The sequence below is a fragment of the Bradyrhizobium sp. MI1.7 genome (assembly GCF_055811795.1).
In genome coordinates this window covers 56346-110423 of record NZ_JBVVPO010000003.1, presented here as the reverse complement: position 1 = coordinate 110423, position 54078 = coordinate 56346, and the positions used below count along the sequence as shown (strand labels likewise).

The following is a 54078-nucleotide window of genomic DNA, read 5'->3' as shown; positions in this document are numbered from 1 at the left end:
ATCGGCCGCGTGCCGGTCGGGATGCGTCCCTACGCCGTGGCGCTGACGCAAGGGCGCGGCTTCGTCACCGACCAGTATGGCGGCACCGTCAGCGTGTTCGACCTGGCGACGCTGAAGCCGGTCAAGCGGATCAATGTCGGCGACTATCCCGAAGGCATCAATGCGACCGCCGACGGCAAGCGCGTCATCGTCGCCTGCTGGGAGAGCAACACATTGAGCATCATCGATGCCACCGAGCTGAAGGTGATCGGCGAGGTCAAGACCGGCGACGGCCCGCGCGCGTTCGGGGCGTTTCTCAGGCGGACGGAGTAGGGGGCGTAGGGTGGGCGTAACCCACCACTTTAGTCGCTGCGGAAAAAGAAGCGGTGGGTTACGCTACGCTAACCCACCCTACGATCTCGATCCGGCAAACGCCTTCAACTTCAGGAAAAAGTCCTTCAGGATCGGGTTGCGATCCACATAGGTCACGTAGCGGATCGGATGCCGCCGGCGGTCGACGCTCCACGTGATCTGATCCGTGAGGACCGGGGCCGGGATGATCACGCTCGGCGCCCAATCGGGATTGAGAAGCCAGCCGACCGGCGCCATGTCCCAGATCTCCTTGGCCCAGCCCAGATGGTCGGACGAATAGTCCTTGAAGCGCATGGCGAGGAACGCGCCGATGCTGCCATGCGGTTCGATGTAGCGCTCGATCTCCGGCACCGTGCTGTGAAGGTGCGAGGTGACGCCCTTGCATGGCACGAGCACGAGCGGCACGCCGCTGTCGAACAGCACCTGCGCGCCGCCGACGTCCTGCTTGAGATTGAACTCGATCGTGTGCGGCCATTCCAGCGCGTGACCGCCAAGCCAGACCACCACCACGCGGTCGATGATGTCGGGGGCCTTGAGCAGCGCCGAGGCGATATTGCTGATGGCGCCGATGGCAATGATGTAGAGCGGATTGTCAGGGGAGCCTGCGCGCGCCCGGGCCACGAGGTCGTTGACGGCGGGGGCCGCCTGCGCCGTCTTGCCGGGGCCGACATAGTCGGTGACGCCGCGATGGACGAGGCCGTCCGGCGCGACGTCGAGGCGCTCCAGCAGGCGAAGGATTTCCTGGTAGCTCAGCTCCATGCCGTGGCCGGGATTGTCGGCGCGTGTGTTGAAGAACGGCGCGGCGTAGATCGCCTCGACGTCGAACCGGTCCTTCGACAGCAGCATCTGCACCAGCGCGAACTGATCGTCGATCTCGTTGTAGGTGTCGGTGTCGAGCACCACGCGCACCTTGCCGACCGGCGGCTCCAGGAGTTTGAGGCGGGCTGCGTCCGAGAGTGTCATCACCGTCTCCTTGGGCCGGGCGTGCCGATTGCGGATCAGGCCTTGAGCGAAATCCGGCAGACTACGTCTGCGATCTCATCCATCTGCGCGAACATGTGATCGGGCGCAAGCGCCCGCAGCGCCGCCGGCGCGGCGTAGCCCCAACTCACCGCGCCGCAGGCAATCCCCACCGCGCGCGCCGCCTCGATATCACGGACCTCGTCGCCGATCGCGATCACGCGGCCTGGCTCCACGCCTGCGCGCCGGATCACGCGGCGGAATTTCGCGGGCTTGCCGAACAGCGATGCCGCGCAGTCGAAATGCGCGAACAGGGCGGCGGACTCGCCAAGCTTCTCGCGTGCATTGGCTTCGCTATCCGACGTCACCAGCGCGAGTTGCACGCCGTTATTGGCCAGCGTCTGCAGCATCGTCTCGACGCCCGCAAACAGCGGAATCTCCGCCGCCGCCTCCGCCTTCAGCCGCCGCGCATGCCGCGCGATCGCCGGCAGCTTCCACAGCGGTACCTCGAGCCGGGTGAGGATCTCGCGCGACGATGCATGCCGCAGCGCTTCGATTTCGTCATCCGCGACGCGACGAAAATCGAAGCGATCGGCGACATCGTTGATGGTACGCAGGAACCAGGGAAAGCTGTCGGCCAGCGTGCCGTCGAGATCAAAGATGGCGAGGGAGTAGGGCATGGAGGAGGGTTTCGAGTTCGCTGACAAACGAGACGTGGCGGCTATTATTTAGAAGAATTCGAGGACACCCATGCGACACGAGCGCATTGAAATCAACCCTGCGATCATGGCCGGCAAGCCCGTCAGCCGTGGGACGCATGTGCGTCACCGCAACCTGCGCACGTGAACATTGATGTCGAGATCGATGTTGCTGACGCAGGTCTGAGTAGTCCGGTGAGAGCCGCCCTCGTGCCAGGGGCCATCGCGCGTGCGGGCGTTGGTGATATTGGCGAGCTTCAGGCATCGCCATTGCGGCAGCGGTCCGCTGCTCTCGCCGCCAAATTGCCAGGCGAGGACGGCTTCCTCACCCATCTTGTTGGTGCCGATGATGTGGGGGCAGAGCTCGCGATAACGCCCCTCGTAGATGCAGGTTGCCTGCTGCTCGGCGAGGATTGCCTTGCGGAAGAGCATGTAGGTGCGGCTGGGCATCGCGGACACTTGCAGCCTTTCCCCGATGATCCCGCGGACGAGGCGGAATGAACTCTACTCCGCCGCCTCGCTCGTGCTCCTCCGCTTCGGCTTCCGCGCCTTCTTCAACACCGGCTCCAAGAACTTGCCCGTGTAGCTCCGCGGCGCTTTCGCGATATCCTCCGGCGGGCCCCAGGCGACGATTTCGCCGCCGCCGTCGCCGCCTTCGGGGCCGAGGTCGATGACCCAGTCGGCGGTCTTGATGACTTCGAGATTGTGCTCGATGACGACGACCGTGTTGCCCTGCGCGACCAGCTCGTGCAGCACCTCCAGCAGCTTCTTGACGTCGTGGAAGTGCAGGCCGGTGGTCGGCTCGTCCAGGATGTAGAGCGTGCGCCCGGTGGCGCGCTTGGACAGCTCCTTCGCCAGCTTGACGCGCTGGGCTTCGCCGCCCGACAGGGTTGTGGCCTGCTGACCGACATGGATGTAGTCGAGGCCGACGCGGTGCAGGGTCTGGAACGTCTCGCGCACGCGCGGGACCGCCTTGAAGAAGTCGGCCGCTTCCTCGACGGTCATGTCGAGCACGTCGGCGATGCTCTTGCCCTTGAACAGGACCTCCAGCGTCTCGCGGTTGTAGCGCTTGCCCTTGCAGACGTCGCAGGTGACGTAGACGTCGGGCAGGAAGTGCATCTCGATCTTGATGACGCCGTCGCCCTGGCAGGCCTCGCAGCGGCCGCCCTTGACGTTGAAGGAGAAGCGGCCGGGCTCATAGCCGCGCGCCTTCGCTTCGGGCAGGCCGGCGAACCATTCGCGGATCGGCGTGAAGGCGCCGGTATAGGTCGCGGGATTCGAGCGCGGGGTGCGGCCGATCGGCGACTGGTCGATGTCGATGATCTTGTCGATGTGCTCGAGACCCTCGATGCGATCGTGGGGGGCGGCGCCTTCGCTGGCGTTGTTCAGCTTGCGGGCGATGGCCTTGTAGAGCGTGTCGATCAGCAGCGTCGACTTGCCGCCGCCGGAGACGCCGGTGACGGCCGTGAACAGGCCGAGCGGAATCTCGGCCGTGACGTTCTTGAGGTTGTTGCCGCGCGCGTTGACCACCTTGATGGTGCGGCGATGGTTCGGCGGGCGCCGCTCCGGCACCTCGACCTCGAGCTCGCCGGTGAGATATTTGCCGGTCAGCGATTTCGGGTTGCGCATGATCTCGGCGGGCGTGCCTTCGGCGACGATGTTGCCGCCATGCATGCCGGCGCCGGGCCCGATGTCGAGGACGTAATCGGCGAGCAGGATCGCGTCCTCGTCATGCTCGACGACGATCACGGTGTTGCCGAGGTCGCGCAGGCGCTTCAGCGTGTCGAGCAGGCGGGCGTTGTCGCGCTGGTGCAGGCCGATCGAGGGCTCGTCCAGCACGTAGAGCACGCCCGTCAGTCCCGAGCCGATCTGCGAGGCGAGGCGGATGCGCTGGCTCTCGCCGCCGGACAGCGTGCCGGAGGAGCGGGACAGAGTGAGGTAGTTGAGGCCGACGTCGAGCAGGAAGGTGAGGCGCTCGCGAATCTCCTTGAGGATGCGGCCGGCGATCTCGTTCTGCTGCGTGTTCAGCGCCTCGGGCACGGTCTCGAACCATTCGCCGGCCTTCCTGACCGACAGTTCCGAGATCTCGCCGATATGCTTGCCGCCGATCTTGACGCAGAGCGCCTCGGGCTTCAGCCGGAAACCCTTGCAGCCCTCGCAGGGGACGTCGTGGAAATACTTTGCGAGCTCCTCGCGCGCCCACTCGCTCTCGGTCTCGCGATAGCGGCGGTTGATGTTGGTGATGACGCCCTCGAACGGCTTCTTGGTGTCGTAGGAGCGGACGCCGTCCTCGTAGGAGAACTTGATCTCGTCCTCGCCCGAGCCAAGGAGGATCGCGTTCTGCGTCTTCTTCGGCAGATCCTTCCATTTGGTGGTCAGCGTGAACTTGTAGTGCTTGCCGAGCGCGGTCAGCGTCTGAATATAGTAAGGCGACGACGACTTGGCCCAGGGCGCGATCGCGCCCTTGCCGATGGCGAGCTCCTTGTCGGGGATGACGAGGTCTTCGTCGACATGCTGCTCGACGCCGAGGCCGCCGCAGGCCGGGCAGGCGCCGTAGGGATTGTTGAACGAGAACAGGCGCGGCTCGATCTCCGGAATCGTGAAGCCGGAGACGGGGCAAGCGAATTTTTCCGAGAACAGGATGCGCTCGGGCCCGCTCTTGTCGTGAATTTTGGCGGTCTTCTTCTTCTCCTCGGCGGGAGCAGCCGCTGCAGCCGCATCGGCGAACTCGACGACGGCGAGGCCCTCCGCGAGCTTCAGCGCGGTCTCAAAGCTTTCGGCGAGGCGCTGGCCGATGTCGGCGCGCACCACGATGCGGTCGACCACGACGTCGATGTCGTGCGGAAATTTCTTGTCGAGCGTGGGCGCTTCCGCCAGCTCATGGAAGGTGCCGTCGATCTTGACGCGCTGAAAGCCCTTCTTGAGCCATTCGGCGAGCTCCTTCCGGTACTCGCCCTTGCGGCCGCGTACGACGGGGGCGAGCAGATAGAGGCGGGTGCCCTCGGGCAGCGCCAGCACGCGGTCGACCATCTGCGAGACGGTCTGGCTCTCGATCGGCAGACCCGTGGCGGGCGAATAGGGCACGCCGACGCGCGCCCAGAGCAGGCGCATGTAGTCGTAGATCTCGGTGACGGTGCCGACGGTCGAGCGCGGGTTCTTCGACGTGGTCTTCTGCTCGATCGAGATCGCCGGCGACAGGCCGTCGATCTGGTCGACGTCAGGCTTCTGCATCATCTCCAGGAACTGGCGCGCATAGGCCGACAGCGATTCGACGTAGCGGCGCTGGCCCTCGGCGTAGATGGTGTCGAAGGCGAGCGAGGATTTGCCGGAGCCTGACAGCCCGGTGAACACCACCAGCTTGTCGCGGGGGATCTCGACGTCGACATTCTTGAGGTTGTGCTCGCGCGCGCCACGGATCGTAATTGCGCGCAGGCTGGATCCCGCGTTCTGCTGTTGGCGCTTCGCCTTGATCACTTCATCCATCCGAGTTGCCCTCAAGGAATCCCAAAGGTGCGCGATCGCGCCAACAAAAAAGGCGCGCGTCGCCCGGAACCGGGATCGGCGCCGATGGGTATGGCAGCGAACGTAGGAAGAACGGGAGCGGATTTCCAGTGGCGTGTGCGAATCGTCAACGGATTGTTGGCGCGCTGGCGGCATCTGGCAGGAGCAGGGCCCCCAGAACATGCGAAGGGCCGGCGCGAGGCCAGCCCTTCGTTCGCGTTTGAATGCGGATTTGGGGCAATCCGCACATGATCAGGACTTGGAGGTTCCTGTGGGAAGCTTTGTCTCAGTATTTGGCGACGACCGGGCCGCCCCAGCGGTAATTGATGCGGATCAGGCCCATGTCGATATCCTGGCCGATCCGGTCGGTGCGCGGGGCGAAGCCGCCAACGAGCGTTGCGAAGTCGGCGCTGTGATGGCCGAGGAAGACATGGTTGTACTCGCCGCCGACCGACCAGTTCTCGGCAAAGCCCCATTCCACGCCGATGCCGATGGTGTAGCCCCAGCGGGTCTGGTTGACGCTGTTGAACACCGCGGCCGGGACGCCGGGGACGAAGGTGTCGTACTTGTCGTGCGCCACCGCGGCGCCGGCCTTGCCATAGAGGAGCAGGTTGTTGACGGCGTAGCCCATCTGGCCAGTGAACAGGCCGAAGCTGTCGATCTTGGTCTGGTTGGTGAACAGCGGCAGCGCCACGCTGACATTGCTGCCCTTGAAGTCGGCCCAGTTGCCCTGGCCCTCGATGCCGAACACCCAACGCGACTTCTGCCAGCGATAACCGAGCTGTCCGCCGACCGTGCCACCGCCCGCATTGTGACAGCCTTCGCCAACGGCCGGATCGACAGCGATGCCGAGCGCGCGGGTCACGCCCCAGCAGGCATGGGCCAAGCCGCCGCCGCCGTTGATGCCGGCATAGATGCCGCTCCAGTCATAGACGGGAACGGCGGCCGCCTGCGCCTTGTAGATCGGGAGATCGGCGGCGGTAGCCGGCGCGACCGCACCGAGTGCGAACAGGCTGACCGCAGCCAGCATCCACGTCTTCATGTCACGTCCCCAACTCGCCAAAGCCATTAGCGGACGCCTTGCGCGCGCCTCACGACTCCAAGACGGTTGGGTGCACCCTCGCGCGAAAACAAAAAGGCCGGCGCAAGGCCGGCCTTTCGTAACGCGATGGCGTCGGAGGCGAAGATCAGTATTTGGCGATGAGGGGGCCGCCGAACCTGTAACTGACGCGGGCCGTTGCAATGTCAACGTCCTGGCGGATCCGATCGGCGCGCGAGAACGTGCCGTTGTTGAACGTAAAGCGGTTGTCGCGCGATCCCATGAAGCCGTGCACATAATCGACGCCGACCACGATGTTGGGCGTTACGCCGAAATCGAGGCCAGCACCAACCGCTCCGCCCCAGCGCGTTTCATTCGCCCTGTCGAACACGAAGCCGGTGGCCGTGGTGAAGCCCTCGTATTTGTCGCTCACAACCATCGCACCACTCTTCGCGTAGAACAGCACATTGCTCCAGGCGTAGCCGACCTGGCCGGTCACGAGACCGAAGGCGTTGATCTTCGAGCGGTCCGAGCCGACGCCGCCCGCGGCCAGGCTCGGTCCATTGGAGCCGCTAAGGTGAGCCCAGTCGCCCTGGCCTTCCACGCCGAACACCCATGACGCGCTTTGCCAGCGAAAGCCGGCCTGGCCGCCAGCCACGCCGCCGGTCGCGGTGTGGCAGCCCTCCGATGCGGGGGGAGTGACCGGCGCACCGAGGATGTTGGCGACGATGTCCCAGCACTTATGGCTCCAGCCGCCACCACCGTTGGCGCCGATGTAGTAGCCGCTCCAATCGTAGACCGCGCCGATCATCGGGGCAGGAGCTTTGGTGTAGGGGCTCGCCGCCAGATCGGCCGCCGAAACGGACGTGGTCATCGCGACTATGCCGGCGGCGGCAAGCATAAACTTGTTCAAGACGGACCCCCCAAGGGCAAAGTTGTTGCGATCTTCGATACAACCTTCGAGGTGCGACAGTCTGTCACCGGAGGGTCACAGCGCGCCGAAAAATGGAACTTGTCCGCAAGCGCTCGCGCCGTGCGCGCGAAAACAAAAAGGCCGGCGCAAGGCCGGCCTTTCGTAACGCGATGACGTCGGAGGCGACGCTTAGTACTTCGCCACGACCGGGCCGCCGAACGTATAGTTCACGCGAACAGTGCCCATATCGACGTCCTGCTTGATACGGTCGATGCGGTCGTTGATGCCGAGAATCGTGAACGAGTTGTTGCGCTTGCCCATGAAAAGATGGTCGTATTCGACCGCAACGGACCAGTTCGGCGCGAAGCCGAATTCGAGGCCGGTGCCGACCGCGCCGCCCCAGCGCGTCTCGCTTGCGCTGTCGAGGACCACGCCGAACGCCGAGCCGTTGTACTTGGCATGCGTGACCGCCGCGCCACCCTTCACGTACCAGAGCACGTTGTTCCAGGCATAGCCGACTTGGCCGGTGAACAGGCCAATCGCGTCGATCTTGGTCTCGTTGACCAGCGGAGCAAGCGCCACGCTCGTATTCGAGCCCTTCAGATTGGCCCAGTCGCCCTGGGCTTCAAGGCCGAACACCCAGTTGGCCGACTGCCAGCGATAACCGACCTGGCCACCGACGACGCCGCCTGTCGCATTGTGACAGCCTTCAGCCGTGTCCGGACCCGCAATGCCGAAGATGTTGTTGACATCCCAGCAGTTGCGGCTCGAGGCGCCGCCGCCGTTGATGCCGAGATAGAAGCCGGACCAGTTGTAGATCGAGGCCACAGCAATGGGCGCCTTGGTGTAGGGGCGGGCCGCCAAATCGGCCGCCGAGGCGGGAGCCAACGCGCTGAGTGCGAACAGACTGGCCGAGGCCAGCAAAACCTTCTTCATTTCAATTCCCCAGTTTCGTTTCTCTTTGTCGGCGAAAAACGGCCGACCCAATGACCCAATCGATGTCATTGCTCTACACCATTGAAGCCGAAGGTTGTGTCACCGGGATGCCACAGCTCTCCCCGAAAAACGTTGGGAATCGGTTGGCCTGGATCTGGACGCGCGAAAACAAAAAGGCCGGCGCAAGGCCGGCCTTTCGTAACGCGGTGCGTTGGAAGCGAAGCTCAGTACTTCGCGACCACCGGGCCCCCGAAGTGATAGTTCACGCCGACCTGCACGGTGTGGAAGTTGAGCGTGCCGGTGGGCAGGGCGCCCGAGAAGTAGGTCTCGCCGCCGAGGCTGCGATAGAGGTACTCGCCCTTGACCGACCACTGCGGAGCGAAGAACGCCTCGACGCCCGCACCGACGGTCCAGCCGGAGTGCCACTTGCTGTCCGACGCGGTCAGGCCGAGAGCGGAGAGGGTGATCTTGTTGTCGATCCAGGCGTAGCCGCCGGTGCCGTAGAACAGGACCTGATTGACGGCGTAGCCGATACGGCCGCGCACGGTGCCCATGGCATCGGTCTTCGAGCTCGCCGTTGCGGTCACAACGCCGAATCCGGGAACAACAGTGGCGCCGGTCACCGAAGCGCTGACGTCAGCCCAGGAACCATCAGCCTCGACGCCGAACACGACGTTGCCGGTCTGCCAGTTGTAGCCGGCGGTGCCGCCGACGAAGCCACCCTTCATCTTCGGGTCGCCGGAACCGTTTTCCCAGGCGCCGCCGCCGACGATACCGAGGTAGAAGCCGGTCCAGTTGTAGACCGAGGCCACCGCCACCGGAGCCTTGGTGTAGGGGCGCGCCGCGAGATCAGCGGCCGAAGCCGGAGCAGCGAGAGCGAACAAACAGGCCGAAGCCAACAAAACCTTCTTCATTTTCAAACTAATCCCAGTCCCGGTTTCTGTTTTTGCCTTCCGTGCGTTCGGAAGGACATCGGACGCCGTGGTCCAACTGATGTCGTGCTTACATCAGCAAAGCCGCAAGTTGTGTCTCCCAAAAGCCACAATAATCGCAAAACGTAACGGTGACTGACCTATAATTCCCGTTGCCCACGCAAAAAGGCCGGCGCGAGGCCGGCCTTTGATCTCCAAGCGATCTCAGAGGGATATCAGTATCTTGCGATCATGGGGCCGCCCCAGCGGTAGTTCACGCGGACGAGGCCGATATCGACATCCTGGCTGATGCGATCGGAGCGTGTGGCGACGCCGAGCGGGGCGAAATTGCCGGATCCGGTGAAGCCGATGGTGCGGTTGCCGAGGAAGATGTGGTCGTACTCGAAGCCCACGGTCCAGTTCGGGGCGAATCCGAACTCGACGCCCGCACCCACGGTGCCGCCCCAACGGGTCTCGTTGGCCCGGTCGAACTCGAGGCCGCTGGCGACGTCGAAGCTGCGGTAGCGATCGCCGACGACGGCGCCGCCGCCCTTCACGTAGACCAGGACGTTGTTCCAGGCGTAACCGACCTGACCGGTAATCAGGCCGAAGGCGTTGATCTTCGAACGATCGCGCAGGCCGCTGATCGCACTGATGTTGTCACCCGAGAAATCGGCCCAGTTGCCCTGGCCTTCGAAGCCGAACACCCAGTTGGCTGACTGCCAGCGGTAGCCGACCTGGCCGCCGACCGTGCCGCCGGTCGCGTTGTGGCAGCCTTCGCCTACGAGAACGCCACCGCCGATATCGACGTCCCAGCACTTGTGGCTGGTGCCGCCGCCGCCGTTGATACCGATGTAGAAGCCGCTCCAGTCGTAGATGGTCGCGATCATCGGTGCCGGAGCCTTGGTGTAGGGACGCGCAGCGAGATCTGCCGCGCTTGCGGGAGCCGACAGCCCCAACGCGATTGCACCAATAGTACCAATCAAAATCTTATTCATTGCAGTCCCCCCTGTTTCTGACCGCTTTTCGAAGTCCCCGAAGCGGCTGATCAGGCGCGACGCCTATAAGAATCTAATTCCGCGGCAAGCGTAGCTTAGGCGGGAGGCGGAGTCCGTCTCCGGAATGCAACAGTCGGGCGGCATCTGAACTGCTTCTAACTTGATGAATGTTAAGCTGTTTCGCCGTCCTCAGGAATTCGGGGAAATTCCATTTGGCGCAGGCCGTCTTTGTGCCGCGCGGTGTCGTCTTGCCAACGCAACAAGGTGAGGGGTGTCATAAGAACAAATCTGGAACGAACCCGCCAGGGGTGCTATATATGGGGATAAGTGGAGGGGTGACGGGCCGATCCGTCCGCGCAAGCGTATAGGGTCGCGTCAACAGGTTGCAGAGGACGCGGGCGCGTCCCGGGCCTTCTAAAATTCAGTGGCATTCGGAGTGGAGAGCGGCGATGGCGGGAAGCGTCAACAAGGTCATTCTGGTTGGAAATCTCGGCAAGGATCCCGAAATCCGCCGCACCCAGGACGGGCGGCCGATCGCGAATTTGAGCATCGCCACCTCGGAGACCTGGCGCGACAAGAATAGCGGCGAGCGCAAGGAAAAGACCGAGTGGCATCGCGTCGTGATCTTCAATGAAGGGCTCTGCAAGGTCGCCGAGCAGTACCTGAAGAAGGGCGCGAAGGTTTACATCGAGGGCGCGCTCCAGACCCGCAAATGGACCGACCAGAGCGGCGCCGAGAAGTACTCCACCGAGGTCGTGCTCCAGGGCTTCAACTCGACCCTGACGATGCTCGACGGCCGCGGCGGCGGCGGTGGAGGCGGCAGCTTCGGCGACGAGCCGGGCGGCGATTTCGGCTCCTCCGGTCCCGTCAGCAGCGCGCCGCGCCGCGCTGTGGCCGCCGGCGGCGGCGGTGGCCGCAACAGCGACATGGACGACGACATCCCGTTCTGAGACGAGCGGGGGCGCTTCGCCCCTGATGTCACCTTGCTCGCGTAGAGCGACAGGTTTCCTTACGAATTGACGGGCAAGGCTCGGTTTTTCCGGGCTTGCCTCATGTGCTGCCTCAAGCCTTTGACGAGGCGTGATGTGAATGGTATTAACTTGATGTTAATCCTGTTCACATGGGTTGGCCGTCGATCGGAGAGACCCCTGCATGAGCGTTGCGCCGCTGCTTGAGGCCGCTCCAGCGATCCCGCTGCACGCCTTTGCCGCCATGGCCGCCTTCGTGCTCGGCCTTGTCCAGTTTGCTGCCCCCAAGGGAACGCTGCCGCACCGGACGATCGGCTGGATCTGGGTGGCGCTGATGGCGGTGGTGGCGGCCTCGTCGTTCTGGATCCACCAGATCCGTCGGGCCGTTCAGCCCGATCCATCTCCTGTCGATCTTCACGCTGGTGATGCTACCGCTCGCGGTGTGGCGGGCGCATACCCATCGGGTCGCCGATCACCGGCGTATCATGATCATGACGTTCGTCGGCGCGCTCGTCATTGCCGGGCTGTTCACGCTCGTGCCTGGACGGATCATGCACCGGGTGATTTTCGGAGCCTAGGACGTGGTTCCCGGCGGCTCATTCCGGCTTCGCTCGAGGCAGTGGTGCTGAGCTCGTAAGTCTCTGGAAAAACAGTCGGAAAAACCGCTTCCCCAGACCTCGCAAGGGTGGTTATCAGGGGGGCGATGCGCTATATGATTCCCAGATAAAATCTCACCGGATTTCCCCTTGGCTGACGACGACAACAAGCCCGGCGACCAGCCGGCGCAACCCTCGGACATTCGTCCCGTTTCCATCTACGAGGAGATGAAGAAGTCCTACCTCGATTACGCGATGAGCGTGATCGTGGCGCGTGCGCTGCCTGATGCGCGCGACGGGTTGAAGCCGGTTCATCGCCGCATCCTCTACTCGATGAACGAGCAGGGGCACACGCCCGACAAGAAGTACGTCAAGTCGGCGCGCGTGGTCGGTGACGTCATCGGTAAATATCATCCGCATGGCGACCAGTCGATCTACGACGCCATGGTCCGGATGGCGCAGGACTTCTCGATGCGCGTGCCGCTCATCGACGGCCAGGGCAATTTCGGCTCGGTCGACGGCGATCCCCCGGCCGCCTATCGGTACACCGAAGCGCGACTGACGAAGGTGGCGTTGGCTCTGCTGGCCGACATCGACAAGGACACCGTCGACTTCCAGCCGAACTACGACAACAACGAAACCGAGCCGTCGGTCCTGCCGGCCAAGTTCCCGAACCTCCTGGTCAACGGGGCGGGCGGCATCGCGGTCGGCATGGCCACCAACATCCCGCCGCACAATCTCGGCGAGGTCATCGACGCCTGCGTCGCGTTGATCGACAATCCTGCGCTCACCATCGAGGAACTCATCAACATCGTTCCGGGACCGGATTTCCCGACCGGCGGCGTCATTCTCGGACGCGCGGGCATCCGCGCCGCCTACCACCTCGGCCGCGGCTCCATCGTCATGCGCGGCAAGGTCGCGATCGAGACCATCCGCAAGGAGCGCGAGGCGATCATCATCACCGAGATTCCCTACCAGGTGAACAAGGCGACGATGGTGGAGCGCATCGCCGAGCTGGTCAAGGAAAAGAAGATCGAGGGCATCGGCGACCTGCGCGATGAATCCGACCGCGACGGCTACCGCGTCGTCGTCGAATTGAAGCGCGACGCCGTGCCGGATGTGGTGCTGAATCAGCTGTACCGATTCACGCCGCTGCAGACGAGCTTCGGCGTCAACATGGTGGCGCTCGACAGCGGCCGTCCGCGGATCATGCATCTGAAGGACCTGCTGGCGATCTTCGTCGACTTCCGCGAGCGGGTCGTCACGCGTCGCACCAAGTTCCTGCTCGCCAAGGCGCGCGATCGCGCCCACATCCTGGTTGGTCTGGCGATCGCGGTCGCCAATATCGACGAGATGATCCGCGTCATCCGGACCTCGCCCGACCCGACCACTGCCCGCGACACCCTGATGTCGCGCGACTGGCCGGCACGGGACGTCGAGGACATGCTGACGCTGATCGACGATCCGCGCCACCGCATCAGCGAGGACGGCACGATCCGGCTGTCGATGGAACAGGCGAGGGCCATTCTCGACCTGCGCCTTCAGCGCCTCACCGCACTCGGCCGCGACGAAATCCGCGACGAGCTCGACAAGCTCGCCGGCGAGATCGCCGACTATCTCGACATCCTGCGCTCGCGCGCCCGCGTGCTGGGCATCATCAAGACCGAGCTCGCCGAGGTGAAGGCCGAGTTCGCGACCCCGCGCCGCACCGTGATCATCGAGCAGGAGGGCGAGGTCGAGGACGAGGACCTGATCCAGCGCGAGGATATGGTCGTCACCGTCTCCCACGCCGGCTACGTCAAGCGCGTGCCGCTGTCGGCCTACCGGGCGCAGCGCCGCGGCGGCAAGGGCCGCGCCGGCATGCAGACCCGCGACGAGGATTTCGTCAGCCGCCTGTTCGTGGCGTCGACGCACACACCGGTGCTGTTCTTCTCGTCGCGCGGCCAGGTCTACAAGGAGAAGGTCTGGCGCCTGCCGATGGCCGCGCCGAACGCGCGCGGCAAGGCGCTGATCAACATCCTGCCGCTGGAGCAGGGCGAGCGCATCACCACCATCATGCCGCTGCCGGAGGATGAATCGACCTGGGGCAACCTCGACGTGATGTTCGCCACCACCGGCGGCAACGTCCGGCGCAACAAGCTGTCCGACTTCGTCGACGTCCGCCGCTCCGGCATCATCGCCATGAAGCTCGATGAGAATGAAGCGATCGTGGACGTGCAGATCTGCACGGAGCGCGACGACGTGCTGCTGACCGGCGCCGGCGGCCAGTGCATCCGCTTCCCCGTCCCCGACGTGCGCGTGTTTACCGGCCGCACTTCGATGGGCGTGCGCGGCATTGCGCTTGCCGAGGGCGACAAGGTGATCTCGCTGGCGATCCTGCGCCACATGGAGACCACCTCGGACGAACGTTCGGCCTATTTGAAGATGCGTCGTGCGGTGGCCGGCGAAGCCGTGGTCGACGAGGCTCCGGCGGATGCCGAGGCCGAAGAGACGACCTCCGGCAGCTTCCAGCTCCCGCAGGAGCGCTATGTCGAGATGTCGGCGGCCGAGCAGGTCGTGCTCACCGTCTCCGTCAACGGCTACGGCAAGCGGACCTCGTCCTACGAGTACCGCACCACTGGCCGCGGCGGCAAAGGCATCGTCGCCATGAGCGTCAACAACCGCAACGGCAATCTGGTGGCCTCATTCCCGGTGGAAGACGCCGACCAGATCATGCTGGTCACCGACAAGGGCCAGCTGATCCGCTGCCCGGTCGAAGGCATCCGCATCGCCGGCCGCTCGACGCAAGGCGTGATCGTGTTCGACACCGCCGAGGACGAGCACGTCGTCTCGGTCGAGCACATCACGGAAGAGGCCGATAGTGGGAACGGCGAGAACGGGAACGGTTCGTAGATCGAGCCGATCCCGTCAGGTGTCGTCCCCGTTGACGGTTGCAATCAACCGGATAGGTCCGGCACGGCACAACGCGCCGGTGTCCGGCCTATGATCCTGGAAGATGCGGCCGGCGCGATGCCTTCCAGCCGAGCACGGCCAGCGGAATTGCCAGTGCTGCCCAGGACAGCGCGTCCCAGCCATCGTCGCCGAACAGCGCCGACGCCAGCCCGACAAGGATGAGCCCCGCGAGCAGGAGCGGCCAGCGAAAGATCTCGTCCATGGTGTGGCGCTCGCGCTTCATGGACGGATCCCGGATGTCGCTACGACAGGCGGCCCGTCCTGCGCGCGCGTGGTGGCGCGAGGCGATTTGCGCTTGCCGAGCCAGAGATAGACGCCGCTGGCAAGCACGACGATGGCGGCAAGATCGAACAGCGCCCAGATGATCTTCAGCGGTAGGCTGCCGTAGTCCCCGAAATGAAGCGGGCGCGATACCTGCAACGCCCTGAGATACCACGGCAAGCCACGCGCGGTGACGAGCTGCCCGGTTTCGGCGTCGAGCATCGCGGGCGTGAACAGGCGCGAGGTGATCGGCGTCGTGCCCTTGGTCCAGACGATGAAGTGCCGTGGTGTCCCGAACCGTGCGACCGTCGGAAAGATGATGCTGGCCGGCGTATTGCCGTCGAGCGCGCGACGTGCTGCGGCCATGACGTCGTCGACGTCGGCCCATTTCGCAAGCGGCGGCTTACCCAAGTGCGGCGCGATCAGCTCCGGCATCACCTCCGCGCGCCAGGCGGAGAACAGCGGCAACGATATCGTGTTGATGACACCGGTGACGCCGACGGCAAGCAGCCATATGAGAGTCACTCCGCCGATCAGATTGTGCAGGTCGAGCCATTTGACCCGCGACGCGCCGATACGACGCACCGTGCCGAAGTTGAGCCGGCGCATGAAGGGCGCGTAGAGCATGATGCCGGAAACGATCGCGATGACAAACAGCAGGCCCATGACGCCGAGAAACAGTTCACCCGGCAACCCCAAGAACATGTCGCGGTGGAATATGCGGATGGCGCTCATCAGGCCGCCCTGCTGCGTGTCTTCGCCGATCAGTTCCGCGGTCCTGGAATCGAATGACAGCTTCAGGAAACGTTGGCCGGGGGGAGCTTCGGGCGTAGCCGAGAGGAATACGTTGACGACGTTGGCGCGATCGTCGTCCCAGCCGAGCACCTGGAGGTAGCGCTGCGGATAGCGCGCCTTGGCGGCGTCGACCAGCCGGCTTAGCGGAGCCTGCGGAGTATCCGCCGGGAGCTCCCGGGCCGAGGCTTCCGACTTGAAGAGCTCGTCGATCTCGTCATGAAAGATCAGTGGGAGCCCGGTGATGCAAAGCATCAGGAGGAATAGCGTGCAGACTAGGCTGGTCCATTTGTGGACCAGCGACCACCATTTGACTGACTGTGCTGTCATCCTCTCACCACCGGTAGGTCAGCGTCGCCAGCACCGTGCGCCCCAGCGCCCAGCGGCAGCCGCCGGCCGTGCATAACGAGACATAGGTCTTGTCGAACACGTTGTTGACGTTCACCGCCGCACTGAGGCCCTTCCACTGCTGATACCGCATCCCGAAATCATAGGACAGCACCGCATCGAACACCGTGCTGGCCGGCACCGTGGCGGCGGGCAGGAAGACGCCCGGCACGATGGTCGGAACCGTCAGATTGTTGGCGTTGGTCGTGTACATGTCGTGGACGTAACGGACGCCGCCGCCGAAGCCGAAGCCGGTGGCGGGACCGCCCTGCACCAGATAGTTGGCCCAGAGCGAGGCGGTGTGCATCGGGACGTTGGCGAGCCGCTTGCCGAAATTCACGTCCTGGGGCGAGCTGATCCGGTTGTCGAGATAGGAGTACTGCCCGCGCAGGCTCAGGCCGGGCAGGGGGCTGCCGACGACGGATCCTTCGAACCCGCGCGAGCTGACCTCGCCAACCTGCGCCGTGGTGTTGGCGGGAATGCCGGGGCCGCTGATGACCGTTGCCACGTTCTGCTGCTTGAGATCGTAGACCGCGGCAGTGAACATCAGATTGGTCCCGACCGGCTGATACTTCACGCCGCCTTCATACTGCTCGCCGGTGGTCGGCTTGAACGGCTGGCCGTTCAGCAGCGTGCCGACCGAGGTCGGCTGGAACGAGGTCGAGTAGCTGACATAGGGCGCGATGCCGTTGTCGAAATTGTAGATCGCGCCGATGCGGCCGGTTGGCTTCTGGTCGTCGTTCAGGACGCGAACGCCGGTGTTCTGCGCCAGGGTATTACCCTCGGCCCAGTCGTAGCGGACTCCGCCGAGGACGGTGAGCCGGCCGAGCCTAGCCTCGTCCTGGACGTAGAGGCCGCGCTGCGACAGGTGCTGGTCGAGGTTCTGGAAGAGCGCCGTGGGGACGGCGATGTTCTGCGTGTAGTTCGGCGCCAGGATGTCGAGCGTGTTGGTGGCAGCGAAACGGGCGAGATTGTTGAAGTCGAACCGCTGGTAGTCGAGGCCGGCAAGCACCGTGTGCTGCAGCGGTCCCATGTTGAACTTGGCCTGGAGCTGGTTGTCGGCAGCGAATGTGTCGAGGTTCTCGTTGGTCGAGAAGTAGCTCCGGTTGATCGTGCGGCCGTCGACCAGCCGGAGCGTGCCGCCCGCGCCCGTCGTCGTGAACCCGCCGGGCTGCACCTCGACATAGCTGAGCTCATTGTGCAGGTAGCGTACGTTCTGGCGCACCGTGAAGACGTCGTCGAAACGATGCTCGAACTCGTAGCCGGCGGTTGCCTGCTTGTATTTGAGAGTCTCGTAGTTGAGATCGCCGGCAAAGAAATTGCGCGGGATCTGCCCGAACGTCCCCGGCACCAGCGTGCCCTGGATCGGCAAGAGCGCGAAGGCACCACCCTTCGGGTCCTGCCGGTAGCTCGTCAGGAAGGTGATGGTGGTGTCGATACTCGGACGCCACGTCCAGGCCGGCGCGATCGAAAATCTTTGCTCGCCGATATTGTCGACCTGGGTGTCGGCGTTGAGGCCGATACCGGTGACGCGGTAGAGCAGCGTCTTGTCCTTGTCGACGGGGCCGCCGACATCGAAGGCGCCCTGGATCCGGTTGAACGAGCCGGTTTGCAGGGAGACTTCTCCGAACGGATTTTCAGTCGGGCGCTTGCTGACGAGGTTGAGGATGCCGCCGGGCGATGCGGCGCCGTAGAGAATTGATGCCGGCCCGGTGATCACCTCGGCGCGCTCGAGCAAATAGGGATCGACCCGCGGCGCACCGAACGGTCCGCCCTGGAGCCGCAGCCCGTCCAGATATGTTTCGAGGCTGAAGCCGCGCGCGCTGACGTTCTGAAAGCGGAAATCGGTATCGTTGCTGAAATAGATTCCTGGCGCGTAGCGCAAGAGGTCGCGGATGCTCTGCGCCTGCCGCACATTCATTTCGTCGCGAGTGATGACGGCGATCGATGCCGGCGTCGACATGATCGATGAATCCGTCTTGGTCGCGCCAGAGGCGCGCGTTGCGACGAATCCGTTGGTCCCGGCATTGACGCGTGCTGCTGTTCCCACCAGCGCTTGGGGCTCCGGCTGTACTGTCGAACGGTTGGCCTGTTGAGCGGACCGCTGGCTTGCACTGCGCCGCGCCGATGCGTTGCGCCGGACCTGGACCGGACGTTGCGCGCGCTGAACGGGTGCGTCGACTGTCACCGGCGGCAACGCGGATGCACCGGATTGGCCAGTGTTCTGCGCGTTCACCGGCGTGACGGCCATCAGCAAGCAGCCGAGCGTGAGTGCGCTGGCTGTGCTCTTGAAAGTGTTCCTTAAAAAATAGTCCGCACGACCACGCAGGCCGTGTCCATCGCATTCCATGTCAGCGCCCCATCCGGCGATCGCCGCGCCGGCGGGATGATCCTTCTGACCTCACGCGACTTCGCACCCGCGCGCGTGTTAGATGGCGACATTGCGAGCGTCGAGTTGGACGAATTTTGAATCACTCGAAACGTCATAATTGGAGACATTCTTAGAACTTCTAAAAAAGCGAAGCTAACTGATCGACAAAACATTGGAATTTGTTGCTGCGTATGTCTGGTGATGGGCCAGACAAGATTGAGGTGCGCGCGAATGTCGCACACTCCCGGGTAAGCGGAGCGTGACGAGCTCTACCTGTCGGTGATCGGCATCTCATCGAGACGCGTGGTGCGAAGCCTGCCTTGCCCTGAACGGGCGATCCGCACGACGATCAGATCTCCAGCTCGGTGCCGAACTCCACCACCTGCCTCGTCGGCACGCCGAAGAACGCGGCGGAGCGTTCGGCGTTGCGCTGGAGGAAGGCGAACAGGCCTTCGCGCCAGACCCACATGCCCGGAATGTCCTCGCTCGGGATGATGGTCTCGCGGCCGACATAGTAGGTGATGTCGGAGAGGTCGATGCCGGGCAGCTTGCCCTGGCGGCAGGCGAGCGTCAGGCCGGCATAGATCGTCGGATTCTGCATGAAGCCGTAGTGCAGGACCACGCGGGTGATACCGGGGATGATCTCGATCACCTCGGCGCGGTCTTCATCGGTGATGTGCGGGGATTCCTCGATCAGCACGGTGACGAGGACGATGCGCTCATGCAGCACGTGGTTGTGCTTGACGAATTGCGTCAGCGCCAGCGGCACGCCGCGCGGCGCGGATGCCAGGAAGACGGCGGTCCCGGGCAGTCTGGCCCTGCACTTGTTGACCGCGGTCTCGATCAGGTCCTCCTCGGGCTGGCGCAGCTTCGCGCGCGCCGCCTCGACCAGCCTCACGCCGCTGCGCCAGGTCAGCATCATGAAGGCGACGAGGGCCGCGAGCAGCAGCGGAAACCAACCGCCCTCGAACAGCTTGATCGAATTGGCGGAGAAGAAGATCACGTCGATCACGAAGAAGAAGCCGTTGACGGCGACCACGATCCACGGCGAATAGCCCCACTGGATCGCGACCAGGGCCGCGAGCAGCGTGGTGATCGCCATCAGCAGCGACACCGCGATGCCGTAGGCGCCGGCGAGTGCTTCCGAGGTGCCGAAGCTCAGGACCGCGCCGAGCGTTGCGGCAGCGAGCAGCCAGTTCACCAGCGGCACGTAGATCTGGCCCATCGCGTGGCTCGTGGTGTGGCGGATCTGCATGCGCGGCAGGAAGCCGAGCTGGATCGATTGCTGGGTCAGCGAGAACACGCCGGAGATGATCGCCTGCGAGGCGATCACGGTCGCGAGCGCCGAGAAGGCGACCAGCGGATAGTGCAGGGCGTCCGGGCAGAGCTGAAAGAAGGGGTTCTCGATCATCGCGGGATCGGTGATCAGCAGCGCGGCCTGCCCAAAGTAGTTCAGCACCAGCGCGGGCAGGCAGATCGCGAACCAGGCAAGCCGGATCGGGAAGCGGCCGAAATGGCCCATATCGGCATACATCGCTTCACCGCCGGTCACCGCCAGGAAGGCGGCGCCGAGGATCGCGAAGGAGATGTGGAAGTCCTGGTGGATCAGGAAGTTGAAGGCATAGAGCGGGCTCAGTGCCGCGAGCACAGCCGGGGCCTTGACGATGCCGTGGACGCCGAGCGCGGCCAGCACGAAGAACCAGGCCAGCATCACCGGCCCGAAGATGCGGCCGATGAAGCCCGTGCCCTGCTTCTGGATCATGAACAGCCCGATCAGGATGGCGACGGTGATGGGCACGACGACCGGCGCGAGCGAGGGCGCATCGACCTTGAGGCCTTCGATGGCTGAGAGCACCGAGATCGCCGGGGTGATCGCGCCGTCGCCATAAAGGAGAGCAGCGCCGACGAGGCCGACCACCAGGAGATGCGCGCGCCAGGTGCCGGGCTGGGCGTGGCGGGCATGCAATAGCGCCAGCAGCGCGACGATGCCGCCTTCGCCGCGATTGTCCGCGCGCAGGATCAGAAGCGCATATTTCAGCGAGATGATCAGCAGCAGCGCCCAGAGGATCAGCGAGGCAACGCCCAGGACAGCTTCGGGAGTCACCGTAGCGCCATGGGCGGCCGCCTTGGCGGCTTCCTTCAGGGCGTAGAGGGGGCTGGTGCCGATATCGCCATAGACAACCCCGAGGGCGCCCATGGTCATGGCAATCGGCAGAGGGTCAGGGTGATGGCCGGAAACGACTGCGGGCGTACTGGACAAGGTCGACCCCCCGATGGGATCGCGCCCGCCGGGCCATTCCGACGGGCGCGAGCATCAGACAGTCTGCGACGGGACGTCGCAAATATCCATGGGATTCATCTCGGGGTTTATATGACGCGAAGCTGACAGCCCCGACTACGGGGTCCGGTCGGCGGTCACGAGGCGGGCCTCGCGGATATTGGCCTTGGTGCCGGCCTGCCGCAGGCAGGATGCCTCGAAGTTCGGCCAAGCCTGCTGCGAGCAGTCCCTGCCGACGGTGCGGATATCGAGGCGGTCGCTCTTGGCCAGCGGCTGCGGGACGCTTGCTTCGACGGACGGAGCGAAACCGGGAAGGACGGTGAGAGCGGCGGCAACAAACGCAGCAATAGCGATGGCCGAGATGGTCTTGATCATTGACGGTCCCCTGTGATGCGGCCGCTACGCCCAGTTGTGCGGCCCGTCATTCGTTGGGTGGATTAGTAACCATGGCCAGTTTCCGGACGTCTTCGCGGACGCCCGAAATGGTTTCGTTCGCACTTCGTTTTGTTTCATGGTCGTCCCGAGGACGAAACAATTCGGGGAATTCCGACTCGGCGCCGCCGAAAAACCGGCAGGGAACCCGTCTGGCTTGCCGGACCGGGCCGGGCGCGGTAGGACGGGGACATGCCGCGTATCGCCTTCTATCCGGGTTCCTTTGACCCCATCACCAACGGCCATCTGGACGTGGTCCGGAACAGTGTCCCCCTGTGCGATCGGCTCGTGGTCGCGATCGGGGTCCATCCCGGCAAGAAGCCGCTGTTCTCAATTGAGGAGCGGCTCAAGATGCTCCATGACGTCTGCGGGCCGGTCGCGGCCCAGGTCGGCTGCACGCTTGATGCCGTGACCTACGACGATCTTGCGGTCACTGCGGCGCGCCGGCACGGCGCGACTGTCATGATTCGGGGTCTGCGCGATGGCACCGACCTCGACTACGAGATGCAGCTCGCCGGGATGAACGGCGCCATGGCGCCCGACGTCCAAACCGTGTTCCTGCCGGCCTCTCCGGCCGTCCGCCCAATTACCGGCACGTTGGTGCGTCAGATCGCGGCCATGGGCGGAGATATCTCGACCTTCGTGCCGCCGCTCGTCGCCAACCTGCTCAAGGCCAAATTCGCCGGATAACGGCGCAGTTCTTCATCCTACCTGATCCGGAGTTCTCATGATCCGTCGTCTCGCAATTCTTGCCACGATCTTTGCCGCGCTCTTCAGCGCGGTCCCGGCGGTGGCGCAGCAATTGCCGGCCAATCTCGACAAGGCCAACGCCATCGTCATCGACACCACCAAGGGCCGCATCGTCATCAAGCTGCGGACCGACATTGCACCCCAGCATGCCGAGCGCATCAAGCAGCTCGCGCGCGAGGGCTATTACAACAACGTGCCGTTCCATCGCGTCATGGACGGCTTCATGGCCCAGACCGGCGACGGCGAGAAATTCAACGGCACCGGCGGCTCGAAATATCCGAACCTGAAACAGGAATTCTCCAAGGTTCATTTCGCCCGCGGCATCGTCGGGATGGCGCGGCGCGGCGACAGCGTCGACAGTGCCAACTCGCAGTTCTTCATCATGTTCGCGGACGGCGGCAGCCTCGACAACCAGTACACCGTGATCGGCGAGGTCGTGCAGGGCATGGACGTCGTCGACAAGCTGAAGAAGGCACCGCCCGGTTCGGCCGGCGGTGCCGTCACCGATCCCGACAAGATGGTGAAGGTCCAGGTCGCTTCCGACATCAAATAGGATGGGGCCATGGCGCGCTATGGCAATAGGCTTCTGCTGGCTGCCGCGCTGCTGCTTTCAGGCGTTTCCGGCGCGGCCGCCGGAGACGCAGAGGTCAACACCATCCAGGACATCTTCCAGCACTTGCGGACCTGCTGGAAGCCGCCGCCGCCCAGCAAGGCTCGCCCTATCGACATCACCGTCGTCGTGAGCTTTAACCGGGCCGGAAACATTTTGGGCCATCCGAGGATTACCTATGAATCCGCGGAGGCCTCCGACAATGACCGGCTGCAATACCGGGTCGCCGTGATGGAGGCGCTGCAACGCTGCACGCCGATGCCATTTACCGATGCAATGGCCGGCGCCGCCGCGGGACGTCCATTCGCGATCCAGTTCCGTAACCGGAAGACTTCACCCCCAACGCAAGAGAGACGAGCATGAGCGTCACCGAAAACACCCTGATCCTCGAGACCACGCAGGGCCCCGTTACCATCGAGATGCGGCCCGATCTCGCGCCCGGCCACGTCGCGCGCATCAAGGAACTGGTCCGCGAGGGCTTTTACGACGGCATCGTGTTCCACCGCGTGATCGAGGGCTTCATGGCGCAGACCGGCTGCCCGCAGGGCACCGGCACCGGCGGCTCCGGCAAGAAGCTGAAGGCCGAGTTCAACAAGGAACCGCATGTGCGCGGCACCACCTCGATGGCCCGCGCCGCCAGCCCCGATTCCGGCGACAGCCAGTTCTTCATCGTCTTCGACGACGCCCGCTTCCTCGACAATCAGTACACGGTGTGGGGCAAGGTCACCGAGGGCATGGAGAACGTCGACAAGATCAAGCGCGGCGAGCCCGTCCAGAACCCCGACAAGATCGTCAAGGCGCGGATGGCCGCGGACGCGGAGTAATCGCTCAACCCTCATCCTGAGGAGCGCGGAACGCGCGCCTCGAAGGATGAAGGCCCCGCTGTTGCAGCTCGGCCTTCATGGTTCGAGACGGCGCTACGCGCCTCCTCACCATGAGGGTCTGACTGCGTGGCGCTGAGCCCGACATGCGCACTGATCTCTTCGATTTCGATCTGCCCGCCGAGCGCATCGCGTTGCGCCCGGCGAGCCCGCGCGACTCCGCGAAGATGCTGGTCGTGGAAGGCGGCGCGCTGCGCGACCAGCTCATTTCCGAGCTGCCGCAATGGCTGAAGCCGGGCGACCAGCTCGTCGTCAACGACACCAAAGTGATCGCGGCGCAGCTCAAGGGCCGCCGCATCGGCCGCGAGACCGAGCCCAAGATCGAGGCGACGCTGATCAAGCGCCTCGACGGCTCGCGCTGGCAGGCGCTGGTGAAGCCGGCAAAAAAGCTCGTGGCAGGCGACCGCATCCGTTTCGGCAACGAAGGTAAGGTCTGCCTGCTCGGCCATCTCGACGCCGAGGTCGAGGCCAAGGGCACCGATGGTGAAGTGACACTGTCATTCTCGTTTCACGGCCCGGCGCTGGATCAGGCGATCGAAGATCTCGGCAGCCCGCCGCTGCCGCCCTATATCGCCTCGAAGCGCACGCCCGACGATCAGGACCTCGCGGACTACCAGACCATGTTCGCGGCGAATGAAGGCGCCGTCGCGGCGCCTACCGCCGGCCTGCATTTCACCCCGGCGCTGGAGCAGGCGCTGAGCGACCGCGGCGTCGGCATCAACCGCATCACGCTGCACGTCGGGGCAGGGACGTTCCTGCCGGTGAAGGTGGACGACACCGAAGGCCACAAGATGCATGCCGAGTGGGGCACGATCTCGGCCGAAACGGCGGAGCGGCTCAACACCGCACGGCAGAACGGCGGCCGCATCATCGCCGTCGGCACGACGTCACTGCGGCTGCTCGAAAGCGCGGCCGGCGAGGACGGCACCATCCAGCCGTTCGCGGCCGAGACGTCGATCTTCATCACCCCCGGCTATCGCTTCCGTGCCGTCGATATCCTGCTGACCAATTTCCATTTGCCGAAGTCGACGCTGTTCATGCTGGTGTCGGCGTTCTCCGGGCTCGAAGCGATGCAGAAGGCGTATGCGCACGCGATCGCGGAAGAATACCGGTTCTATTCGTACGGGGATGCGTGCTTGTTGTTTCGGGCGCGCGACTAATTTCGGCGCCGTAGGGTGGGCAAAGCGAAGCGTGCCCACCATCTTTCTTAAATGCGCGAGAGAAGTGGTGGGCACGGCGCTTGCGCGCCTTTGCCCACCCTACGACACCTTCCGTTACGCCATCACGCGCTGCGGCAAGAGCTCCGCGATCTGCACCGCGTTCAGCGCGGCGCCCTTGAGCAGTTGGTCGGCCGCCACGAACATCGAGATCGAATGCCCTGAGGGATCGCTGAGATCCTTGCGGATGCGGCCGACCAGGACGTCGTCCTGGCCCGAGGCGTCGATCGGCATCGGGAAGTAGTTCTTCACGCGGTCGTCGACGAGCTTCACGCCGGGCGCCTGCGCCATGATGGCACGGACCTGGTCCTCGCCGATCGGCTTCTCGCATTCGAAGGTGATGGCCTCGCAATGGGCGCGCAGCACCGGCACGCGGACGCAGGTGACGCCGATGGCGATCTTCTCGTCCTCGAAGATCTTGCGGGTTTCCTTGATGACCTTGGTCTCTTCGTCGTTGTAGCCGGTATCAGGGTCGACGGCGGTGTTGTGGTTGAAGAGATTGAAGGCGTAGGGGTGCGGCATCACCTTGGGCGTATAGACCTGCCCGTTGAGATTGGCGCGGGTGGACTCGACGAGCTCGTCCATCGCGGCGGCGCCGGCACCCGAGGCCGCCTGGTAGGTCGAGATGATGACGCGCTTGATGCGGTTCTTCTGGTGGATCGGCCAGAGCGGCACCAGCGCGGTGATGGCGGCGCAGTTCGGGTTGGCGATGATGCCCTTGTGGTCGCGGATGCGGTTCGCGTTGATCTCGGGGATCACCAGCGGCACGTTCGGGTCCATGCGGAAGGCGGAGGAGTTGTCGACCACGACGGCGCCGGCCTTGACCGCTACAGGCGCGAACTTCTTGGAGATGCTGCCGCCGGCGGAGAACAGCGCGATGTCGACGCCCTCGAAGGCGCGCTCGGTCAATTCCTCGATGACGACGTCCTGCCCGCGGAACGACACCGTCTTGCCGGCCGAGCGGGCGCTTGCGAGCGCCTTGAGCTTGCCGACGCGAAAGCCGCGCTTGTCCATGGTGGCGATGAATTCGGCGCCCACCGCACCGGTGACGCCGACAATCGCGACGACGGGATCGTTACTCACATTCTCCTCCATTGCATTGAGCTGAAGACAACAAAAAAGCCCCGGACCAGAGGTCGGAGCTTCGGTAGAGTGGATTGCGTTTAAGTCGACGACCTACGCGCGCACGCCTCCCCGGGCCCCGAAGGCCGTGGTGGTTTTAGTCGTGCGTTTGGTGGTCGTGAACATGGCGGCGACTTATGCGGGAGAGTTTCGCGCCCGTCAATGGCTTTTCGGCGGGATTGTGGCCGCCGCTATTTCGCCCGGGCGCCCGGCGGCTCCAGGATGACCTCCTTGAGGTTGTCGCCGCTGATGACGACGATCGCGAAATTCAGCCGGCCTCGTTCGCGCACCAGTCCGCCGCTGATCGCCTTGCCCGAGGCCGCACGTTCGGCGACGTGCACGGCATCCGCAAGGCGGTGCTTGATGGCACCGAGCGCCGCGAGGTTGCTGCGGTCGTCGAGATCGAGTTCGGCGAGGGGGAGGGCGGCTTCGCCGCCGACGAGCTCGCCGGTTGCGGCGTTGATGGTGTGGCGCCAGATGCGGTCGTTGTGCAGGGTCTTCACCCGGTAGACCGGCACGCCGGAGGCTCCGTCGAAACTCACATCCGCCGTCGTGGCACCGGCATGACGGGCTTCCGCAATCGCCATGGCCTGGCCGATCGAGATCGACGAGCTGCGGAATCGTTCGATTTCGCGGCTGACCGCTTGGCGGTCTGCTTCGGCATCACCATCTGTGTCGCCGTGAAGCGCGGTCGGCGTGCCCGCGGCCACGGTCGCCTGCGCCGGCGCGGCAAGGAGCAGCGCGGGCAAGGCGATCGCAAGTAATCGCGAGGTCAATCGTTTGGCTGTCGTCATGCTCGAAACCCTCGGCCAGCGAGTGTGCCGGATGATCGTAAAGAATTCGCGGCCGACCTTGGGCATCGGCCGGCCGCGGAGCGTCGCAGCGGGCTGGACCCGGCACGGCGATCTTCGGCGGTACGGACCCCTTTGGGGCTGGTGAAAAAGCGGTCCGTATCGCTTATAACTAAACCATACCGTATCGTTTTGTTTTGGTCAACGACGCGGGCGTAACCTCGAAGGGGAAACGTCGCAACCTCACGGAATTGTCAGCGGGACGGGCGCCGCCGCTGTGTGCCTTTTGCGGTGCTCTGGATGCGGTCTGCGGGTCCCAGCGCACCGGCGAGAAACAGCTTGATCGCCGCGCGCATGCGCTTCTCGGCGGCCTTCAATTCCAGCGCCGTGCCGAACGTCGCCAGGCGGTGGGTGTGACCGACGACGACGTCGAGGAACACCTCTGCCGCGATCGTGGTGTCGTCGACGTCGAGTGCGCCCTGCGCCACCAGACGGTCGAAGAAGCGGGCCGTGGTGGCGACGGCCTTCAGCCAGCCTTCCTCCTTGCCGAGCTTGGCGATGTCGGGGAAGTTGATGGCCTGTGACGTCATCATGCGGCTGAATGCGACGGCATCGGGCCCGCAGGTGAAGGTCAGCATCTCGCGCCCGATCTCGACCAGCCGCTGCTCGACCGAAATGTCCGAGGCGCTGGAGAGCTGGGTCTCGGCGGCTGCCGATAGCGGCGCAAGCCAGCGTGCGATTTCGCGCCTCAGCACGGCGGCAAACAGGCCGCGCTTGTCCCCGTAACGGGAATAGACGGTGGGTTTGCTGACCCGAGCGGCTTCCGCGACCGCGTCGAGCGAGGTCGCGTCGAAGCCGCGGTCAAGGAACAGGCGGGTGGCAACCTCGATTAGCCGCTGATCGCGCTCGATCGCAGCGGTTTTCGTCGGGCGGCCGCCGCGTGATTTCGGCAACTCGCGCCGTGGCGCTGCCGGTTTTGTCTTGGTCGCAGTCAATCCCATGCCCAATGATTCCTGCGCGCTTCTAGTCGTCGTCATTTGCTCTATATCGCGCGGGAGCGGGGGCGTCATCGCGAATCTGGCCGAATTGGCCATATCGTCAACGGTTTCGGCACGGTCTCGTTCCGTCACGAGAGATCACGGCAGCTTCGAAGTCCAGGCCTGGCCGGAGGCAGCCTTCTCGTATCCGTACTGATACAGCGCCCGCATATAGGCGGTGTCGAACCCTTCCGAAGGCGGCGCGGGGTAATCGCGCGCGATGTAGGAGAGGTGGAAGCCGAGATTGTTGCGCTTGGCGAAATCATAGGTCGAGAAGATGATCGAGCGCGTCTGCGACTGGGTGATCGACGACAGGCTGCGCGAGGCGACGTCGATGGTGCTGTTGGACACGAGCTCGAAATTGCGTTCGATCTTCTTGTTGACGAGGATGTAGATGTTCATCCGCGCGTTGCCGGGCAGGCGGTCCTGGGAGAGCAGGGCTTCCGGCAGCGTCAGCACCGGCGCCGTCACGCCGCCGTCGACATGCATCTCCTGAAATCTGCGGCCCTGGCCTTCGGCGTCGATCATGATAGGCGGAAACACCAGGGGAATGCTGGCGGAAGCCGCCATCACGTCGCGAAACAGTTTTAGCGCCTCGGGTGTTCCGACCGCTGCGATCTTGCCCATGTCCCAGATGGCGGTCCGCTGGGTGTCGAGATCGGTGGTCACCACCAGCAGCTTTCGGCCCTTGGCGTTTTCACGCGCGACCTGCGCCATGATCTCCGGACCGACATAGCGGGCGACGAGCTCGCGCAGCCGCGTGTTGCCGAACAGGCCGGATCCGAACAGCACACGCATGATGCTGGGATCGTTCAGGAGGCTCTCCGCGATGCCGCTGGTGTAGACCTCCCTGAGCGTGTCGTCATATTGCGAGCCGAGGAACGCAAAGGGTGCGATCAGGCCGCCGGTGCTCACGCCCGAGACGACCGAGAAGGTGGGACGGGTTCTGGCAGCGGTCCAACCGCTCAGCACGCCGACGCCATAGGCGCCATCGGCGCCGCCGCCGGAGAGCGCCAGATAGGACTTCGTCGCGGTGCTGGTGTCCTTCTCGAAGCTGAATTTCGTGACGGGCTCGTCGGCGTAGCGGCGCAGGCCGTCGATATCGAGCACGCGCGACGTGCTGGCCTCGGCGGCCGTATAGGGCGTGCGGGGCAGGGAGGTGCAGGCGCCGAGTGCCAGGCTGCACGCCAGAACCAGGAATCCGGTCAGGCGGGCGCCTGTCTGTCTGATCCAGCCGCGCGAGGGGCCGGACATTTCGGTCGAACATGAAGCGGAGGGCATTGTCGGTGGCTGGCGATCACGCAAATACTGCCGCCGGCAAAATTCACCGCGGCATCTCGTCCAGCCCCGCGCAAAAACTACACTGTATCGTTTTGTTTGGCAAGCGCGCCGGGCGATCAAGTCGGCGTCAAATGTGTCCCGGTCTGAGCCACAAGTCGGCTCTGGTGTGGTCCGAGCGGGTTGATCAGCCTCTTCCGACACGCAATAAGCACGACCATGAATCTTCCCGACACAGGTCTACCCAATCATTTCGAGCTGCTCGCCACCGATGGCGCCGCGCGCGCCGGGCGCCTGACCACGCCGCATGGCGTGGTGCGGACGCCGGCCTTCATGCCGGTCGGAACCGCCGGCGCCATGAAGGGCATGCACTGGCGTGAGGTGCGCGAGGCCGGCGCCGACATCGTGCTCGGCAACACCTATCATCTGATGCTGCGTCCCGGCGCCGAGCGGATCTCGGCGCTCGGCGGCCTGCAGCGGTTCACCGGCTGGAACGGGCCGATGCTGACGGATTCCGGCGGATTCCAGGTGATGTCGCTGTCGGACCTGCGCAAGGTCACCGAGAACGCCGTCACATTCCGTTCGCATATCGACGGCGCCAAGGTCGAACTGTCACCGGAGCGCTCGATCGAGGTGCAGCGCTTCCTAGGCTCCGACATTGCCATGCAGATGGACGAATGCGTGCGGCTGCCGGCCGAGCGGGACGACATCGAACGGGCGATGCGGCTGTCGCTGCGCTGGGCCGAGCGAAGCAAGCGCGCCTTCGAGAGTGCGCCGGACGGCTACATGCTGTTCGGTATCGTGCAGGGCGGCGACGTGCCGCAGCTTCGTCACGCCAGCGCCGAAGGCCTCGTTGCAATCGGTTTCCACGGCTATGCGATCGGCGGTCTTGCCGTCGGCGAGCCACAGGCGGTCATGCTGGCGATGATCGACGAGACCGCACCGATGCTGCCGAGAGAGCGGCCGCGTTACCTGATGGGCGTCGGCACGCCGGACGACATCCTCGAAGCGGTCAAGCGCGGCATCGACATGTTCGATTGCGTGATGCCGACGCGCAATGGCCGCCATGGCGTTGCCTTCACGCGCTTCGGCCAGGTCAATTTGCGCAACGCGCGCCACGCCGACGATCCGCGTCCGCTCGACGCAGAGAGTTCCTGGCCGTCGGCGTGCAACTACGCGCGCGCCTACCTGCATCATCTCGTCAAGGCGGGCGAGACGCTGGGAGCCATGCTGCTCTCCGAGATCAATATCGCCTACTACCAGTTCCTGATGCAGGGCATCAGGGACGCGATCGCACACGGGACGTTCGACGAGTTCTACCAGCGTACGCGCCAGGACTGGGCGAGGGGCGACATCGCCCCGCGCTAGTCAGTTGCAGACGATCCGCTGCTTGACGGCGTGCTTGGTCACGAAGCCGTAGCCGCAATTGTCGCAGGTCCAGAGATAGCTGATCATATGGTCAGAGATGTAGGCGGATGCTTCGGCGGCGACCATCGAGTCGGCGCAGACGGCGCAGGTCGGCAACTCGCTGCAACGCGGGGCGCGGTGATGTGCGACGGTCGACAACACTTCAGCGATTGCTGACATCGTGGTGACCTCTCTGCTTTGAGACCTAAGTCTAACATAGACCGAATCAGTTGACGAGGTCGCAACACAAATGCGTTGGTTTTCTGATAATTACAACTCACGCGATTTTGCGATGCAGCGTATTTAACATGTGCCGCATTGTCGCTTGCGTGTCGTCCCAAGCTGTCCGTTACTGCGCAAGAGACGCTGCAGAAACAGAAATTGTCGTCACAGGGAGTTCATCATGGACGCATCGTCCAACACGGGTGCAGCGCACCAGCCCGGCCGCGGCCGGATCTACTCTTCGATCGTCGAGGCCTTTGGCGACACGCCGATCGTGCGCTTGCAGCGGCTGCCGGGCATGCACGGCGTCAACGCGACGATTTTGGCAAAACTTGAATATTTCAATCCCGCCGCGAGCGTGAAGGATCGCATCGGCGCGGCCATGATCATCGCGATGGAGAAGGCCGGCATCGTCAAGCCCGACACCGTGCTGATCGAGCCGACCTCGGGCAACACCGGCATCGCGCTCGCCTTCGTCGCGGCCTCGCGCGGTTACCGGCTCAAGCTGGTGATGCCGGAATCGATGTCGATCGAGCGGCGCAAGATGCTGGCCTTTCTCGGCGCCGAGCTGGTGCTGACGCCGGCGGCACAGGGCATGAAGGGCGCGATCGCAACCGCCGAGGAGCTCCTGAAGACGACGCCGAATTCGGTCATGCCGCAGCAGTTCAAGAACCTCGCCAATCCCGAGGTGCACCGTCGCACCACCGCCGAGGAGATCTGGAACGACACCGGCGGCAACGTCGATTTCTTCGTCGCCGGCGTCGGTACCGGCGGCACCATCACCGGCGTCGGCCAGATGCTCAAGCCGCGCAAGCCGTCCCTGCGGGTCGTGGCGGTCGAGCCGGAGGAAAGCCCGGTGCTCTCAGGCGGCCAGCACACGCCGCACAAGATCCAGGGCATCGGCGCCGGCTTCGTGCCCGACATCCTCGACCGCTCGGTGATTGACGAGATCGTGAAGATCAACTCGACGACCGCGATCGAGACCACCCGGGCGCTGGCGCGGCATGAGGGCATTCCCGGCGGCATCTCCTCGGGCGCGGCGATCGCGGCGGCGCTCCAGATCGGCAAGCGGCCGGAAGCTGCGGGAAAAACCATTCTGGCTATAGTGCCGTCCTTCTCCGAGCGGTATCTTTCGACGGCTCTGTTTGAGGGAATCTAGGACATGACGGATCAACCGAGGCGGCCGCGCACGCTTGGCGATGCGCGGTCGGAGGCCGAGGCGGCGTTCAAGAAGGTGACCGCCAAGGTCGCCGTGGCGCCACCGAAGCCGAACGTGGCGCCGGGAATCAAGGAGCAGGTCACGCTGCGCATCGACCAGGACGTGCTGGAGTTCTTCCAGCAGGGCGGTCCGGGCTGGCAGGACCGCATCAACGAGGCGCTGCGCAAGGCGGCGGGGAAGTAGCGCCTCCTGCAGGGGCGCCGAAGGGCGGCGCTCGGGCAAACTCAGAGGACCTGCGATAGAAACCGCTGCGTTCGCTCGTCCTTGGCCGCCGTAAACAAGGCCTCCGGCGGCCCGTGCTCGACGATCACACCGCGATCGGTGAAGTAGACGTGATCGGCGACCTCTCGCGCGAAGTTCATTTCATGGGTGACGAGGAGGCATGTCATGCCATCCTCGGCAAGCTCCCGGATGGTGACCAGGACCTCCTTGACCGTTTCCGGATCGAGGGCGGCCGTGACTTCGTCGAAAAGCATGATGTCCGGCCGCATCGCCAGCGAGCGGGCGATGGCCACGCGCTGCTGCTGTCCGCCGGAGAGCTCGCCGGGATAGGTATCCTCCTTCCCCGCGAGCCGAACCTTGGCAAGCAGCGCCCGGGCGCGCGCTTCGACCTCGGCACGTTTCTGGCCGAGAACATGGATCGGCGCCATCATCACGTTCTGGAGCGCCGTCTTGTGCGGGAAGAGATTGTACTGCTGGAAGACCATCCCGACCTTGCGGCGCAGCGCCAGCTTGTCGAGCCTGGGATCGGACACCTCGATGCCTTCGATCTGAATGCTGCCGGACGAGATCGGCTGAAGGGCATTGATGCAGCGGATCAGCGTGGATTTCCCTGATCCGGACGGGCCGATGATACAGATCACCTCGCTCTTCCTGACCGACAGGCTGATGCCTTTCAGAACCTCGAGAGCTCCGAACGACTTTCTGACGTCGACGCATTGGACGATGGGCTGATCCGGAGTCCAGCTCGTGGCCATGCTCTGCTTCCTCAGCGTATGCGGAACCGACGCTCGAGACGAGCGGTCCAGAGGTTGATCGGATAACAGTAGAGAAAGAAACACAGCAGCGCGAAACCGTAGAGCGGCGCGAACAGCTCCGGCCTGCCGCCTTCGGCGGCATGCACCTGCGCCGTCAGCGTGAGCATCTCCGAAACACCGACGATCGATGCCAGCACCGTCGACATCGCGACCAGCGCATAGACGTTCATCCAGGGCGGCAGCATGCGCTTGATGCATTGTGGCAGCATGATCAGCCACATCGTCTGGCGCCGTGTGAACGAGAGCGATTCCGCCGCCTCCCATTGCGTCGACGGAATGGAGCGGACGGCACCGCGCACGACCTCGGCGACATTCGCCATGACAGGCAATGCGAAGCCGACCGTTGCCTTGATCCAGTCCGGCAAGGGGATGGTCGTCTTGAAGAGGGTGACCTGGAAGGGCACCAGAAACATGACGAAGAACAGCAGCACCAGCCAGGGCGCGTTGCGGAAGAATTGAGTCAGGAGCCAGCTGACGGCGGCGAGCGGTCGAAACTCCGACAACAACCCCAGACCCAGGCCAAGCCCGGCGACGGTCCCCAGCAGCATGGCGAGCAGGGAGATCAGGATGTTGAAGGCGAACCCGCGCAGCAGCAGCGGCGACCACTTCACGATGACTTGCAGCGGGGACAGCACCGCCGGACCGGTCTGCGCCCACGCGGTGGACGCGGCCATGATGGCACAGAAACAGAGGATCGCGGCGGCCAGCGGGCCGATCCGAATGGACATCCGGGTCGGCACGGGACGATACGGCAGAAGGACGGCAAGCCTGTGCTCGGGCTGGGCGCCTTTCATCGGGCATATCCCGGGATGCGCATCGCCCGCTCCCAGCGATGCATCAGCCAGACGAGGACGCCGACAAGGATGCCGTAGGTCGCCAGCAATACGACCATCATTTCGAAGACGTTCTGCGATTCCGACCAGATCTGCTTGACCGCGTACAGCGTCTCGGGAACGGCGATCGCGTAGGCGAGGGTGGTCGTCTTGAGCAGGTTGACGAGGTTGTTGTTCAGTGCGGGAAGGCAGACGCGAATGGCCAGCGGAAGGACGATATGGACGTAAGCCTTGAGGCGCGTGTATCCGAGCGCCTCCGCGGCTTCCAGCGTCGTCCCCGGCACCGCCTCGATGCCGGAGCGGAAGATTTCGACGTTGAAGGCGCCCGCGAACAGCGACAGCGAAATGATGGCCCATTGGACGTTGCTCAGCAGCGGAACGCGCATGCCCGCCGCCTCGACGGCCGGGAGCATGGTGCCGAGGCCGAAATAGAAAAAGAAGATCTGGACCAGCGGCGGCGTGTTGCGGAACACCACCACGAAAGCATTGACGGGCAACCGCAACAGCATCGACGGACTGCCCTGCAGCAAGGCGCCCACCGCGCCGATGATCAGGCTCAGCAGGATGGTCGTGACACTCAGAAGCAACGTCATCTTGAGCCCGCCGAAATAGCGGTCCCAATCGTAGGCATCGTAGAATACGGAGAAATTCAGCCCCGTCGTTTCGTAGAGCCGTTGAAACCAGTCGCCGATTTCGTGCATTTTGCGCGACACCAAACTGTTGAGGCGATGCCTCGTATCAGTGCATTGGCTCGACCTGTTCGGAGCGCAAGACGGATCTGGCGCTCCGCTCTGCGCGTCTATTTGTCCTTGTATTGCTCGTGCATGAGCAGCGAATACTCTGTCGGCGTAATGCCCCACTTCTTTTCCGCTGCCACGATGAAGCCGGTCCTCATCCAGTCCTTTGTCGTATCTTCGAGCAGCTTCTGAAGGCTGGCGTTATCGAGCGCGACAGCGATCATCCATGGCGATGGCAAAATACCTTTCAGGGGCAAGTCGTAGTCCGCCTTCCACTCGTCCTCGAGCAGCTTGCCTTGCAGGAAGGTCTGATCGTAGACATAGCCGATGCAGTTGCCCTGCTTCATGGCGAACAGAGGCTTCTCCGAGCCGTCAAACGCAACGATTTCGGGGCCGTAGGATTTGGCAACGTCCTTGTTGTACCAGGCCCCCGACGTTGCACAGACGGGTTTTCCCCTGAGCTCGGCCCAGTCCTTGATGCCGGACTTCTTGTTGAGAAGGATGTTCACATAGTCCGAATAGTACAACGGTTCGATGGCTTGAACCACGCGACGGCGTTCCGGCCTGTCCGACATGGTCGCGATCAGCAGGTCGACCTTTCCCTGCTGAAGAAATTCGATTCTGTTGGAGGCCGCGACCGGAACGAGTTCGAGTTTGACGCCGAGGCGCTTGGCAATGTCTGCGGCGAGATCCGGCTCGATGCCGACCACGTTTCCCGTGGGATCGCGGAAACCGAAGGGCTTGTAGTCAGCCTTGACGCCGACATTCAACGTGCCGCGCTGCTTGATGGCATCGACGCCATCGGCGGCTTGAGCGCTGCCAAGCATCAGCAGCGCCGCGATGCCTGTCATCATGGAACGGACAATGTCTCTCATCGGATGACGCCTCCAGGATTGTGATCACGACGCGCGTTGAGCGCGCTTGTTCAAGATACAAGGCTCGTGCCAAACGTCACGAAAAACGGGAGATGGAGAATGGGCTGAGGTCGATCGCGCTTCGACCGTCGGTCACCATCCCGGCGACGACGTTGCCGATACCTGCCGAGTGCTTGAAGCCGTGGCCCGAGCACGCCGAGACGACACAAATCCGGTCCTGGTCGGGATGGCGGTCGATGATGAAGCCCCGATCGGGCGTCACCGTGTAGATGCAGGCAGCCGCCTGCGCGACGCGCGGCGTGGCGCCGGCGAGCCGCCCCGCGACGTGCTTCCGGTACATTTCAGCCGATTCCGCGAGATCGACGGTGCGGTCGATGGCGTCGGCCGTCGTGTTGGTCTCATACTGCTCGGTCGCGACCTTGAGACGATGATCGCCAGGCAGCGGCGGGAAGCCGTAGAGGTAGTCGATATCCGTCGCGCCGTGCATCCAGATGAACACAGGGGCGTCGGCGCGATACGCGCTGGTATCGTCGAGCTCGTACCAATGCAGCACCTGCCGCTTCACCGTAAGCACGCGGTCAAACGGCGCGCCGAGCAGGTGGGCATTCCAGCCGCCTGCCGACACCACCACCTGGTTCGCCTCGAATGTGCCCGAGGACGTTTCCACCCGAACGGCGGAGCCGCGCTGCGCGATCGAGAGAACCTCGACTCCCGTGCGTATCGTTGCGCCGAGTTGCTCCGCGCGCGTCAGCTGCGCCTTGATGCAGCGCTCCGGAAAAACGTACCCTCCGCCGGGTTCGTAATAGGCCTTCTCGTTGCCCTGGAGATTCAGGAACTGAGGGAAGCGATGAGCCACCTCTCGCCCGTCGATCACTTCATGCGCGATGCCGAAGTCACGCGCCGCTCCAATCGAGCGCGCGACGAAATCCGGCTTGCCGTGGTGTGACGTCTCGCCGACACCGGGCGCCATGACGACGAGGCCGCATGGGTTCAGCAGCTCGGCAGACGTCTCGGCCTCGAGCTCGCGCCAGATCCGGTGCGTATCCAGCACCAGGGGCACGTAATCGCGGCCTTCGCCGACCGCCTGCCGGGTGATGCGGGTTTCGCCGTGGCTGGATCCCATCGTGTGGGGCGGGGCAAAGCGATCGAGGCCGACCGCCTTTACCCCTCGCTTGGCCAGTTGATAGAGGGCCGCGCTGCCCATGGCACCGAGGCCGATCACCAGAATATCCGCTTGCTCGCTCATGGATCGGGACTGCTTAATTGTTAGGACGATCCGAAGTCTGCTTTCGGATGCGGCTCTCCTACAAGGATAATTCATATAATGAAGGCAATTTGCATGTTAATATGACTTCTGCTTAAGTTATGGATATGACGCCACCTGTTCCAGACTTGCGAAGCTTGCAGATTGTCGCTGCCGTCGCGGAGTCCGGCAGCATGCTTCAGGCGTCCCGTCAGTTCGGGATGACGCAATCAGCGGTTTCTCAGGCTGTGCGGCGGGCCGAGGCCTCGATCGGCGTCGCGTTCTTCAACCGTAGCCGGAGGCCGCTTACACTGACGCGGGCGGGCCGCATCCTTGCTGGCCGTGTTCGCGATTTGAATCGCGACTTTGACACGTTACTCAGCGCACTCCGGGACGCAGCGAAACTGCCTGAGCGTGTCGATCTGAGGCTCGGCCTCATCGACTCCTATGCCGCCACGGTCGGCGCACACCTCGTCAAGGAGCTTATGACGGGCGAGGTCGCACTGAGTCTGTCCGTTTGGTCGGGCCTTGCTCACTCGCATGCCGAGGCGCTGGTCCACCGAACGATCGACGCGGCGATCACATGCGATGCGATGGATGACCTGTATGATATCGAGCGCTTCCCGTTTTACCGCGAGCCAAATCTGCTGGTGGTGCCGCGCGGATTGGAAGCCGAATTTGCTGACCTTGATTTGCGGGAGATCCTGACCCGGCATCGCCTGGTCCGGTACAGCGAACGCTCCTATGCAGGCGCTCAGGTCGAGCGCCACCTGAGCCGTTTGGGCATTCGCCCACCGCGGGCCTTTGAGTTTGACACCTCGGACAGCCTGGTCGCCATGGTCGCCACCGGGATGGGCGTGGCGATCACCACGCCGCTGTGTCTGTTGCAGGGGCTCGCTCACGCTGGTCAAGTCAGCGCTCTCCCTCTGCCGGGCCCCGGATTTTTTCGTGAGCTGCTTCTGGTGACCCGCCGTGGCGATCTCTCGTCACTGGCGCCGCGCATCGCGGAGATGGCTCGGACGAGCATTACGATGCAGGCGATGCCGCGGATCCGGACGCTCGTGCCTTGGTTCACCCAAGACTACTAGCCATTGCCACCACGAAAAAGGCCCGGCTCTCGCCGGGCCTTTTTGCGTTTTGGAGCCGGGTCTCGCCTCAGCGGCGGAACATGCCGCCCATCATGCCGCCGACGACACCGCCGACGAAGGCCGCGCCGGCATCGCCGCCGCCGCTGTTGCGATGCTGAACCGGTGCGCCGCTCTGGGCCTGGGCCGGGGCAGCACGCCGTGCCGGCTTCGCGCTGTCGTCGCTCGCGGTGGCCGGCGCGGCCGCCACGATCTCGGACAGCAGGGCCTTGTGCTGGAGCTTGTTGAGGTAGCCGGTCGACGGATAACCGCGGGCGGCCTGCCAGCGCTTCAGCACCGAGCGGGTCTCGTCGGTGAAGGCACCGGTCACCTTGGTGTCGAAGCCGAGCCCGGTCAGGCGGCGCTGCACGTCGCGGCGCTGGCCCTTGTCGAGGCCGATCTGGTCCTCGGTGAGCTGGGTGGAGTCATCGGTGAAGGTGGCGGGATCGATCCCGGAGTTCAGATTGCGGGTCGCCGTGGACGGGCCGCTCTTGATCGCCGCAAGCCGCGCCAGCGCCAGCGCCTTGAACTGGCCGTTCGGATAGGCCGAAAGATAGGCGTTGAGCTCTTCCGGCTTGTTGGATTCCTTGACCGAGCGCCAGTACTCGAGCTCGACTCCGTCGGAGCTGCTCGCTGCCGCCGGCGCGATTCCGGAAGCGGTCGGGGCTGCGTTGGCAACCTGCGTCTGCTGCGACGGGTTGAGATAGACCGCGCCGATCAGGTTGGTGTGGCCCCAGGGAAGCTGGCCCTTACGGGTCTCTTCGTTGACCTGGGCGCGCACCGACGTCATCGCCTGCTGGATCTCGACGCCGGGCTTGGTGATGTTGTCGATCAGTGCGCGGGTGAACGGGCTGTTGTTGCCCTCCTGGCCGTCGAGCGCGGTCTGGCCCGGGCCGGTGGCGAACGCGATCAGCGTGCCTTCGCCCGACTTCATCTCGGCAAGACCACTCTGCACGTTGACGCTGCGCGTTGCCGAGTTCGACTTGATCTTGGCGGCGAACGGATTGTCGCGGCAGGCGTCGAGGAAGACGAGCTTGACCTTGGCGTCGCCCATGGTCTGCTCGAGCGTCAGGTCGATGTTGATGGCTGCGCCGAGCTTGACGTCCATCTCCGACTTGATGTCGGCGTCGACAGGCAGGAGATAGTTGCTGCCGCTGACCGCGATGCCGTGGCCGGCGTAATAGAACACTGCGACATCGGAGCCTTGCGCCTTGCGGCCGAAGTCCAGGAGCTTCTCCGTCATCTGGTCGCGGGTGAGGTTGGATCCTTCGATCACCTCGAAGCCGACATTGCGCAGGGTCGCCGCCATCGCCTTGGCGTCGATCGGCGGGTTCGGCAATTGTGCGACGTTCTTGTAGGAGCCGTTGCCGACGACGAAAGCGACACGGCGGTCGGCCTTCGCGGCACTGACCGACAGTGCCATGCACATCAGCGAAACGAGCAGGGTGAGAGTGCGCATCTGAAATCCCCAACAGAATCGAATTGCAGGCAGCAACAAATTGGCAACGAACCTACACGAAGTGCCCGACTTCGCGCCACCAAAACGGCAGTACGTCGTATTCAACCCGCTGCTGTGTGGCCGAATGTGCACGATGGAATGACCCTCCAACGTGATCCAGATCACACGGCCACTTCGGTTTTGTCGCGCGAGACAGCGCGAGGTTCACTGCGCGCGGGCGGGAACTGGGGCGGTCGGCTTCAGGTTCAGGAGATTGCCGCACAGGATCAGCGTCGCGCCGAGCACGGTCCAGGCATCGAGCCGCTCCGAATACAGCAGCCAGCCGACAGTCGCGGTGAGCGGCACCCGCAAGAAGTCCATCGGCACCACGATGGTTGCATCCGCGTAGCGGAGCGCGCTGGCGAGGCAATAGTGCGAGAATGTGCCGCAGACCCCGATGACGAAGAGCCATCCCCAGAGAGTGGTTGACGGCCAGGTCCAGACATAGAGCGTCGGCAGCAGGCCCACGACCATCTGCACGACGATCATCCAGAACAGGATCGACAATGCGCTCTCGGTCCGGGTCAGCGATTTCGCCAAGATCATGGAAATGCTGAAGCCGATCGCGGCCCCCAGTGCGATCAACTGGCCCGGATTGATCTCGCCGGTGGCGGGCCGCACGATCATGACGACGCCGACGATGCCGAGCGCGATGGCGGCGATCTTCCACACGGTCATGCGCTCGGACAGAAACGTCGCGGCCAGCAGCGCAGTCCAGATCGGCATGGTGAATTCGATCGCGACGACCTGGCCGATCCCGATCAGCGTCAGTGCGTAGAACCAGCCGAGCTGCGCGAAATAATGGACCCCGTTGCGCGCGAGGTGCTGGGGCAGGCGTTTGGTCGCGACCGCCTTGAAGCCGCCGGCCCGGTAGATGATCGGCAGCAGCAGCGTGAACCCGATTACCGAGCGCACTTCCATAATCTCAAAAACGTTCAGCTCGCGCGTGGTCTCACGGCCGGCAACCGCCATGACCAGCATGAGCGCCAGCCAGCCGGCCATCCACAGTGCAGCCATCGTTTTGGACGGTGTCGCGGTCATCGTTGCTGGTGCGGGCGATCGAGCCTGAGGGGAGGGCCGGTATCGGCGACATCGCCGGCGTTTGCAACGGCCAAAACTGCGGATGCAGCGATGCAGGGCGGCGTGCTAAGGCATCACTGAACAACAAGAAAAGGGAGATCTTCGCTCATGCAAATCTTGCAGCCGGTTGAATGGAAGAAACCGCGGGGCTTTTCTCACGGTGTGGTGGCCGAAGGGCCGGGCCGCTGGGTGGTGCTGGCCGGACAGACCGGCGGCGACGAGACCGGCAATTACGCGCCTGACATGGCGGCGCAGGTCGCAACCGCGCTGAAGCGGATCATCAAGCTGCTGGGCGAGGCCGGAGCCGGCCCGGAGCACATCGTCCGCCTGACCTGGTACCTGACCAGCCGCAGCGAATATGAATCGGCCGGGGCCGGCATCGGCGCGGCCTGGAAGGAAACGCTGGGGCGCAATTTTCCGCCCTCGACGCTGCTCTACATCGGCGGTCTCGTGGACGAGCGCGCCAAGGTCGAAATCGAGGTCACGGCGTTCGTGCCGAACGTATAAAACGGATAAAAAAAGCCCCGGCGGAATCGCCGGGGCTTTTGGCTTGAACGCGGTCCGCCTTAGCGCGACAGCGAGATGTTGGCGCCGCGGAACTGGCTGTCCGCGCGCATCGTGACGCTCTGCTTGTTGCCGGACGTCTTCAGCGAGATGTTGGCGTTGAAGCCGGCGGTCGAGGCGACCAGCTCGTAGTTTCCGCCGGCACCGCGGCCCTGGAGCGAGCCGGAGATGTTGCGGCTGGCCTCGGACCAGCTGCCGCCAATAGTGCCGCCTTCAGCCCTGACGTTGGCGCCGAGATTGAACTTGTAGGCGTCGCTGGCGCAGGTCAGCGACATCTCCATCGTCGGTCCGATCGGGGCGTATCTGGCCCGGCAGCGGATCCGCTCGGTCGAGCCGTCATCGAGCGTGACGGTGCCGGCACCGCTCCAGCTCCCCGCCAGCGGGGCGAACGGGCCGGACTGGGCCTGGCTCTCAGAGTTGGCGATCCCCGCCGCAAACAAAACGGCGGCCGCGATCAGCAGCCGCCGGCTCACGACGCTGATCCCGAATTTCTTACTGGCGCGATGCTTCCCACCGCCCACTGCACGGTATGCCTGCAGATGCTCCATTCCACTTCCCCGATCCGGCGTTGCCGCTGAGTTGACCGTTGGCATATGCACCATTGATCGAAACTTTCACAAGTCCCCCGCTGCCGATGGTGCCGGAAACGTTAGCGCCGGGCGCGGTGATCTTGCCGTCGGCAACCGTCAGCATGGAGCTCGCGGTCGGCTCGCAGGTGCCGCTCTTGGTGACGATGGTGACGTGCCAGTTGCCGTCATAGGGGGTCTGGGCGAAAGCGGGAGCGGCGAGAGTGATAACTGAAGCGGCACAGAATGCCGTAATGCGACCAAAACGCATGAATTCCGTCCTTGAATCTGTCTGATATGCTGACGCTTATTCGGCCCAAATGTGACGGAAATTTGTTGCATTGCCAAAGCGAAAATTGTTCCAGTGGAAACAATAGTTTATTTGTGTTTCCGGCTCCAATTTTCGAAGCAGAATCAACGCGCCTTCACGTTAAGGGTAAACGTCAGGAGGGGACTCAGGGAACGACTCACGAAGGGACTCAGGAAAGACTTGGCGCCAAGGTCGCGAACTGCTCGTCCTGAACCTTGGAGGGCAGCGCCTTGTGGACCTTGACGTAGTCGATCACGTCGGCCAGCAGCTTGAGGCCGAGCGGAGCGAGCGCGCGCTCCCAGAGTTCGCGAGCCGTCTCGCCCTTCTTGACGAAGCACCAGTCCTGGGCGGCGATGGCGCCGGCGTCCATGCGGTCGGCAAGATGATAGATCGTGCCGCCGGCGATCGGATCGCCTTCCTTGATGGTCCATTCCACAGCGGCTTTGCCCCGATGACGCGGCAGCAGCGAGGGATGATAGCCGATCCCGCCGTACTTCGCGGCGGCCAGGGCGTCCTTGCCGATCCGGGCGTGGCTGTGGGCGGTGATGATCAGGTCGGTGTCGGGGCCGATTTCGGAGGCGACCACCAGCTTCGGATTGGCCTGGACCGTCACCTCGATGCCAGCCGCCTTGGCGCTCGCCGCGAGGCGATCCTCGGCGTCGGCCACGACGACCCGCACGATCGGGACGCCGTGCTCCCGGAGCATGTTCAGGGTGGTCACGCCGAAATGGCGGGAGCCGACGAGGGTAATGCGCATGGGTGTCCGATCCGTCTCGCAACTGCGTCATCCCCCGATAACACGTCGGTGCGTCCTGTCACCAGCCGCGGGCGGTTTGTGCCGGTTATCAACAATGCACCGGGCGCGGGGCGCGACGGGCTCCGCGATTGCGCAGCCGGCCGTTCCGGTGCTTCCATGCGCGTATTGCACCGTATCAGGAGCGAGCGCATGCGAAGCGCGTGGTTTTTCCTTCTCGCGGCACTGAGCGTAGCCACGCCCGCGCGCGCCGGCGGGCCGTACCCGGCGGTCCCGCCCGAGGTCGGGGTGGCGCCCTTCATCGGCCCGACATGGGATGCCTATCGTTGCGCCGAAGGGCCGGTCTATAATTTCTACCACGGCGCCTATTACGGCGAAGAGCCGCCCGCACTCTATCGCGGCTACGCCTACAGGCCGTACTACCGCTACAGCGCCTACCGCAGGCTGCCGCGCAAGTATTTTTGCGTCACGGATTAGCGTTGCCGGGCGGCCACATCGACAGCAAATGATGTATCCGCCGGTTCCTCTGTTTCATTTCTAACATAAGCAGCCCCTGTGTGCCGCTAGAATGCACCAACCGGGGCTGGCCAAATTTGATTCCGAATCCGTTTTCGAACCCGGCTTTGGCCGCTGGCGAGTGATCGCCAGCGGCTTTTCATGCCGGCGCAATCACGAAATCATCAAACGGTAACGCGTTCTCAACCTGCCTGTCGTATCGACGAATCCGTCGCGGATTTGTATTGCGTACCGCGACACCAAAAATGTCCCGCCGGCGTGGGTGCGCTGCGGGCTTTTTTGCCGGGACCGATTTCATGCCGAGCGCAATTGAGCAGATCGTGGACGCCTATGTGCGGCTGAAGAACCGCCGTGGGCTGGACGAGCTGATGATGCACAGGCAGCGGCTCGCGGTCGATCTGAAGAGCAGGTCCGGCTATGATTTCAGCCTGCCGATCGGCAAGATCGACGAGGAGATCGCGATCATCGAGGAGGGGCTCAGCCGGCTGAAGGCTCAGTCCGCGGATCCCCGCGGGATACGTCCGATCTGACGCGCTCAGTCGCGCCGGCCACCGTCGATGACGGTGAACAGCGGCCGTGCCTGGGTCGGCTCGACCAGAAGTTCCTCCACCAGCGCGGTTGCCGCATCGACATATTTGCGCGTCGGTTTGTCGAGCTCACGTTTGGCCTCGTCGTCGAGCGCGACCTTTGCGGCCTCGACCAGCTTGCGCATGCGCGCCGCATGGTCGTCGCCCGCCGTCAGCGTCGCGCGCGCCAGCGAGCGCAGCACGAACAGCTCGCCTTCGAGGCGGAGCAGGCGGTCGTTGAGCCTGGAGAGGACTGCGTTGAGATCGGCCATAGCTGCTGTTCGTCGCGGAGGATCCATCCTGATCTAGCGGCGATCGGTGAACGGAATCCAAACGCCAATGGCGCAATTGGGTTGATCTCCGGCGTCTCGCGGCAGCAGCGATGCCGCCGATGTGAGACATCGTGACGTTGCGATGCGTCGTCCCAGCGTGGTTCCCGCACCACATGGAGCCCGGGTGGACGTCTGGAGCACGTATGATGCGGTCTATCCTGGCTTTGGTCCTCCTGATTGCAACATGTCTGTCGGCGGCTGCCGCGCCGGCGCATCATGCCCGCCCACGCCATCACGTCGTCGTCCATCTGCCCGAGGACGCGCCGGTCCCGCCCGGCTGGTACAAATTTCCCGGGTGGCCGCCGATTCCGCCGTCGGAGAACAGGAATCTCGATCCCTCCAATTTCGGCGGCGGTTGATCGAAGCTACGCCGCGGTTCGGGCGAGATAGTCGCGGGCGAAGGCGAGATACCAGTCGAGGCAGGCGGGATTGGCCATCGCCTCCTTGTTGATGACCTTTTCGACGGGCTGGCCCAGCAGCAGCTTCTTGATCGGCAGCTCCTGCTTCTTGCCCGACAGCGTGCGCGGGATCTCGGCGACGGCAAAGATCTCGTTCGGCAGGAATCGCCGGGACAGGCCGGCCTCGATCGCCTTGTTGATCCTGGCCTGCATCGCAGCGTCGAAGGCTGTCCCCTCGCGCAGCACCACGAACAGCGGCATGTAGCTGTCGCGGCCGAGATATTCGAGGTCGACGACGAGGCTATCCAGCACCTCCGGCAGCGCTTCGATCGCGGAATAGAGCTCGCTCGTGCCCATGCGCAGGCCGTGCCGGTTGATGGTCGCATCGCTGCGGCCATAGATGATGCAGGAGCCGTCCGGATTGACCTTGAGCCAGTCGCCGTGCCGCCACACCGGCCCGCGGCCGCTGCCGTCGAAATTGTCCGGATAGGTCTCGAAATAGCTGGCGCGATAGCGCGCATCGCCCTTGTCGTTCCAGAAGCCGAGCGGCATCGAGGGCATCGGCTCGGTACAGACGAGCTCGCCGACCTCGTCGGTGACGGCGCGGCCCTGCTCGCTGAAGGCTTCGACCGCCGCGCCGAGCAGGCGGCATTGCATCGCGCCCGGCGTCTGCGGCAATTCGCGGTTGCCGCCGATGAAGGCGCCGGCGAAATCGGTGCCGCCGGAGATGTTCGCCCACCAGATGTCGGCCTGCGCCTTGCTGCCGTTGATGTTCGACAACGCCGCGAAGCGATCGTTGAACCAGGCTTGCGTGTCGGCGCTGAGCGGCGAGCCGGTCGAGCCGAGGCAACGCAGCCGCGACAGATCACCGGCCGCAGTGAGATCGATCTCGGCCTTGGCGCAGTTGGCGAAGAACGCCGCTCCGGCGCCGAAGAAGGTCGCTTTCGACTGTGCCACGAACCGCCACAGCGTGGTCCAGTCCGGCTTGTCCTTGGTGCCGCCCGGGCTGCCGTCGAAGATGCAGCAGGTGGTGCCGCTGAGCAGGCCGCCGACCTGCGAATTCCACATGATCCAGCCGGTCGAAGAGTACCAGTGATAGCGCTCGCCGAACGAGTTCGCGTGGTAGGAGCAGCCGAGGTCGTTGTGCAGGCCCAGCAGCGCCAGCACCACGATGACGATCCCGCCATGACCGTGCACGATCGGTTTCGGCAGGCCGGTGGTGCCGCTGGAATAGACAATCCAGAGCGGATGATCGAACGGCAGCCAGGCCGGCTCGAACGCGTCGATCGCGGCGCCTGTCCTTGCGACGATGTCCGCGATCCGGGCGTCCGGTGCTGCGGGCGCGGCCTCGCTGTGCAGGATGACGTGCTCGACCGTCGGCAGCGATCGCCGCAGCTCCGCGACGACGTCTTTGCGATCATGCTGGCGGCCGGCATAGGTGACGGCATCGCAGGCGATCAGCACCTTCGGCTCGATCTGCTTGAAGCGGTCGATCACGGCGGGCGCAGCCATATCGGGCGCACAGACGCTCCAGACCGCGCCGATGCTGGCGCTCGCCAGGAACGCGATGATGGTTTCGGGGATGTTGGGCAGATAGGCCGCGATCCGGTCACCGGGCTTGATGCCCTTCCCCTTCAGATGCAGCGCGAGCGCCGCCGCCTTGCGCCGCAGCTCCGGCCAGCTCGTTTCGTTGAGCTTGCCGTCCTCGCCGCTACTGACGATCGCGGGCAGGCCGGCGGCGTCGGCGGCCTCAACATGCCGGAACACCTGCCGCGCATAGTTGACCTGCGCACCGGGAAACCACACCGCGCCCGGCATCTTGCGCTCGGTGATCACGGCTGCAAACGGCGTCGGCGATTGCAGATCGTAATAGTCCCAGATGCTGCGCCAGAAGCCGTCTAGATCGCACACCGACCACTGCCGCATCTCCTCGTAATTCGCGAAGGAAAGGCCACGCTGCTCGGCGAGCCAGTTGCGGTAGAGAGCGATCTGGGGAACGAAGGGTGCGGTCATTGCGTGTCGGATTCTGTTGCGGGGAGGGGAGTCTAACCGGTGTCGCGGCTGAGCAGAAGCGTCAGTTCCTCATCCCTGCGTCACGGCAAAGCGCTCGCCGCCGATCCCGGCCTGATGCCGCGCGGCCGGCGCTGAAGCTGGCGTTCAAACGCCCTCAAAGCAAAAGCTGAAAAACAACCCCATACACAGTAGCGGGGCTATTGAATGCATTCGTCGTTTTCAGTTGGTGCCAAGCAGGTCCTTTTCGGACTTGTCCAACGCGAACAGCCTACCGATATCTCGATGGCGCGACGCATCGCCTCGTCCGGATTTGACACGTCGGGCAAAACACTGGCAGAGCGGCATCATCGGAAATTCGTAACACCCGCGCGGGGAAACCTGCCGCGGGTTTTTTATGTCGTAGCAGTTGCCATGATAAAAGGATCGCTATTGTTCCGCACAGCGGCAGGGCTGACAATCGCAGTGGGAATTTTGCGTGAAGTGTTTTGCCCGACGACGGGCAAGGTGTCACTGCGAACTCCGTCGATGCATTGTGCGTCGTTGCTTCAACATCGTCATTGCGAGCGCAGCGAAGCAATCCAGAATCCCTCCGCGGAGGCGCTCTGGATTGCTTCGTCGCAAGAGCTCCTCGCAATGACGGCGAGAGTGGCGATGGGGTTTGGTAGCCCGGATGAAGCGAAGCGCAATCCGGGGTTCGTGCAATAAAGCGACACTGGTCCCGGATTTCGCTTCGCTCCATCCAGGCGACGGCAGTGAGAACCTTGCCTCGGCCTACCAACCCACTCCCGCCCACCGTCTCCCGAACACCGGCGGCTTGGTCTTCACCGCGGACCAGCCGAAGAAGTGATGCTTCCCCGACCAGGAGTGCACCACGCCACTGCAGATGCTGCATTTGAAGTGGCCCGAATGCGGCTCGGCGTGCTCTTCCCTTGTCGCAATGTAGTTCATGCTGCAACCGGGGCAGGTGAATTCTTCGATCGTCCAGATGCTGTTGGCCATTGCACCGCAATTACAGGTTAGGTCACGCTGACCAGCGTAGGATTCAGCATTTGCTTCGAAGTAAACCGAATGACGCAAAATCCGTTAATTCCGATTAGCCAAGTTGGCGACTTGCCGTCTGCCACGGAAATAGGACTGGCACGATGGCAAGGCTATTTGCAGTTGATCGCGAGCGGGCCGCTAGTTGGTGAGTTCGGCGGCAGTTTTAGCTCTTGGTTTCCTGCCGTTTTTAGGCGCAGTTCGGTCCATGTTCCGTCGATCATGAGGGGGCCCGCTGGCAGCGCGGACTGTGGAGTGCCGGGGATCGTGAGGCTCAGTCCCGGTGTTTGTGTACTGTGCGCCGAAAGTCCTAGCCCGATCAGCAAGGCTAGAAGAGCAAAAACCCCCGTTAGAGACTGCACGTTCAAGCGTTTCGAGACGGGGAGCGTTGACCAAGCGGTTTCGGTTGGGAACGTTCGTCCGTCGGCACGCTTATAGACCCCGCTGATTGCAGAGAGGCCGGCGCTCATGCTGATGAACAAGAGGATCACGCTGAAGGTGAAGAAGGCGACGGTCCAAGACAGCCACGGAACGCCATTAGAGCGCGTGAACTGAAGCAATGTCCCTGAAGCAACCAGAAGCGCGACAGCAATTGTGAGAAGCGTCTTAGCAGTCTCGACCGCCAGCTTCGTCGCTTCCTTCTTGTCGTCCGAACTTCGGCCGCCAAGGCGAGCCTTCGCCTCCGATAGAAAGGCATCTTGCGTCGTGACGTCGGGCCAAATCGTCGCTTTGTTGGCCTCCAAATGTGCAATTGCAGTCAGAGGATCGAAAGCTGGCACGGCGTCACCCCCACAAAAGATAAGTTGAGATGGTACCCCAGGCTGCGTCGATCGCTTTGATGACGTCGTGGGAAGATGCAAGTGACTCGCGCTTGTTGTTGTTCGTTGTTTTTACCAACTCATAGAAGCTATCCATCACCTGGGCATCCAGGTTCTGTGCTGTGAGAACGACGGTGCTATTTGGAGACGAGAGATTCCCCTGGCTCAATCGATCCTGGTAGGGTTGAACGATCATCTGGTCGAAAAGCGACAGCACGCAGAGCAAAGCGTCAGATCGAAATGTGGACATTTGGTTTTGCAGTAGGGCGGCTTTGATTTGATCGAGAACAGCTATGTTCCTCGTGTCGTAATTCATGAACAATTTGAAGTATGACTGCGCGAGTAAAGGATCCACGGTATCCTCTCCTTTGGAAATGTCCGAGTATAATATTTACCTTTAGTTGTATCAATGGCGTCTATCCCGCGCGAAGGCCTGGCCCCCCAGTGGAGCCGGTTAAGCTTGCGACGAGCGCCCGTCAGTCCAAATCGCGCCGCCGGTCGGTCCAAGCGCCCCCTTGATCGGACAGCTAGATTTCACCCCATCGCCCTGGTCGAGCAGGGCAAAAGTCATTGGGGGTGGGATCATGAGCAAGAAACTGATTTTTACAGCTGCGCTGTTGTCGCTGGCAACTCCGGCCTTTGCGGCCGACATCATCGAACCTGCGCCGGTGGTGAAGGCGCCGATCGTGCCGGCCCAGATCTTCAGCTGGACCGGCTTCTACATCGGCGCGCATGGCGGCGGCGCCTGGAGCAAATGGACCGGCATCGACCCGACCGATCCGACAGCGACCTGGAGCTCGGCCACGGCCAGCGGCGGCATCGTCGGGGGCCAGATCGGCGGCAACTACCAGATCAGCAATTTCGTGATCGGCCTCGAAGGCACCGGCGCCTGGTCCAGCGTCACACTCAATGCCGGCGGCCCGTTCGGTGGCGGTGCCGGCTTCAACCTGTCGCTGAAGAACGACTACATCGCCACGGTCGCCGGCCGTTTCGGCGTCGCCTTCGACCGCGTGCTGCTCTACGCCAAGGGTGGCGCGGCCTTCACCCGCGACAAGTATAGCGTCAACAACGGCCTTGCCGGCCCGCTCGCCGGTTCCGCCTCGGGCAGCTTCAATCGCACCGGCTGGCTTGCCGGCGGCGGCATCGAGTGGATGTTCGTGCCGAACTGGTCGGTGCGGGCCGAGTACAACTATATGGGCTTCGGCACGATCACCGAGCAGCCGGTGACGACAGGCAATCTGGTGGCGACTCCAGCCAACGTGAAGCTGAACATCCAGACCGGCACGGTGGGCGTGAACTACCACTTCTGAGCGGACGGAGCGCCACCGCTTGGCCGACTGGACCAACCCGTTCGGCGACAGCTGATGCCGCGCCGGGCGGCGCAGCGGTCCGATCCCTTGCGCCGCCGCGGGCCCGGTCGTCTTGACGCCGGATGCGCGGCTGGCAATAACGCTTTGCCGCGCAAGTGCCGGAACCCGCGTCAATGCCGCAAGGAAAGGCGTGCCCGTGAAAAGTCTCCGTCAGCTCCTGACGGGAGAGGACATCATCCAGCTCCTGATCCGGGTCGGCCTGCTTGGCCTGCTGATCATCTGGACCTTCCTGATCATCCGCCCGTTCGTGCCGATCCTGGCCTGGAGCGCCGTGCTCGCGGTCGCGTTCTATCCGGCCTTCAGCTGGGTCGCCAAGATCCTCGGCGGCCGCCCGAAGACCGCGGCCGCGATCCTCACCCTGATCACGCTCGGCATCGTCATTGGCCCGGCGACCTGGCTCGGCCTCAGCGCGGTGGACGGTGCGCGCGAACTGGCGAAGCAGCTCGGCACCGGCGATCTCGCGCTGCAGTCGGCGCCGGAGCAGCTCAAGTCGTGGCCGGTGGTCGGCCCTTGGCTCTACGATCTCTGGGATCAGGCTTACAACAACATCCGTGCGGTGCTGCGCGAGGTCGCGCCCTATCTCCAGCCGCTGGCGGGACCCCTGTTGTCGCTTGCGGGCGATGCGAGCCTCGGCACGCTCCAGTTTCTGGTCTCGGTGTTCGTCGCCGGCTTCCTGTTTCCGCATGGGCCGCGGCTGGTTGCGGCCGGGCGCGGCTTCCTGTTTCGCATCGTGCCCGAGCAGAGCGAGCATTTTCTCGAGCTTGGGGGCGCCACCATCCGCGCCGTGGCGCAAGGCGTGATCGGCGTCGCCATCGTGCAGGCGCTGCTCGCCGGCATCGGCTTCAAGATGGCAGCCGTGCCGAGCGCCGGCCTGCTCGCCTTCATCGTGCTCCTGCTCTCGATCGTGCAGATCGGCGCGTTCCTGGTGATCCTGCCGGTGATCATCTGGATCTGGACCGCCAAGGACGTCACCACGGCGCTGCTGCTCACGGTGTTTCTCGTCCTCGTCGGCTTCATCGACACCATGTTGAAGCCGCTGGTGATGGGGCGCGGCCTCACCACGCCGACCATCGTGATCTTCGTCGGCGTGATCGGCGGCACGCTCGCCCACGGGATCGTCGGCCTGTTCATCGGGCCGATCATCCTGTCGGTGGCCTGGGAGTTGATGATGGCCTGGATCAGGACCGAGGACCGGGCGGCGGCGAGCGAAAGCTGAGCTGCTCGCACGGGCTGTGGTCAAAGCGCCCCACGAACTTGTCTATTCAACTAGACAAGTTACGATAGGGCGATTCTGTTTTCGATCTACGGCAGTAATGGCGAAGTCTTCCAAGCTGGTTGCCGCAAAACGCGGCAAGGTATTGTTGGTCAGACGGCGGTCGGACGGCCTGTGGATGTTCCCGGGCGGCCGCAAGCGTTCGCGCGAGTCCGACAAGGACTGCCTGCGGCGGGAGATCAAGGAGGAGCTGCCCAAGCTGAAGCTCGGCCGGATCAGCCTGTGGAAGGAAGTGACGGCCAGGAATAAGCGCTCCGGTCGCAAGATGAGCGACGCGATCTTCATCGCCAAGGGTGCCAAGGGCAGGCTCGAGATCGGCGACAAGAAGGAGATCGACCGGGCCGCCTGGCAGAAGCCGCGCGGCATCCGCCTGACGCCGACCTCGCGCTACATCCGCGATCGGCTGTTTCCGAGCAAGCCGCGGCGCCAGTGAGGAGGGGGGCCGCGTCTTCGCGGCGCCGGTGCGACAAATCGCCCGCTGGTCCACAACACGAGCCCGAAATCGACAGATGATCGTGCGGTCAGGTCGGCCTACGGTCGTGGTCTGATCGAGACGGCCCCAGCCAGCCGCTATTGCTTGACCGCCAGCGTGTCCAGGCAGTGGTTGAGATAGACGGTGCGATCCCTGGGCAGCACCTTGTCGAGATCCGCCTTCAGTGCGCATTCGCGTTGCCGCATCTGCTCGGCCCGGCGCTTCTCGGCCGCCTCGCGATATTCGGGGGCAACCTTGTTGGGATCGACCAGCGCCTGCGCGCGGGCGGGAGCAGTCACGGCGAGCGCGATGGCGGCGATGATGATAATGAACTGCTTCAAATGAGCCTCCGTAAAAGGGCTCATGCTAGCGCGAGGGTAGCGAGGGCTCAAACGGCAAGTACGGCGAGGCGACCGATCGCGCAGCCTGTCCAAGCTGCGTCCGAGAGGCTGTCGGCGGAGTCGGTTTCGACGACCTGACGTCGGCCAAGTGAAGTGGGGTAAGTGAAGTCGGCCAAGCGAAATCGGCCAAGCGAAGTCCATTCACTTCGAGGCGTGGTCGATCTTGTGCCCGAGATGCCCGGTGTCGTGATCGCGACGCAACTGGCTCAGCGAGGTCTCGTTCAATTGATGCAAGACCTCGCTGAGCGGGGTCGCATCGGGATAACCGGCCGCAAATGCCTTTCCGTAGATCTTCCGCAACGTACCGACCAGCGTGTTGCCGTGCTTCTTGCTGATCGCGCCATCCTTGTCCCGATGGCGGCCGTCCAGGCCCGGTTCCTTCATGTGGTTCTCCCTGTGCGGCGTCTTAAGCGCCTGGAGAGAGCGTGCTCCCAAACGAATTGGTTGGCAACGGTGCGGCGCGCGGGAGTTGAGCGGCGGTCCGCTCGATCGCAAGAACGTCGCGTTCGCGCTTCGCTCTCCTAGCTGTGAAGCCGCGTCAGATCGCGGTGGGTCGGTCGGCGTATTACATGAGCGGGAACGGACTCGATTGGAGCCGATACGATGCGTGTTGTTTTGGCCCTGGGCCTCCTGATCGTCTTGTGTACGTCTGCGGACGCCGCGCACCACGCTCGTGCGCACAATCCTGCGACACGCCATCCTCCGGTTGATCGTTTCGGCACGGAAGTGAATCCTCGCGTGCGCTTCGCGGTCCCCGGCTGGAGCGATGAAGCAACGGCGCGCTGGCTCAATGATGCCTCGTCCAACGTCGGCCGAGGCGGATAGCCACACCCGGACGCGGTACGCGAAGATCGGCGGAGCCGTGTGAACCAGTTCACACTCGCGCTTCGAGACCGGTGCTATGAAGGCCTCATTGCTTTTACCGATTGATATTTTGAAAACGCCCCAGCGCTCCCTACCAGGCGCTGGGGTTTCATTTCGATCACGATCACCGCTCGCGAAGCGTGATCGGACCGGACGGGTGCTTTCTGAAAAGTGCCGAAGGGCGGGGCGGCTAAGCGGCTTGCTCCTCAAACGAGGTGTAGACCTGCCCGGCCGGATCGACGATCTGAACGTCCCAGCAGCCGTCTTCGACGAGCTCTCGGGCCTTCTTGAGGGCGGCCGCGAGTGACAGCCGCTTGAGGCTGACGACGCCTGCCGTGTCGAAACCGCTGATTTCAAACATGCCGTTCCTCCGGTTTTCCTGAATCTTACACCTTTCGAGGGCGTTGTCTCCCGGCTTTTGTGGCAAGGCCCTTGGAACTGCAGGCAGCTGCAGTGTCCAGTGCAGCGCGGTGGCCGCCATCGTGCCATCGGCCGACCCTGATGGTCGTGGCGCTCCCGTCTCGTTCAGGCGTCATTCAGAGGGGGTGTCTATCTTGCTGCCTTGGAGGACCGCTTCGATGTTGATCACCACTATTGCGACAATCCTTGCTCTTCATGGCGGTGCAACGGCGCCGGCGTCAGCTGTCGAACGCCCGCTCGAGGTGCAGTATCGCGGCGTGCCGAGACATCCGCCGCCGTGCGGTGATCATTGGGATCAGAGCGCCCGCGACGGGATGTGCTATCCCAACGGCTATCTCCGTCCCGAAGACCAGGCGGCGCTGCAGGGATACTATCAGGGCCCGCGGCCTTACTATGGAATGCGCCGGCGTCCGGTGCCATGCGGCCACGGCGCTGACGTCGATATCCGCGACGGTGTCTGCTACCCCAACGGCACGGTTCCACTACAATTCCAGGACCGGCCAGAGAATTACTATCGGCGGTACTGAGAGACGGGCCGTCAGGCGCACGGCCGAGTTTGCTCTCGATCAGTGTGCTCTTGATGAGCTAGCCGCGGAGCCGGCCCAGCGCCACGACTAAGCGGCCTGCTCCTCAAACGAGGTGTGTACGCGCCCCGTCGGATCAACGATCTGAACGTCCCAGCACCCGTCTTCGACAAGCTCTCGGGCCTTCTTGAGGGCGGCCGCGAGTGACAGCCGCTTGAGGCTGACGACGCCTGCCGTGTCGAAACCGCTGATTTCAAACATGCCGTTCCTCCGGTTCCCGTGAATCTTACACCTTTCGGGGGCCTTGTCTCTCGGCTTTGGTGCTTCGAAGCAGGCTGCCGCGTGACTCATTCCGTCCCTTCGCCCCCCGTAATCGGCCGGGGCGGCCAAGCCTGCCAGGCGGCCATGTCGCTAACGTGGAATTAATCCAAAATGCCCACAATTTTAGGCAGTTGTAGGTGGGTGCTGCGTAGAGGAGCCGTCGCGAGGACGTTCCGGCGTCGGCTTCCTGTTGCTCGCTCATTTGAGGTCAATGGACATGACCACGACATCCGAGGCGCAAGGCCTCGTCGAA

Annotated in this window: 60 protein-coding genes and 1 pseudogene (2 of these 61 running past the window's edge); 23 read left to right on the top strand and 38 right to left on the bottom strand. The window is 63.8% G+C overall.

Annotation, left to right across the window (positions count from 1 at the left end; all coding sequences use genetic code 11):
• Positions 1–312, top strand: partial view of a YVTN family beta-propeller repeat protein gene (locus AC0L3X_RS05045; RefSeq protein WP_063983151.1) — the final stretch only. It extends 642 nt beyond the left edge of the window; 312 of the gene's 954 nt are visible here — the last part of the coding sequence; its start codon lies beyond the left edge, outside the window; the stop codon is at positions 310–312.
• A gap of 78 nt (positions 313–390) precedes the next feature.
• On the opposite strand, the gene AC0L3X_RS05040 is transcribed toward AC0L3X_RS05045, so the two are convergent.
• From AC0L3X_RS05040 to AC0L3X_RS05000, 9 genes are all read right to left on the bottom strand, one after another.
• On the bottom strand, positions 391–1314 hold the full coding sequence (locus tag AC0L3X_RS05040) for a nucleoside hydrolase (RefSeq protein WP_063983152.1): 924 nt from the start codon (positions 1312–1314) through the stop codon (positions 391–393).
• Positions 1315–1349: 35 nt separating this feature from the next.
• Entirely contained in the window at positions 1350–1991 is a 642-nt protein-coding gene (locus AC0L3X_RS05035) for an HAD-IA family hydrolase (protein WP_063983153.1), read from the bottom strand.
• Between the two features lie 144 nt (positions 1992–2135).
• A complete protein-coding gene (locus tag AC0L3X_RS05030) occupies positions 2136–2468 on the bottom strand; it encodes a hypothetical protein (RefSeq protein ID WP_187387690.1) in 333 nt (110 codons plus the stop codon).
• Between the two features lie 45 nt (positions 2469–2513).
• A complete protein-coding gene (uvrA, locus tag AC0L3X_RS05025; RefSeq protein WP_063983155.1) occupies positions 2514–5492 on the bottom strand; it encodes an excinuclease ABC subunit UvrA in 2979 nt (992 codons plus the stop codon).
• 304 nt (positions 5493–5796) lie between these two features.
• Entirely contained in the window at positions 5797–6552 is a 756-nt protein-coding gene (locus AC0L3X_RS05020) for an outer membrane protein (RefSeq protein ID WP_063983156.1), read from the bottom strand.
• Positions 6553–6697: 145 nt separating this feature from the next.
• Positions 6698–7462 carry an outer membrane protein gene (locus tag AC0L3X_RS05015; protein WP_354131547.1) on the bottom strand — a complete coding sequence of 255 codons (765 nt, stop codon included), beginning with the start codon at positions 7460–7462 and terminating at the stop codon, positions 6698–6700.
• 189 nt (positions 7463–7651) lie between these two features.
• Positions 7652–8398, bottom strand: a complete 747-nt coding sequence (locus AC0L3X_RS05010; protein ID WP_354131546.1) for an outer membrane protein — start codon at positions 8396–8398, stop codon at positions 7652–7654.
• Positions 8399–8622: 224 nt separating this feature from the next.
• A complete protein-coding gene (locus AC0L3X_RS05005) occupies positions 8623–9312 on the bottom strand; it encodes an outer membrane protein (protein WP_028153430.1) in 690 nt (229 codons plus the stop codon).
• A 233-nt stretch (positions 9313–9545) separates the two neighbouring features.
• A complete protein-coding gene (locus tag AC0L3X_RS05000; protein WP_028153431.1) occupies positions 9546–10307 on the bottom strand; it encodes an outer membrane protein in 762 nt (253 codons plus the stop codon).
• Between the two features lie 449 nt (positions 10308–10756).
• Between AC0L3X_RS05000 and AC0L3X_RS04995 the strand changes: the two genes are divergently transcribed.
• The 3 genes and pseudogenes from AC0L3X_RS04995 to gyrA all read left to right on the top strand — a co-directional run bounded on the left by AC0L3X_RS04995 (position 10757) and on the right by gyrA (position 14763).
• Positions 10757–11257 (top strand): single-stranded DNA-binding protein, encoded by a 501-nt coding sequence (locus AC0L3X_RS04995; RefSeq protein WP_212451249.1) that lies wholly within the window; start codon positions 10757–10759, stop codon positions 11255–11257.
• A 202-nt stretch (positions 11258–11459) separates the two neighbouring features.
• A pseudogene (locus tag AC0L3X_RS04990) lies at positions 11460–11853 on the top strand (DUF2306 domain-containing protein).
• A 168-nt stretch (positions 11854–12021) separates the two neighbouring features.
• The gene (gene gyrA, locus AC0L3X_RS04985) at positions 12022–14763 is read left to right on the top strand and encodes a DNA gyrase subunit A (RefSeq protein WP_473316285.1); all 2742 of its coding nucleotides are present in this window, start codon (positions 12022–12024) and stop codon (positions 14761–14763) included.
• An 88-nt stretch (positions 14764–14851) separates the two neighbouring features.
• Here the strand turns inward: gyrA and AC0L3X_RS04980 are convergent, their stop codons facing one another.
• From AC0L3X_RS04980 to AC0L3X_RS04960, 5 genes are all read right to left on the bottom strand, one after another.
• The gene (locus tag AC0L3X_RS04980; protein ID WP_063983163.1) at positions 14852–15046 is read right to left on the bottom strand and encodes a hypothetical protein; all 195 of its coding nucleotides are present in this window, start codon (positions 15044–15046) and stop codon (positions 14852–14854) included.
• Positions 15043–16206, bottom strand: a complete 1164-nt coding sequence (locus AC0L3X_RS04975) for a PepSY-associated TM helix domain-containing protein (RefSeq protein WP_247305440.1) — start codon at positions 16204–16206, stop codon at positions 15043–15045. Before AC0L3X_RS04975 ends, AC0L3X_RS04980 begins: the two co-directional genes overlap by 4 nt.
• A 4-nt stretch (positions 16207–16210) precedes the next feature.
• Complete coding sequence (locus tag AC0L3X_RS04970) at positions 16211–18313, bottom strand: TonB-dependent siderophore receptor (protein WP_354112885.1); 2103 nt, start codon at positions 18311–18313, stop codon at positions 16211–16213.
• Positions 18314–18983: 670 nt separating this feature from the next.
• Positions 18984–20837: a potassium transporter Kup gene (locus AC0L3X_RS04965; RefSeq protein ID WP_063983165.1), complete on the bottom strand. Its 1854-nt coding sequence runs from the start codon at positions 20835–20837 to the stop codon at positions 18984–18986.
• 192 nt (positions 20838–21029) lie between these two features.
• Entirely contained in the window at positions 21030–21287 is a 258-nt protein-coding gene (locus AC0L3X_RS04960) for a hypothetical protein (RefSeq protein WP_063983166.1), read from the bottom strand.
• Between the two features lie 249 nt (positions 21288–21536).
• On the opposite strand from AC0L3X_RS04960, the gene coaD reads away from it, so the two are divergent.
• From coaD to queA, 5 genes are all read left to right on the top strand, one after another.
• Positions 21537–22034, top strand: a complete 498-nt coding sequence (gene coaD / locus AC0L3X_RS04955; protein ID WP_063983167.1) for a pantetheine-phosphate adenylyltransferase — start codon at positions 21537–21539, stop codon at positions 22032–22034.
• A gap of 37 nt (positions 22035–22071) precedes the next feature.
• Complete coding sequence (locus tag AC0L3X_RS04950) at positions 22072–22647, top strand: peptidylprolyl isomerase (RefSeq protein WP_063983168.1); 576 nt, start codon at positions 22072–22074, stop codon at positions 22645–22647.
• A 9-nt stretch (positions 22648–22656) separates the two neighbouring features.
• Positions 22657–23067, top strand: a complete 411-nt coding sequence (locus AC0L3X_RS04945; protein ID WP_063983169.1) for a hypothetical protein — start codon at positions 22657–22659, stop codon at positions 23065–23067.
• Positions 23064–23528, top strand: coding sequence for a peptidylprolyl isomerase (locus AC0L3X_RS04940; RefSeq protein ID WP_071913717.1), 465 nt, complete (start codon positions 23064–23066; stop codon positions 23526–23528). Before AC0L3X_RS04945 ends, AC0L3X_RS04940 begins: the two co-directional genes overlap by 4 nt.
• Before the next feature lie 143 nt (positions 23529–23671).
• Positions 23672–24745 carry a tRNA preQ1(34) S-adenosylmethionine ribosyltransferase-isomerase QueA gene (gene queA, locus AC0L3X_RS04935; RefSeq protein ID WP_063983171.1) on the top strand — a complete coding sequence of 358 codons (1074 nt, stop codon included), beginning with the start codon at positions 23672–23674 and terminating at the stop codon, positions 24743–24745.
• A 114-nt stretch (positions 24746–24859) separates the two neighbouring features.
• On the opposite strand, the gene AC0L3X_RS04930 is transcribed toward queA, so the two are convergent.
• The 4 genes from AC0L3X_RS04930 to AC0L3X_RS04915 all read right to left on the bottom strand — a co-directional run bounded on the left by AC0L3X_RS04930 (position 24860) and on the right by AC0L3X_RS04915 (position 29006).
• Entirely contained in the window at positions 24860–25897 is a 1038-nt protein-coding gene (locus AC0L3X_RS04930; protein WP_063983172.1) for an aspartate-semialdehyde dehydrogenase, read from the bottom strand.
• A gap of 218 nt (positions 25898–26115) precedes the next feature.
• Positions 26116–26718 (bottom strand): PepSY domain-containing protein, encoded by a 603-nt coding sequence (locus tag AC0L3X_RS04925; protein WP_063986357.1) that lies wholly within the window; start codon positions 26716–26718, stop codon positions 26116–26118.
• 251 nt (positions 26719–26969) lie between these two features.
• Entirely contained in the window at positions 26970–27716 is a 747-nt protein-coding gene (locus AC0L3X_RS04920) for a TetR/AcrR family transcriptional regulator (RefSeq protein WP_063983173.1), read from the bottom strand.
• Positions 27717–27851: 135 nt separating this feature from the next.
• Positions 27852–29006, bottom strand: coding sequence for a patatin-like phospholipase family protein (locus AC0L3X_RS04915; protein WP_063983174.1), 1155 nt, complete (start codon positions 29004–29006; stop codon positions 27852–27854).
• A 243-nt stretch (positions 29007–29249) separates the two neighbouring features.
• Between AC0L3X_RS04915 and tgt the strand changes: the two genes are divergently transcribed.
• Complete coding sequence (gene tgt / locus AC0L3X_RS04910; RefSeq protein WP_354096444.1) at positions 29250–30398, top strand: tRNA guanosine(34) transglycosylase Tgt; 1149 nt, start codon at positions 29250–29252, stop codon at positions 30396–30398.
• Here tgt and AC0L3X_RS04905 read toward each other — a convergent pair whose 3' ends face one another.
• Positions 30399–30617, bottom strand: coding sequence for a hypothetical protein (locus AC0L3X_RS04905; protein WP_063983176.1), 219 nt, complete (start codon positions 30615–30617; stop codon positions 30399–30401).
• Positions 30618–30840: 223 nt separating this feature from the next.
• Here AC0L3X_RS04905 and cysK point away from each other — a divergent pair, with 223 nt between their 5' ends.
• Positions 30841–31818 carry a cysteine synthase A gene (gene cysK / locus AC0L3X_RS04900; protein WP_063983177.1) on the top strand — a complete coding sequence of 326 codons (978 nt, stop codon included), beginning with the start codon at positions 30841–30843 and terminating at the stop codon, positions 31816–31818.
• Positions 31819–31821: 3 nt separating this feature from the next.
• Positions 31822–32061: a BrnA antitoxin family protein gene (locus AC0L3X_RS04895; protein WP_028152108.1), complete on the top strand. Its 240-nt coding sequence runs from the start codon at positions 31822–31824 to the stop codon at positions 32059–32061.
• Positions 32062–32102: 41 nt separating this feature from the next.
• On the opposite strand, the gene AC0L3X_RS04890 is transcribed toward AC0L3X_RS04895, so the two are convergent.
• The 5 genes from AC0L3X_RS04890 to solA form a co-directional block, all read right to left on the bottom strand.
• The gene (locus AC0L3X_RS04890; RefSeq protein WP_354096445.1) at positions 32103–32855 is read right to left on the bottom strand and encodes an amino acid ABC transporter ATP-binding protein; all 753 of its coding nucleotides are present in this window, start codon (positions 32853–32855) and stop codon (positions 32103–32105) included.
• An 11-nt stretch (positions 32856–32866) separates the two neighbouring features.
• Positions 32867–33709: an amino acid ABC transporter permease gene (locus AC0L3X_RS04885; RefSeq protein WP_473316284.1), complete on the bottom strand. Its 843-nt coding sequence runs from the start codon at positions 33707–33709 to the stop codon at positions 32867–32869.
• A complete protein-coding gene (locus AC0L3X_RS04880; protein ID WP_354096446.1) occupies positions 33706–34449 on the bottom strand; it encodes an amino acid ABC transporter permease in 744 nt (247 codons plus the stop codon). Before AC0L3X_RS04880 ends, AC0L3X_RS04885 begins: the two co-directional genes overlap by 4 nt.
• Before the next feature lie 98 nt (positions 34450–34547).
• Positions 34548–35360, bottom strand: a complete 813-nt coding sequence (locus AC0L3X_RS04875) for a transporter substrate-binding domain-containing protein (RefSeq protein WP_354096447.1) — start codon at positions 35358–35360, stop codon at positions 34548–34550.
• A gap of 76 nt (positions 35361–35436) precedes the next feature.
• Positions 35437–36606: an N-methyl-L-tryptophan oxidase gene (gene solA, locus AC0L3X_RS04870; protein ID WP_354096448.1), complete on the bottom strand. Its 1170-nt coding sequence runs from the start codon at positions 36604–36606 to the stop codon at positions 35437–35439.
• A gap of 119 nt (positions 36607–36725) precedes the next feature.
• Between solA and AC0L3X_RS04865 the strand changes: the two genes are divergently transcribed.
• Entirely contained in the window at positions 36726–37691 is a 966-nt protein-coding gene (locus tag AC0L3X_RS04865) for a LysR family transcriptional regulator (protein ID WP_343287528.1), read from the top strand.
• Between the two features lie 67 nt (positions 37692–37758).
• Here the strand turns inward: AC0L3X_RS04865 and AC0L3X_RS04860 are convergent, their stop codons facing one another.
• Both AC0L3X_RS04860 and AC0L3X_RS04855 read right to left on the bottom strand, forming a co-directional pair.
• Positions 37759–39186 carry a caspase family protein gene (locus AC0L3X_RS04860; protein ID WP_354096449.1) on the bottom strand — a complete coding sequence of 476 codons (1428 nt, stop codon included), beginning with the start codon at positions 39184–39186 and terminating at the stop codon, positions 37759–37761.
• 204 nt (positions 39187–39390) lie between these two features.
• Complete coding sequence (locus tag AC0L3X_RS04855; RefSeq protein ID WP_354096450.1) at positions 39391–40266, bottom strand: DMT family transporter; 876 nt, start codon at positions 40264–40266, stop codon at positions 39391–39393.
• A 147-nt stretch (positions 40267–40413) separates the two neighbouring features.
• On the opposite strand from AC0L3X_RS04855, the gene AC0L3X_RS04850 reads away from it, so the two are divergent.
• On the top strand, positions 40414–40812 hold the full coding sequence (locus AC0L3X_RS04850; RefSeq protein ID WP_354131544.1) for a RidA family protein: 399 nt from the start codon (positions 40414–40416) through the stop codon (positions 40810–40812).
• 59 nt (positions 40813–40871) lie between these two features.
• On the opposite strand, the gene AC0L3X_RS04845 is transcribed toward AC0L3X_RS04850, so the two are convergent.
• The 3 genes from AC0L3X_RS04845 to AC0L3X_RS04835 all read right to left on the bottom strand — a co-directional run bounded on the left by AC0L3X_RS04845 (position 40872) and on the right by AC0L3X_RS04835 (position 42502).
• Positions 40872–41417, bottom strand: a complete 546-nt coding sequence (locus AC0L3X_RS04845) for a hypothetical protein (RefSeq protein WP_071913735.1) — start codon at positions 41415–41417, stop codon at positions 40872–40874.
• Entirely contained in the window at positions 41362–41706 is a 345-nt protein-coding gene (locus AC0L3X_RS04840; RefSeq protein WP_014495138.1) for a hypothetical protein, read from the bottom strand. The genes AC0L3X_RS04845 and AC0L3X_RS04840 overlap by 56 nt, the downstream gene beginning before the upstream one ends.
• A 208-nt stretch (positions 41707–41914) precedes the next feature.
• On the bottom strand, positions 41915–42502 hold the full coding sequence (locus AC0L3X_RS04835) for a formyltransferase family protein (protein WP_085404716.1): 588 nt from the start codon (positions 42500–42502) through the stop codon (positions 41915–41917).
• Positions 42503–42691: 189 nt separating this feature from the next.
• Here AC0L3X_RS04835 and AC0L3X_RS04830 point away from each other — a divergent pair, with 189 nt between their 5' ends.
• Together AC0L3X_RS04830 and AC0L3X_RS04825 are read left to right on the top strand one after the other, a co-directional pair.
• A complete protein-coding gene (locus AC0L3X_RS04830) occupies positions 42692–42976 on the top strand; it encodes a hypothetical protein (protein WP_208086965.1) in 285 nt (94 codons plus the stop codon).
• A gap of 335 nt (positions 42977–43311) precedes the next feature.
• Positions 43312–43545 (top strand): hypothetical protein, encoded by a 234-nt coding sequence (locus tag AC0L3X_RS04825; RefSeq protein ID WP_166341191.1) that lies wholly within the window; start codon positions 43312–43314, stop codon positions 43543–43545.
• A 5-nt stretch (positions 43546–43550) separates the two neighbouring features.
• On the opposite strand, the gene AC0L3X_RS04820 is transcribed toward AC0L3X_RS04825, so the two are convergent.
• Complete coding sequence (locus AC0L3X_RS04820; RefSeq protein WP_063983186.1) at positions 43551–43853, bottom strand: hypothetical protein; 303 nt, start codon at positions 43851–43853, stop codon at positions 43551–43553.
• Positions 43854–44056: 203 nt separating this feature from the next.
• Here AC0L3X_RS04820 and AC0L3X_RS04815 point away from each other — a divergent pair, with 203 nt between their 5' ends.
• On the top strand, positions 44057–44272 hold the full coding sequence (locus tag AC0L3X_RS04815; RefSeq protein WP_354096453.1) for a hypothetical protein: 216 nt from the start codon (positions 44057–44059) through the stop codon (positions 44270–44272).
• Positions 44273–44278: 6 nt separating this feature from the next.
• On the opposite strand, the gene AC0L3X_RS04810 is transcribed toward AC0L3X_RS04815, so the two are convergent.
• Positions 44279–46324, bottom strand: a complete 2046-nt coding sequence (locus AC0L3X_RS04810) for an acetoacetate--CoA ligase (RefSeq protein WP_354096454.1) — start codon at positions 46322–46324, stop codon at positions 44279–44281.
• Positions 46325–46528: 204 nt separating this feature from the next.
• Here AC0L3X_RS04810 and AC0L3X_RS04805 point away from each other — a divergent pair, with 204 nt between their 5' ends.
• Positions 46529–47029: a hypothetical protein gene (locus tag AC0L3X_RS04805; protein WP_187387692.1), complete on the top strand. Its 501-nt coding sequence runs from the start codon at positions 46529–46531 to the stop codon at positions 47027–47029.
• Positions 47030–47095: 66 nt separating this feature from the next.
• On the opposite strand, the gene AC0L3X_RS04800 is transcribed toward AC0L3X_RS04805, so the two are convergent.
• The 3 genes from AC0L3X_RS04800 to AC0L3X_RS04790 all read right to left on the bottom strand — a co-directional run bounded on the left by AC0L3X_RS04800 (position 47096) and on the right by AC0L3X_RS04790 (position 48535).
• Positions 47096–47323: a hypothetical protein gene (locus tag AC0L3X_RS04800; protein ID WP_063983188.1), complete on the bottom strand. Its 228-nt coding sequence runs from the start codon at positions 47321–47323 to the stop codon at positions 47096–47098.
• Positions 47324–47475: 152 nt separating this feature from the next.
• Positions 47476–48141: a hypothetical protein gene (locus AC0L3X_RS04795; protein WP_231142044.1), complete on the bottom strand. Its 666-nt coding sequence runs from the start codon at positions 48139–48141 to the stop codon at positions 47476–47478.
• 4 nt (positions 48142–48145) lie between these two features.
• The gene (locus tag AC0L3X_RS04790; protein WP_063983190.1) at positions 48146–48535 is read right to left on the bottom strand and encodes a hypothetical protein; all 390 of its coding nucleotides are present in this window, start codon (positions 48533–48535) and stop codon (positions 48146–48148) included.
• Between the two features lie 229 nt (positions 48536–48764).
• On the opposite strand from AC0L3X_RS04790, the gene AC0L3X_RS04785 reads away from it, so the two are divergent.
• The 3 genes from AC0L3X_RS04785 (at position 48765) to AC0L3X_RS04775 (ending at position 51256) form a co-directional block, all read left to right on the top strand.
• The gene (locus AC0L3X_RS04785; protein WP_063983191.1) at positions 48765–49490 is read left to right on the top strand and encodes an outer membrane protein; all 726 of its coding nucleotides are present in this window, start codon (positions 48765–48767) and stop codon (positions 49488–49490) included.
• A gap of 190 nt (positions 49491–49680) precedes the next feature.
• Entirely contained in the window at positions 49681–50766 is a 1086-nt protein-coding gene (locus AC0L3X_RS04780; protein WP_063983192.1) for an AI-2E family transporter, read from the top strand.
• A 97-nt stretch (positions 50767–50863) separates the two neighbouring features.
• On the top strand, positions 50864–51256 hold the full coding sequence (locus AC0L3X_RS04775; protein WP_028152127.1) for an NUDIX hydrolase: 393 nt from the start codon (positions 50864–50866) through the stop codon (positions 51254–51256).
• Positions 51257–51393: 137 nt separating this feature from the next.
• Here the strand turns inward: AC0L3X_RS04775 and AC0L3X_RS04770 are convergent, their stop codons facing one another.
• From AC0L3X_RS04770 to AC0L3X_RS04760, 3 genes are all read right to left on the bottom strand, one after another.
• On the bottom strand, positions 51394–51636 hold the full coding sequence (locus AC0L3X_RS04770; RefSeq protein ID WP_063983193.1) for a hypothetical protein: 243 nt from the start codon (positions 51634–51636) through the stop codon (positions 51394–51396).
• A gap of 201 nt (positions 51637–51837) precedes the next feature.
• Positions 51838–52080, bottom strand: a complete 243-nt coding sequence (locus AC0L3X_RS04765; protein WP_028152129.1) for a hypothetical protein — start codon at positions 52078–52080, stop codon at positions 51838–51840.
• 670 nt (positions 52081–52750) lie between these two features.
• Positions 52751–52921, bottom strand: a complete 171-nt coding sequence (locus AC0L3X_RS04760) for a hypothetical protein (protein WP_167541702.1) — start codon at positions 52919–52921, stop codon at positions 52751–52753.
• A gap of 217 nt (positions 52922–53138) precedes the next feature.
• Between AC0L3X_RS04760 and AC0L3X_RS04755 the strand changes: the two genes are divergently transcribed.
• Positions 53139–53507: a hypothetical protein gene (locus tag AC0L3X_RS04755; RefSeq protein ID WP_354096455.1), complete on the top strand. Its 369-nt coding sequence runs from the start codon at positions 53139–53141 to the stop codon at positions 53505–53507.
• A gap of 87 nt (positions 53508–53594) precedes the next feature.
• On the opposite strand, the gene AC0L3X_RS04750 is transcribed toward AC0L3X_RS04755, so the two are convergent.
• Positions 53595–53765 carry a hypothetical protein gene (locus AC0L3X_RS04750; protein ID WP_166096634.1) on the bottom strand — a complete coding sequence of 57 codons (171 nt, stop codon included), beginning with the start codon at positions 53763–53765 and terminating at the stop codon, positions 53595–53597.
• A 271-nt stretch (positions 53766–54036) separates the two neighbouring features.
• Between AC0L3X_RS04750 and AC0L3X_RS04745 the strand changes: the two genes are divergently transcribed.
• Positions 54037–54078, top strand: partial view of a hypothetical protein gene (locus tag AC0L3X_RS04745; protein WP_063983196.1) — the 5' portion only. Its footprint extends 627 nt past the window's final position; the window shows 42 of its 669 coding nt (coding positions 1–42); it begins with the start codon at positions 54037–54039; its stop codon lies off the right edge, out of view.

Bases quoted from the DNA above. Each gene is read 5' to 3' on its own strand.
- AC0L3X_RS05040 (WP_063983152.1), bottom strand. From the start codon at position 1,314: ATGACACTCTCGGACGCAGCCCGCCTCAAACTCCTGGAGCCGCCGGTC.
- AC0L3X_RS05035 (WP_063983153.1), bottom strand. From the start codon at position 1,991: ATGCCCTACTCCCTCGCCATCTTTGATCTCGACGGCACGCTGGCCGAC.
- uvrA (WP_063983155.1), bottom strand. From the start codon at position 5,492: ATGGATGAAGTGATCAAGGCGAAGCGCCAACAGCAGAACGCGGGATCC.
- AC0L3X_RS05020 (WP_063983156.1), bottom strand. From the start codon at position 6,552: ATGAAGACGTGGATGCTGGCTGCGGTCAGCCTGTTCGCACTCGGTGCG.
- AC0L3X_RS05010 (WP_354131546.1), bottom strand. From the start codon at position 8,398: ATGAAGAAGGTTTTGCTGGCCTCGGCCAGTCTGTTCGCACTCAGCGCG.
- AC0L3X_RS05005 (WP_028153430.1), bottom strand. From the start codon at position 9,312: ATGAAGAAGGTTTTGTTGGCTTCGGCCTGTTTGTTCGCTCTCGCTGCT.
- AC0L3X_RS05000 (WP_028153431.1), bottom strand. From the start codon at position 10,307: ATGAATAAGATTTTGATTGGTACTATTGGTGCAATCGCGTTGGGGCTG.
- AC0L3X_RS04995 (WP_212451249.1), top strand. From the start codon at position 10,757: ATGGCGGGAAGCGTCAACAAGGTCATTCTGGTTGGAAATCTCGGCAAG.
- AC0L3X_RS04980 (WP_063983163.1), bottom strand. From the start codon at position 15,046: ATGAAGCGCGAGCGCCACACCATGGACGAGATCTTTCGCTGGCCGCTC.
- AC0L3X_RS04975 (WP_247305440.1), bottom strand. From the start codon at position 16,206: ATGACAGCACAGTCAGTCAAATGGTGGTCGCTGGTCCACAAATGGACC.
- AC0L3X_RS04965 (WP_063983165.1), bottom strand. From the start codon at position 20,837: ATGACCATGGGCGCCCTCGGGGTTGTCTATGGCGATATCGGCACCAGC.
- AC0L3X_RS04960 (WP_063983166.1), bottom strand. From the start codon at position 21,287: ATGATCAAGACCATCTCGGCCATCGCTATTGCTGCGTTTGTTGCCGCC.
- coaD (WP_063983167.1), top strand. From the start codon at position 21,537: ATGCCGCGTATCGCCTTCTATCCGGGTTCCTTTGACCCCATCACCAAC.
- AC0L3X_RS04950 (WP_063983168.1), top strand. From the start codon at position 22,072: ATGATCCGTCGTCTCGCAATTCTTGCCACGATCTTTGCCGCGCTCTTC.
- AC0L3X_RS04945 (WP_063983169.1), top strand. From the start codon at position 22,657: ATGGCGCGCTATGGCAATAGGCTTCTGCTGGCTGCCGCGCTGCTGCTT.
- AC0L3X_RS04940 (WP_071913717.1), top strand. From the start codon at position 23,064: ATGAGCGTCACCGAAAACACCCTGATCCTCGAGACCACGCAGGGCCCC.
- queA (WP_063983171.1), top strand. From the start codon at position 23,672: ATGCGCACTGATCTCTTCGATTTCGATCTGCCCGCCGAGCGCATCGCG.
- AC0L3X_RS04930 (WP_063983172.1), bottom strand. From the start codon at position 25,897: ATGGAGGAGAATGTGAGTAACGATCCCGTCGTCGCGATTGTCGGCGTC.
- AC0L3X_RS04925 (WP_063986357.1), bottom strand. From the start codon at position 26,718: ATGACGACAGCCAAACGATTGACCTCGCGATTACTTGCGATCGCCTTG.
- AC0L3X_RS04920 (WP_063983173.1), bottom strand. From the start codon at position 27,716: ATGGGATTGACTGCGACCAAGACAAAACCGGCAGCGCCACGGCGCGAG.
- AC0L3X_RS04915 (WP_063983174.1), bottom strand. From the start codon at position 29,006: ATGTCCGGCCCCTCGCGCGGCTGGATCAGACAGACAGGCGCCCGCCTG.
- tgt (WP_354096444.1), top strand. From the start codon at position 29,250: ATGAATCTTCCCGACACAGGTCTACCCAATCATTTCGAGCTGCTCGCC.
- AC0L3X_RS04905 (WP_063983176.1), bottom strand. From the start codon at position 30,617: ATGTCAGCAATCGCTGAAGTGTTGTCGACCGTCGCACATCACCGCGCC.
- cysK (WP_063983177.1), top strand. From the start codon at position 30,841: ATGGACGCATCGTCCAACACGGGTGCAGCGCACCAGCCCGGCCGCGGC.
- AC0L3X_RS04895 (WP_028152108.1), top strand. From the start codon at position 31,822: ATGACGGATCAACCGAGGCGGCCGCGCACGCTTGGCGATGCGCGGTCG.
- AC0L3X_RS04890 (WP_354096445.1), bottom strand. From the start codon at position 32,855: ATGGCCACGAGCTGGACTCCGGATCAGCCCATCGTCCAATGCGTCGAC.
- AC0L3X_RS04885 (WP_473316284.1), bottom strand. From the start codon at position 33,709: ATGAAAGGCGCCCAGCCCGAGCACAGGCTTGCCGTCCTTCTGCCGTAT.
- AC0L3X_RS04880 (WP_354096446.1), bottom strand. From the start codon at position 34,449: ATGCACGAAATCGGCGACTGGTTTCAACGGCTCTACGAAACGACGGGG.
- AC0L3X_RS04875 (WP_354096447.1), bottom strand. From the start codon at position 35,360: ATGAGAGACATTGTCCGTTCCATGATGACAGGCATCGCGGCGCTGCTG.
- solA (WP_354096448.1), bottom strand. From the start codon at position 36,606: ATGAGCGAGCAAGCGGATATTCTGGTGATCGGCCTCGGTGCCATGGGC.
- AC0L3X_RS04865 (WP_343287528.1), top strand. From the start codon at position 36,726: ATGGATATGACGCCACCTGTTCCAGACTTGCGAAGCTTGCAGATTGTC.
- AC0L3X_RS04860 (WP_354096449.1), bottom strand. From the start codon at position 39,186: ATGCGCACTCTCACCCTGCTCGTTTCGCTGATGTGCATGGCACTGTCG.
- AC0L3X_RS04855 (WP_354096450.1), bottom strand. From the start codon at position 40,266: ATGACCGCGACACCGTCCAAAACGATGGCTGCACTGTGGATGGCCGGC.
- AC0L3X_RS04850 (WP_354131544.1), top strand. From the start codon at position 40,414: ATGCAAATCTTGCAGCCGGTTGAATGGAAGAAACCGCGGGGCTTTTCT.
- AC0L3X_RS04845 (WP_071913735.1), bottom strand. From the start codon at position 41,417: ATGGAGCATCTGCAGGCATACCGTGCAGTGGGCGGTGGGAAGCATCGC.
- AC0L3X_RS04840 (WP_014495138.1), bottom strand. From the start codon at position 41,706: ATGCGTTTTGGTCGCATTACGGCATTCTGTGCCGCTTCAGTTATCACT.
- AC0L3X_RS04835 (WP_085404716.1), bottom strand. From the start codon at position 42,502: ATGCGCATTACCCTCGTCGGCTCCCGCCATTTCGGCGTGACCACCCTG.
- AC0L3X_RS04830 (WP_208086965.1), top strand. From the start codon at position 42,692: ATGCGAAGCGCGTGGTTTTTCCTTCTCGCGGCACTGAGCGTAGCCACG.
- AC0L3X_RS04825 (WP_166341191.1), top strand. From the start codon at position 43,312: ATGCCGAGCGCAATTGAGCAGATCGTGGACGCCTATGTGCGGCTGAAG.
- AC0L3X_RS04820 (WP_063983186.1), bottom strand. From the start codon at position 43,853: ATGGCCGATCTCAACGCAGTCCTCTCCAGGCTCAACGACCGCCTGCTC.
- AC0L3X_RS04815 (WP_354096453.1), top strand. From the start codon at position 44,057: ATGATGCGGTCTATCCTGGCTTTGGTCCTCCTGATTGCAACATGTCTG.
- AC0L3X_RS04810 (WP_354096454.1), bottom strand. From the start codon at position 46,324: ATGACCGCACCCTTCGTTCCCCAGATCGCTCTCTACCGCAACTGGCTC.
- AC0L3X_RS04805 (WP_187387692.1), top strand. From the start codon at position 46,529: ATGCATTCGTCGTTTTCAGTTGGTGCCAAGCAGGTCCTTTTCGGACTT.
- AC0L3X_RS04800 (WP_063983188.1), bottom strand. From the start codon at position 47,323: ATGGCCAACAGCATCTGGACGATCGAAGAATTCACCTGCCCCGGTTGC.
- AC0L3X_RS04785 (WP_063983191.1), top strand. From the start codon at position 48,765: ATGAGCAAGAAACTGATTTTTACAGCTGCGCTGTTGTCGCTGGCAACT.
- AC0L3X_RS04775 (WP_028152127.1), top strand. From the start codon at position 50,864: ATGGCGAAGTCTTCCAAGCTGGTTGCCGCAAAACGCGGCAAGGTATTG.
- AC0L3X_RS04765 (WP_028152129.1), bottom strand. From the start codon at position 52,080: ATGAAGGAACCGGGCCTGGACGGCCGCCATCGGGACAAGGATGGCGCG.
- AC0L3X_RS04760 (WP_167541702.1), bottom strand. From the start codon at position 52,921: ATGTTTGAAATCAGCGGTTTCGACACGGCAGGCGTCGTCAGCCTCAAG.
- AC0L3X_RS04755 (WP_354096455.1), top strand. From the start codon at position 53,139: ATGTTGATCACCACTATTGCGACAATCCTTGCTCTTCATGGCGGTGCA.
- AC0L3X_RS04750 (WP_166096634.1), bottom strand. From the start codon at position 53,765: ATGTTTGAAATCAGCGGTTTCGACACGGCAGGCGTCGTCAGCCTCAAG.